Annotated in this window: 53 protein-coding genes and 1 pseudogene (1 of these 54 cut by a window edge); 26 read left to right on the forward strand and 28 right to left on the reverse strand. The window is 71.2% G+C overall.

The features are described from left to right. Positions 1-178: 178 nt before the first annotated feature. A complete protein-coding gene (locus tag ACZ5K7_RS30865; RefSeq protein ID WP_351695050.1) occupies positions 179-478 on the reverse strand; it encodes a DUF6343 family protein in 300 nt (99 codons plus the stop codon). Positions 479-544: 66 nt separating this feature from the next. On the opposite strand from ACZ5K7_RS30865, the gene ACZ5K7_RS30870 reads away from it, so the two are divergent. From ACZ5K7_RS30870 to ACZ5K7_RS30880, 3 genes are all read left to right on the forward strand, one after another. Next, positions 545-1,501, forward strand: a complete 957-nt coding sequence (locus ACZ5K7_RS30870; protein WP_468918292.1) for an acyltransferase domain-containing protein — start codon at positions 545-547, stop codon at positions 1,499-1,501. 57 nt (positions 1,502-1,558) lie between these two features. After that, positions 1,559-2,239 carry a class I SAM-dependent methyltransferase gene (locus tag ACZ5K7_RS30875; RefSeq protein ID WP_468918295.1) on the forward strand — a complete coding sequence of 227 codons (681 nt, stop codon included), beginning with the start codon at positions 1,559-1,561 and terminating at the stop codon, positions 2,237-2,239. A 110-nt stretch (positions 2,240-2,349) separates the two neighbouring features. Beyond that, positions 2,350-2,820, forward strand: a complete 471-nt coding sequence (locus tag ACZ5K7_RS30880; protein ID WP_468918298.1) for a DoxX family protein — start codon at positions 2,350-2,352, stop codon at positions 2,818-2,820. A gap of 185 nt (positions 2,821-3,005) precedes the next feature. On the opposite strand, the gene ACZ5K7_RS30885 is transcribed toward ACZ5K7_RS30880, so the two are convergent. After that, complete coding sequence (locus tag ACZ5K7_RS30885) at positions 3,006-3,644, reverse strand: RNA-binding S4 domain-containing protein (protein WP_468918300.1); 639 nt, start codon at positions 3,642-3,644, stop codon at positions 3,006-3,008. A 231-nt stretch (positions 3,645-3,875) separates the two neighbouring features. Between ACZ5K7_RS30885 and ACZ5K7_RS30890 the strand changes: the two genes are divergently transcribed. Continuing rightward, complete coding sequence (locus tag ACZ5K7_RS30890; protein ID WP_468918303.1) at positions 3,876-4,613, forward strand: uracil-DNA glycosylase; 738 nt, start codon at positions 3,876-3,878, stop codon at positions 4,611-4,613. A gap of 29 nt (positions 4,614-4,642) precedes the next feature. On the opposite strand, the gene ACZ5K7_RS30895 is transcribed toward ACZ5K7_RS30890, so the two are convergent. Beyond that, positions 4,643-6,121: a LamG domain-containing protein gene (locus tag ACZ5K7_RS30895; protein ID WP_468918305.1), complete on the reverse strand. Its 1,479-nt coding sequence runs from the start codon at positions 6,119-6,121 to the stop codon at positions 4,643-4,645. A gap of 172 nt (positions 6,122-6,293) precedes the next feature. Then, on the reverse strand, positions 6,294-6,968 hold the full coding sequence (locus ACZ5K7_RS30900) for a GntR family transcriptional regulator (protein WP_351695038.1): 675 nt from the start codon (positions 6,966-6,968) through the stop codon (positions 6,294-6,296). Positions 6,969-7,153: 185 nt separating this feature from the next. On the opposite strand from ACZ5K7_RS30900, the gene ACZ5K7_RS30905 reads away from it, so the two are divergent. Next, positions 7,154-8,611 (forward strand): NCS1 family nucleobase:cation symporter-1, encoded by a 1,458-nt coding sequence (locus tag ACZ5K7_RS30905; RefSeq protein ID WP_468918308.1) that lies wholly within the window; start codon positions 7,154-7,156, stop codon positions 8,609-8,611. Between the two features lie 5 nt (positions 8,612-8,616). Then, positions 8,617-9,339, forward strand: coding sequence for an aspartate/glutamate racemase family protein (locus ACZ5K7_RS30910; RefSeq protein WP_351695034.1), 723 nt, complete (start codon positions 8,617-8,619; stop codon positions 9,337-9,339). 105 nt (positions 9,340-9,444) lie between these two features. Here ACZ5K7_RS30910 and ACZ5K7_RS30915 read toward each other — a convergent pair whose 3' ends face one another. Together ACZ5K7_RS30915 and ACZ5K7_RS30920 are read right to left on the reverse strand one after the other, a co-directional pair. Then, positions 9,445-9,897 carry a GNAT family N-acetyltransferase gene (locus ACZ5K7_RS30915; RefSeq protein ID WP_468918310.1) on the reverse strand — a complete coding sequence of 151 codons (453 nt, stop codon included), beginning with the start codon at positions 9,895-9,897 and terminating at the stop codon, positions 9,445-9,447. Continuing rightward, complete coding sequence (locus ACZ5K7_RS30920) at positions 9,894-10,307, reverse strand: RidA family protein (RefSeq protein WP_468918313.1); 414 nt, start codon at positions 10,305-10,307, stop codon at positions 9,894-9,896. Before ACZ5K7_RS30920 ends, ACZ5K7_RS30915 begins: the two co-directional genes overlap by 4 nt. Positions 10,308-11,190: 883 nt before the next feature. Between ACZ5K7_RS30920 and ACZ5K7_RS30925 the strand changes: the two genes are divergently transcribed. Further along, the gene (locus ACZ5K7_RS30925; protein ID WP_468918315.1) at positions 11,191-11,922 is read left to right on the forward strand and encodes a DUF7873 family protein; all 732 of its coding nucleotides are present in this window, start codon (positions 11,191-11,193) and stop codon (positions 11,920-11,922) included. 553 nt (positions 11,923-12,475) lie between these two features. Further along, positions 12,476-14,332, forward strand: a complete 1,857-nt coding sequence (locus tag ACZ5K7_RS30930) for an FUSC family protein (protein WP_468918318.1) — start codon at positions 12,476-12,478, stop codon at positions 14,330-14,332. A 212-nt stretch (positions 14,333-14,544) separates the two neighbouring features. Here the strand turns inward: ACZ5K7_RS30930 and ACZ5K7_RS30935 are convergent, their stop codons facing one another. The 4 genes and pseudogenes from ACZ5K7_RS30935 to ACZ5K7_RS30950 form a co-directional block, all read right to left on the reverse strand. Further along, entirely contained in the window at positions 14,545-15,330 is a 786-nt protein-coding gene (locus ACZ5K7_RS30935; protein WP_468918321.1) for a DUF4253 domain-containing protein, read from the reverse strand. A 92-nt stretch (positions 15,331-15,422) separates the two neighbouring features. Continuing rightward, positions 15,423-15,509: pseudogene (locus ACZ5K7_RS30940) on the reverse strand (SMI1/KNR4 family protein); the annotation flags it as partial. 23 nt (positions 15,510-15,532) lie between these two features. Continuing rightward, positions 15,533-15,925, reverse strand: coding sequence for a hypothetical protein (locus ACZ5K7_RS30945; RefSeq protein WP_468918323.1), 393 nt, complete (start codon positions 15,923-15,925; stop codon positions 15,533-15,535). A gap of 93 nt (positions 15,926-16,018) precedes the next feature. Next, the gene (locus ACZ5K7_RS30950) at positions 16,019-16,975 is read right to left on the reverse strand and encodes an endonuclease/exonuclease/phosphatase family protein (protein WP_468918326.1); all 957 of its coding nucleotides are present in this window, start codon (positions 16,973-16,975) and stop codon (positions 16,019-16,021) included. A gap of 122 nt (positions 16,976-17,097) precedes the next feature. On the opposite strand from ACZ5K7_RS30950, the gene ACZ5K7_RS30955 reads away from it, so the two are divergent. The 3 genes from ACZ5K7_RS30955 (at position 17,098) to ACZ5K7_RS30965 (ending at position 19,575) form a co-directional block, all read left to right on the forward strand. After that, positions 17,098-18,504: an amidohydrolase gene (locus ACZ5K7_RS30955; RefSeq protein ID WP_468918328.1), complete on the forward strand. Its 1,407-nt coding sequence runs from the start codon at positions 17,098-17,100 to the stop codon at positions 18,502-18,504. 92 nt (positions 18,505-18,596) lie between these two features. Beyond that, positions 18,597-19,241: a DUF899 domain-containing protein gene (locus ACZ5K7_RS30960; RefSeq protein ID WP_468918331.1), complete on the forward strand. Its 645-nt coding sequence runs from the start codon at positions 18,597-18,599 to the stop codon at positions 19,239-19,241. A gap of 154 nt (positions 19,242-19,395) precedes the next feature. After that, positions 19,396-19,575: a hypothetical protein gene (locus ACZ5K7_RS30965; RefSeq protein WP_351694993.1), complete on the forward strand. Its 180-nt coding sequence runs from the start codon at positions 19,396-19,398 to the stop codon at positions 19,573-19,575. Here the strand turns inward: ACZ5K7_RS30965 and ACZ5K7_RS30970 are convergent. The 3 genes from ACZ5K7_RS30970 to ACZ5K7_RS30980 all read right to left on the reverse strand — a co-directional run bounded on the left by ACZ5K7_RS30970 (position 19,572) and on the right by ACZ5K7_RS30980 (position 22,988). After that, positions 19,572-21,434, reverse strand: coding sequence for an ABC transporter ATP-binding protein (locus ACZ5K7_RS30970; RefSeq protein ID WP_468918425.1), 1,863 nt, complete (start codon positions 21,432-21,434; stop codon positions 19,572-19,574). The genes ACZ5K7_RS30965 and ACZ5K7_RS30970 overlap by 4 nt on opposite strands. A 547-nt stretch (positions 21,435-21,981) precedes the next feature. After that, entirely contained in the window at positions 21,982-22,416 is a 435-nt protein-coding gene (locus ACZ5K7_RS30975; RefSeq protein ID WP_468918334.1) for a hypothetical protein, read from the reverse strand. After that, complete coding sequence (locus tag ACZ5K7_RS30980; protein WP_351694989.1) at positions 22,413-22,988, reverse strand: ATP-binding protein; 576 nt, start codon at positions 22,986-22,988, stop codon at positions 22,413-22,415. The genes ACZ5K7_RS30975 and ACZ5K7_RS30980 overlap by 4 nt, the downstream gene beginning before the upstream one ends. 500 nt (positions 22,989-23,488) lie before the next feature. On the opposite strand from ACZ5K7_RS30980, the gene ACZ5K7_RS30985 reads away from it, so the two are divergent. The 3 genes from ACZ5K7_RS30985 to ACZ5K7_RS30995 all read left to right on the forward strand — a co-directional run bounded on the left by ACZ5K7_RS30985 (position 23,489) and on the right by ACZ5K7_RS30995 (position 25,491). After that, positions 23,489-24,349, forward strand: a complete 861-nt coding sequence (locus ACZ5K7_RS30985; protein ID WP_351694987.1) for a helix-turn-helix domain-containing protein — start codon at positions 23,489-23,491, stop codon at positions 24,347-24,349. Next, positions 24,350-24,625 (forward strand): DUF397 domain-containing protein, encoded by a 276-nt coding sequence (locus ACZ5K7_RS30990; protein WP_089100964.1) that lies wholly within the window; start codon positions 24,350-24,352, stop codon positions 24,623-24,625. Positions 24,626-24,708: 83 nt separating this feature from the next. Next, positions 24,709-25,491, forward strand: coding sequence for an SAM-dependent methyltransferase (locus tag ACZ5K7_RS30995; RefSeq protein WP_468918338.1), 783 nt, complete (start codon positions 24,709-24,711; stop codon positions 25,489-25,491). 753 nt (positions 25,492-26,244) lie between these two features. Here the strand turns inward: ACZ5K7_RS30995 and ACZ5K7_RS31000 are convergent. The 3 genes from ACZ5K7_RS31000 to ACZ5K7_RS31010 all read right to left on the reverse strand — a co-directional run bounded on the left by ACZ5K7_RS31000 (position 26,245) and on the right by ACZ5K7_RS31010 (position 29,301). After that, a complete protein-coding gene (locus ACZ5K7_RS31000) occupies positions 26,245-27,732 on the reverse strand; it encodes a glutamate synthase subunit beta (RefSeq protein ID WP_468918341.1) in 1,488 nt (495 codons plus the stop codon). Positions 27,733-27,954: 222 nt separating this feature from the next. After that, positions 27,955-28,434, reverse strand: coding sequence for an anthrone oxygenase family protein (locus ACZ5K7_RS31005; RefSeq protein WP_351695444.1), 480 nt, complete (start codon positions 28,432-28,434; stop codon positions 27,955-27,957). Positions 28,435-28,599: 165 nt separating this feature from the next. Continuing rightward, on the reverse strand, positions 28,600-29,301 hold the full coding sequence (locus ACZ5K7_RS31010) for a DUF2293 domain-containing protein (protein WP_351694981.1): 702 nt from the start codon (positions 29,299-29,301) through the stop codon (positions 28,600-28,602). A 205-nt stretch (positions 29,302-29,506) separates the two neighbouring features. On the opposite strand from ACZ5K7_RS31010, the gene ACZ5K7_RS31015 reads away from it, so the two are divergent. After that, positions 29,507-30,139: a nucleoside/nucleotide kinase family protein gene (locus ACZ5K7_RS31015; protein ID WP_351694979.1), complete on the forward strand. Its 633-nt coding sequence runs from the start codon at positions 29,507-29,509 to the stop codon at positions 30,137-30,139. Positions 30,140-30,253: 114 nt separating this feature from the next. Here ACZ5K7_RS31015 and corA read toward each other — a convergent pair whose 3' ends face one another. Continuing rightward, positions 30,254-31,381, reverse strand: a complete 1,128-nt coding sequence (corA, locus tag ACZ5K7_RS31020; RefSeq protein WP_351694977.1) for a magnesium/cobalt transporter CorA — start codon at positions 31,379-31,381, stop codon at positions 30,254-30,256. Between the two features lie 278 nt (positions 31,382-31,659). On the opposite strand from corA, the gene ACZ5K7_RS31025 reads away from it, so the two are divergent. Continuing rightward, on the forward strand, positions 31,660-32,454 hold the full coding sequence (locus tag ACZ5K7_RS31025) for a methyltransferase domain-containing protein (protein WP_468918345.1): 795 nt from the start codon (positions 31,660-31,662) through the stop codon (positions 32,452-32,454). 58 nt (positions 32,455-32,512) lie between these two features. On the opposite strand, the gene ACZ5K7_RS31030 is transcribed toward ACZ5K7_RS31025, so the two are convergent. Both ACZ5K7_RS31030 and ACZ5K7_RS31035 read right to left on the reverse strand, forming a co-directional pair. Then, entirely contained in the window at positions 32,513-33,424 is a 912-nt protein-coding gene (locus tag ACZ5K7_RS31030) for a carbohydrate kinase family protein (protein ID WP_468918348.1), read from the reverse strand. After that, positions 33,424-34,332: a pseudouridine-5'-phosphate glycosidase gene (locus ACZ5K7_RS31035; RefSeq protein ID WP_468918350.1), complete on the reverse strand. Its 909-nt coding sequence runs from the start codon at positions 34,330-34,332 to the stop codon at positions 33,424-33,426. Before ACZ5K7_RS31035 ends, ACZ5K7_RS31030 begins: the two co-directional genes overlap by 1 nt. A gap of 99 nt (positions 34,333-34,431) precedes the next feature. Here ACZ5K7_RS31035 and ACZ5K7_RS31040 point away from each other — a divergent pair, with 99 nt between their 5' ends. Further along, complete coding sequence (locus tag ACZ5K7_RS31040; RefSeq protein ID WP_468918353.1) at positions 34,432-34,860, forward strand: VOC family protein; 429 nt, start codon at positions 34,432-34,434, stop codon at positions 34,858-34,860. A gap of 33 nt (positions 34,861-34,893) precedes the next feature. On the opposite strand, the gene ACZ5K7_RS31045 is transcribed toward ACZ5K7_RS31040, so the two are convergent. Both ACZ5K7_RS31045 and ACZ5K7_RS31050 read right to left on the reverse strand, forming a co-directional pair. Continuing rightward, on the reverse strand, positions 34,894-35,448 hold the full coding sequence (locus ACZ5K7_RS31045; RefSeq protein ID WP_468918356.1) for a methylated-DNA--[protein]-cysteine S-methyltransferase: 555 nt from the start codon (positions 35,446-35,448) through the stop codon (positions 34,894-34,896). Positions 35,449-35,498: 50 nt separating this feature from the next. After that, the gene (locus ACZ5K7_RS31050; RefSeq protein ID WP_468918358.1) at positions 35,499-36,368 is read right to left on the reverse strand and encodes a glycerophosphodiester phosphodiesterase; all 870 of its coding nucleotides are present in this window, start codon (positions 36,366-36,368) and stop codon (positions 35,499-35,501) included. 277 nt (positions 36,369-36,645) lie between these two features. On the opposite strand from ACZ5K7_RS31050, the gene ACZ5K7_RS31055 reads away from it, so the two are divergent. The 7 genes from ACZ5K7_RS31055 (at position 36,646) to ACZ5K7_RS31085 (ending at position 45,384) form a co-directional block, all read left to right on the forward strand. Further along, entirely contained in the window at positions 36,646-37,512 is an 867-nt protein-coding gene (locus ACZ5K7_RS31055; protein ID WP_468918361.1) for an MHYT domain-containing protein, read from the forward strand. 40 nt (positions 37,513-37,552) lie between these two features. Beyond that, entirely contained in the window at positions 37,553-39,700 is a 2,148-nt protein-coding gene (uvrB, locus tag ACZ5K7_RS31060; protein WP_351694962.1) for an excinuclease ABC subunit UvrB, read from the forward strand. 158 nt (positions 39,701-39,858) lie between these two features. Further along, the gene (locus ACZ5K7_RS31065; protein ID WP_351694960.1) at positions 39,859-40,437 is read left to right on the forward strand and encodes a TerD family protein; all 579 of its coding nucleotides are present in this window, start codon (positions 39,859-39,861) and stop codon (positions 40,435-40,437) included. A gap of 49 nt (positions 40,438-40,486) precedes the next feature. Then, positions 40,487-42,511 (forward strand): TerD family protein, encoded by a 2,025-nt coding sequence (locus tag ACZ5K7_RS31070; protein ID WP_468918364.1) that lies wholly within the window; start codon positions 40,487-40,489, stop codon positions 42,509-42,511. 222 nt (positions 42,512-42,733) lie between these two features. Beyond that, complete coding sequence (locus ACZ5K7_RS31075) at positions 42,734-43,735, forward strand: TerC/Alx family metal homeostasis membrane protein (protein ID WP_468918367.1); 1,002 nt, start codon at positions 42,734-42,736, stop codon at positions 43,733-43,735. Between the two features lie 130 nt (positions 43,736-43,865). Then, complete coding sequence (locus ACZ5K7_RS31080; protein WP_468918370.1) at positions 43,866-44,168, forward strand: hypothetical protein; 303 nt, start codon at positions 43,866-43,868, stop codon at positions 44,166-44,168. A gap of 115 nt (positions 44,169-44,283) precedes the next feature. After that, positions 44,284-45,384 (forward strand): calcium:cation antiporter, encoded by a 1,101-nt coding sequence (locus tag ACZ5K7_RS31085; RefSeq protein WP_351694952.1) that lies wholly within the window; start codon positions 44,284-44,286, stop codon positions 45,382-45,384. Positions 45,385-45,391: 7 nt separating this feature from the next. Here ACZ5K7_RS31085 and ACZ5K7_RS31090 read toward each other — a convergent pair whose 3' ends face one another. Then, positions 45,392-46,663, reverse strand: a complete 1,272-nt coding sequence (locus tag ACZ5K7_RS31090; protein WP_351694950.1) for an MFS transporter — start codon at positions 46,661-46,663, stop codon at positions 45,392-45,394. Between the two features lie 172 nt (positions 46,664-46,835). On the opposite strand from ACZ5K7_RS31090, the gene aroQ reads away from it, so the two are divergent. Continuing rightward, the gene (aroQ, locus tag ACZ5K7_RS31095; protein ID WP_351694948.1) at positions 46,836-47,309 is read left to right on the forward strand and encodes a type II 3-dehydroquinate dehydratase; all 474 of its coding nucleotides are present in this window, start codon (positions 46,836-46,838) and stop codon (positions 47,307-47,309) included. Between the two features lie 4 nt (positions 47,310-47,313). Here aroQ and ACZ5K7_RS31100 read toward each other — a convergent pair whose 3' ends face one another. From ACZ5K7_RS31100 to ACZ5K7_RS31120, 5 genes are all read right to left on the reverse strand, one after another. Continuing rightward, entirely contained in the window at positions 47,314-48,066 is a 753-nt protein-coding gene (locus tag ACZ5K7_RS31100; protein WP_351694946.1) for an amino acid ABC transporter ATP-binding protein, read from the reverse strand. After that, positions 48,063-48,983 (reverse strand): amino acid ABC transporter permease, encoded by a 921-nt coding sequence (locus ACZ5K7_RS31105; RefSeq protein ID WP_468918375.1) that lies wholly within the window; start codon positions 48,981-48,983, stop codon positions 48,063-48,065. Before ACZ5K7_RS31105 ends, ACZ5K7_RS31100 begins: the two co-directional genes overlap by 4 nt. Beyond that, positions 48,980-49,864 (reverse strand): ABC transporter substrate-binding protein, encoded by an 885-nt coding sequence (locus ACZ5K7_RS31110; protein WP_468918378.1) that lies wholly within the window; start codon positions 49,862-49,864, stop codon positions 48,980-48,982. Before ACZ5K7_RS31110 ends, ACZ5K7_RS31105 begins: the two co-directional genes overlap by 4 nt. A 506-nt stretch (positions 49,865-50,370) precedes the next feature. Then, positions 50,371-51,027 carry an MBL fold metallo-hydrolase gene (locus tag ACZ5K7_RS31115; protein WP_468918381.1) on the reverse strand — a complete coding sequence of 219 codons (657 nt, stop codon included), beginning with the start codon at positions 51,025-51,027 and terminating at the stop codon, positions 50,371-50,373. 44 nt (positions 51,028-51,071) lie between these two features. Then, positions 51,072-51,758, reverse strand: coding sequence for a maleylpyruvate isomerase family mycothiol-dependent enzyme (locus ACZ5K7_RS31120; RefSeq protein ID WP_468918383.1), 687 nt, complete (start codon positions 51,756-51,758; stop codon positions 51,072-51,074). Positions 51,759-51,983: 225 nt separating this feature from the next. Between ACZ5K7_RS31120 and uvrA the strand changes: the two genes are divergently transcribed. Further along, positions 51,984-55,013 carry an excinuclease ABC subunit UvrA gene (gene uvrA, locus ACZ5K7_RS31125; protein ID WP_468918386.1) on the forward strand — a complete coding sequence of 1,010 codons (3,030 nt, stop codon included), beginning with the start codon at positions 51,984-51,986 and terminating at the stop codon, positions 55,011-55,013. Positions 55,014-55,201: 188 nt separating this feature from the next. On the opposite strand, the gene ACZ5K7_RS31130 is transcribed toward uvrA, so the two are convergent. Beyond that, positions 55,202-55,846, reverse strand: partial view of a carbohydrate kinase family protein gene (locus tag ACZ5K7_RS31130; RefSeq protein WP_468918388.1) — the 3' portion only. 267 nt of this gene lie beyond the right edge of the window; the window shows 645 of its 912 coding nt (coding positions 268-912); the start codon falls outside the window, past its right edge — the gene reads right to left on this strand; it ends in the stop codon at positions 55,202-55,204.

Raw genomic sequence — 55,846 nt, forward strand, 5'->3', positions numbered from 1 at the left:
GCGGACGTTCGGCGGGGTCGCTCGGTCGGTCGGATGGCGCGGTCAGCGGGGCGGGACGGCGCGGTCAGTGGGGCGCCTGATGCGACGGGGTGTGAGCGGACGTTCGGCGGGGCCGCCCGGTTCGGACGGCGCGTTCAGCGGGGTCGCTCGGTTCGCCGGGGTGTGAGTGGAAGGCTGCTCATGGGTGCCGGTGCTGCGGCGGGTGCCGCAGCCGCCGTGGGTCGCCGTCCGCCGGCCGGTACGGTGGCACATCGCGGCCCGGCTGATAGTGCGGGCCCTGCCTGATGTGCCTGAGGATCATGGTCATGTCGGCGGTGGCCACCAGCCACAGCACCCCGCAGGCGGCCGCCCAGCCGGGACGGCCGACGAGCACGAACACCACCGTGCCGAAGATCGCCCAGGCCACGCCCCACACACTCAGCCACAGCCGCGCCCGCAGCGCACTGCGCGCGGTCGCCGGTTCACTGCCCGTACGCATCACGGATCACCACTCCTCCTTGCAACGTACTCTTCGACCAGGACGTTCACCAAGGGGGACCCCGCCGTGCTGCCGGACGCCGACGACCTGCCCGACCTGCTCCTCGACCTCGCCGTGCCGCACGAGGACATCAACGCGGTGGTGGCCCTGCACCGGACGGTGACCGCCGATCCCGGGATCCGGCGGCTGCTCGCCGAATGCGCCGACGAGGTCACCGGCGCCACGCCGGCTCCGGCCCCCGCCGCGGCCGGAGCCGGAGGCCCCTCCGGACTGGGTGAGAGGGCCGCCGCCGCTCCGGCCGCACTGGACGGCTACTTCCTGGTCTACGTCTTCCTCGCCGCCCTGCCCCACGCCCGCGCGTACCACCATGCGCGGGGCGTCCCCGCCGACGTGTCCCGGCACACGCTCGCCGACCTGGGACGCGGCATGACGCTGCACCGCAGGCGCTACGGCAGCGGAGGACTGTCGGCCCTCCAGGCGTCCTGGCTCGTCCGCCACTTCCGCGGCGAGCTGTACCAGCTGGGCCGGCTGCAGTACGAACGGGCCCGGCTCGGCGAGCGCACGGCTCGGGCGGTCACGGAGTGGGCGGCCACGGCGACAGGGACGGGCCAGGCCGTGGCTCCCGGGCAGCCCTGCCTGAACCTGCACATACCCGACTACCGAGGGCCGCTGACCCCCACCGCCTGCGACCGCTCGCTGGCCCTGGCACGGGAGTTCTTCCCCCGGCACTTTCCCGAGGAGGACCACGCGGTCGCGACCTGCCACTCCTGGCTGCTCGACCCGCAGCTGAGGCGGTACCTGCGGGGGGACTCGAACATCGTCCGCTTCCAGGACCGGTTCCGGCTCGGGCACCAGGACACGGAACCGGCCGACACGACCGCGGTCCAGTTCGTCTTCGGCGCCCCGGACCTGCCGGTACGGGACCTGCCCCGGCGTACCTCGGTGGAGCGGGCGGTCGGCGACCATCTGCGGGCGGGCGGCCACTGGTATCTCGGACACGGGTGGTTCCCCTGGGGAGGGTGACGTCACCGCGGGAACTGTCGTGCGGGGGTGGGTCGTTGTCCGGGCATGACGGTTGAAATGCGTGAGGGGCACAAGGGGACAGGACCCGGTTCCATGACCCCGGACGGCTGCGCGGTGGAGCTCTACTCGCGGCTGGCGGTGGGGGACGAGCCGGACATCATCGAGGCGGCGGTCCCGGCCGGCGCCCACATCCTGGAGCTGGGCAGTGGCGTGGGGCGGATGACCCACCCGCTCCTGGAGCGCGGGTTCACGGTCACGGCGGTGGACGAGTCGGGGGAGATGCTGGAGCGCGTCCGCGGGGCACGCACGATACGCGGCTCCATCGAAGGGCTGGACCTGGGCGAGAAGTTCGACGTGGTGATGCTCGCGTCTTTCCTGGTGAACACCGGGGACGTGGAGGTACGCCAGGGCATGCTGCGCACCTGCGCGGCGCATGTGGCGGACGGCGGCTGCGTGCTCATCCAGCGGGAGGGCGCCGACTACCACTCGAACGTGCCGAGGGAGCGGGTCCACCCCAGCGGATACACGGTACGGATCGTGTCCGTGGAGCCGGTCGCGGACGGGGTGAACTCGGTGCGCGCGGAGTACGAGTTCCCGGACGCGGCCTGGACACAGACGTTCCTGGCCCGGCCGCTCACCGAGGAGCAGTTCGAGGCGGCCCTCGCGGAGGCGGGACTGCAGGTGACCGAGTATCTGACCGAGGACAGGGTGTGGGTGAGGGCGGTACCGGCGGCATAGCGAGAAGCGGCGGGCAGCCCGGAAATCCCGGCGGCAGTCGATGAGTTTCCCCACGGCGGCGGGTCTACCTCGGTGACAGCAACCGGGACCGCTTCCCCCAGGAGAACCCCATGCCCAAGCCGACCGCTTCCGTCGCGCTCGCCACCTCCACCACTGCCACCACCGCCCCCGTCGTCGCCGAGTCGGCGACGGCCCGTGGCCGCCGTGCCCGCCTGGCCCTGCGCACGGTGCAGGTGCTGCTCGCCCTCTTCTACGCCATCGCGAGCGCGCTGCCCAAGCTGATCGCGCATCCGTCGGCCGTCGAGTCCTTCGACAGCATCGGCTGGGGCAGCGCGGGCATGTACACCATCGGCGCGCTCGAACTGGCCGGCGCCATCGCCCTGTTGATACCGGTACTGCAGTCGGTGGCGGCGATGGCGCTGAGTGCGCTCATGCTGGGCGCGTTCATCGTCCAGCTCACCGTCTTCGACGGCCAGTACGCGGCGACCCCACTGATCCTGATCGTGCCGCTGGCCCTGATCGCCTGGGCCCGGCGCGGACAGAACGCGCGGCTGTGGGGACTGGTACGGCCACGTGCGTGACGCGCCGCCCCCGCCGAGCGAGGGGAACCGGCCCCGCGCCGGCGGTGCGCCCCGCCGGCCGGCTCAGCTGAGCCCCGCCAGCCAGCCGGTCCTGGCCCGCGAGCCCTGGCCGCCGGCCCCGCACCGGCGTAGCCCCGTCGTCCGGCCCCGGCCCGGCCGAGCCCCGTGGAGCCGGCCCCGGTGGATCACCGTCCGCCGGGGCGCCCACCGCTCGGCCGACCCATGCCGCCGGTTCCGCCCATGCCGCCGGTCCCGCCGGCTCCGCCCGTTCCTCCCATTCCGCCGAGGCCGCGCAGCCGCTCCAGCTCGCGGCGGTCGCGCTTGGTGGGGCGGCCGGTGCCGCGGTCGCGCAGGCCGATGGGGACGAAGGCCTCGCGGGGCGGCGGCGGGGGCGAGTTGTCGACATAGCACTGGGCGGCCACCGGGGCGCCGACCCGCTTGCGGATCAGACGCTTCACGATGACGACCCGCTCCCGCCCCTCGTGGCGCAGTCGCACCTCGTCGCCGACGCGCACGGAGTGGGCGGGCTTGACCCGCTCGCCGTTCACCTGGACGTGCCCGCCCCGGCAGGCGGTGGCTCCCATCGAGCGGGTCTTGATCAGGCGCACGGCCCAGATCCAGCTGTCGATCCGCACGTTCTCGCCGGGAGCGGGTGCCGCGGCCTCGGCGGCGGCGACGGCCGCGGCGACGGCCGCGGGGTCGGAGTCGGGGGCCTGGCCGGCCGGCGCCTCGGTGCCTTCGGCAGGCTCGGCCGAGGCGGGGGCGGGGGTTCCCGTCCCGCTGCTCTCCCGTTCCCTGCCCACGCCCGCGTCCTCAGAAGCCATGCCCCGACCCTAGCCCCCCGAGCCGGGAGAAACGGAGCCGATTTCCCGGAACGCCCACGCGCGCCCCATGCCCACGCGCGCCCCATGCCCACGCGCACCTCATGTCTACGTGCGCCATGCCCACGCGCCCGACGCCCACGCGCCCCATGCCCACGCACGCCCGCGCACTCCACGCACACCGACCGCATCGATCTCGCACGGCCAGGTCCGCCGGGCTCTACCGTGGACCTTGTGCCCCACCCGCCTCCACCCCCTCCCCCCTCTCCCACCCCTCCGGCCTCCCTCGACCCCCTCGGCCGCCTCGACCAGCGCGTCAGCGCATGCCGGGCCTGCCCTCGTCTGGTCGCCTGGCGGGAGGAGGTGGCGCGCACCAAGCGCGCCGCCTTCGCCGACTGGACGTACTGGGGCAGGCCCGTCCCCGGCTTCGGGCCGCCCGACGCCCCGCTGCTGATCATCGGCCTCGCCCCGGCCGCGCACGGTGGCAACCGCACGGGCCGGATGTTCACCGGGGACCGCTCCGGTGATGTGCTGTACCAGGCGCTGTACGACGTCGGGCTCGCCTCGCAGCCGACATCGGAGCGCATCGACGACGGCCTGGAACTGTACGGCGTGCGCATCACCGCGCCCGTGCACTGCGCCCCACCTGACAACAAACCGACCCCCGAGGAGCGCGACACCTGCCGGTCCTGGCTGGTCGAGGAGCTGACGCTGCTGCGGCCGACGGCGCGCGCCGCCGTGGTGCTCGGTGCCTTCGGCTGGCAGGCCGCGCTGCCCGCCCTGGCCGAGGCGGGCTGGAGTGTGCCCCGGCCCCGTCCGGCCTTCGCCCACGGCACCCGCGTCGACCTCGACGGGCTGGACCTCTTCGGCTGCTTCCATGTCAGCCAGCGCAACACCTTCACCGGCCGCCTCACCCCCGAGATGCTCCGCGACGTGCTGCGGACGGCGGCCGAGGCGGCCGGGTTGCAGTGACGGCGTTGAAGGCGTTGACGGCGGTGGGCTCAGACGATGCGGGCTGCCGCCACCGGGCGGTCGGTGACCGGATGGGTGCCGGTGGACGCGGAGGAGTTGACGCTCCAGCGGTAGCGGGAGAACGCGCCGGTGGCGTCGGAGGCGTAGAACATCATGTGGCCGATGCCGACGCCCTGGAAGTTCTCGCCCTCCACGGTGCCGACCATGCGGGTGTCGGGGTACCGCGGGTAGTTGCTCAGGCCGTACACCCCGTGCGTGTCGGAGGTGCAGTCGATGATCTCCACGGCGTACTGGGTCTCGTTCGGGAAGTCCGCGACCCCGCTGAAGACCCCCTTGACCTCGCGGACCACCACGATGTGCCCGGTGTTCTCGGCGTCCTGCCCGTTGTAGTCGACCGCGATCAGGTCGCCCGGCTGTAGGTCGGCGACCTTGCGGACGGGACGGAAGCGCGGGCCGCCGGTGTCCTTCAGGAAGGCCGAGCAGTAGTCGGCGGCCTCCGGGCCCTTCTCCTGGAAGTACTGGAGGAAGTAGGCGTCGGTCGCCCAGCCGTAGGTGTGTCTGAGCAGTGCCGTGACAAAGGAGGCGCAGCGGGCCCGGGCCACCCAGCTCGCGAGGTCGTCGGGGCGGCCCCAGGTGACGGTCGCCGTCGCGTTCATCAGATAGACGTTGTTGGCGCGTGCCGTAGCGCCGCTGATCAGGGCGATCTCGGCGGCGCTCAGGGCGCGGCCGTAGGCACGGACGTCGTCGACCGCGCCCTTGAAACGGTTGACGTAGCCGCCGTCCCAGCGGGCCCGGCCGATGCCGAAGCCCTGGGTGGCGGCCCAGGACAGGGTCGTTTCGGCGCTGCCTTCCAGCCCGCCGTTCACGTACAGCTGGACGCGTGTGCCGTCCCATACGCCTGCGAGATGGGTCCAGACGCCGGTCCTGGTGACGGGCGTGGAGCCGAGCGCGGAGACCTTGGCGCTCTGGTCCTCGCTGCGAACCTTGAAGGCCCAGGTTCCGGGGCTGCCGTCGTACTGGAGCAGGAAGCGGCTGGCGCTGCCGCCGTCCTGGCTCACGGCCGTGTACATGTCCGTCAGCACGGCGTCGTCGGCCAGCCGGACCCAGGCCGCGACCGTGAACGGGGCCGTGGTGTCCAGGACGGAGTCGGTGGCCGCGTAGGCACCCGAGGTCCCGTCGAGGCTCAGCTCACCGCTCGCCCGCAGACTGGTCCAGCTCGCCCCGGAGCCCAGCGTGACGGGATACTCCAGGCCGGAGCGGTCGGTGCCGGAGCCGTCCAGCGGCCAGTGTCCGGCCAGTCCCGTCGGCAGGTAACCGGCCGCCAGCATGCGTTGGTACTGCACCACCTGTTCGGCCTCGGCCAGATGCGGTGCGGCGACCGGGGTGAACGGTGTGTCCAGCGGCGGGTCGACCGCGGCGGCCCCCATGCCCGCCGCCATGCCGGCCGCCGCGCCCAACCCCATGCGCGCGGCTTCGCTCAGCAGCCCCCGCCTGCTCACCATGGTCATGCCCTCCCCGTGTGGTCCGACCTGTGTGGTCCGACCTGTGTGGTCCGACCTGTGTGGTCCGGCCCGTGTGGTCCGATCGGATCCGTTGCGATCTTCGCTGATGAGGAGAACTCTAGGAGATCTCTGTGCGAACTGGTGTTCCTGTGGACAACCCGGACAACCCGGTGCGAGGTCAGAGCCGCTGCTCGGGCTCCTCGCCGAAGAGGTGCCGTACCGTCGACCGGTAGTTGGCCTGGACGTGGCCGAGGGCGCGGGCGCGGGCGCGGTCCGGGTCGCCGGAGGCGATCGCGTCGTAGAGCTCCCGGTGTTCGGTGAGCAACTGCGGCCACTCCTCGTTCCGTCGGGTGAGCCAGCGCAGCCGGCCGTCGACCGGTTCCATCACCGAGATGAGCAGGCTGTTGCCGGCCAGGGCCAGGATCCGGTCGTGGAAGCGGGTGTTGATGTCGGTGATCGTCTCGGCGTCCCCGGCCCGCGTCGCCGCGGCGGCCCGGTCGAGCAGGTCCCGCAGCTCGGCCAGCGCCTGCGGGGTCGCCCGTGCCGCCGCCAGCCCGGCCGCGTACACCTCCAGTGCCTCGCGCAGCTCGAAGAGTTCCTTGACGTCGGTCGGGGTCAGCCGGCGCACGACGGTCCGGCGGGCCGACTCGAAGTGGACGAATCCCTCGGCGACCAGGGCCCGGATCGCCTCCCGGACCGGCACCCGGGACACCCCGAACCGCTCGGCCAGCTCGCGCTCGACCAGTCGGTCGCCAGGGCCCAGACGTCCCGCGATGATGTCCTGCCGCAGGGTGGCGAGGACGCGCTCGCGCACCGCGCCCAGGGGTTCGATCTTCGTGGTGGGGGATCCCATGGGGCCATCTTCGCCGACCTGAGGGGGCTTTTACGGAGCCGTAACGGGACGGACATCGGTCGGAACGCTTGACGGGAGGACCATGACGGCAGTTTGGTATACCAAACGCGCGCAGTACTCGGCATTCGCCCTCCGCCCTCCCCGTCCCCACAGGTCCCGCAGTCCCTGGAGTCCCTGGAGGCCCCGTGTCCCTGGCCGACCGCGCCGAAGCCACCGGCGCACCCGCGTTCGTCCCCGACCCCCGGCTCACCAACGAAGACCTCGCCCCCGCCGAGCAGCGGAACTGGAAGGTCTTCGACCTCTTCGCCATGTGGATGTCCGACGTCCACAACCTCGGCAACTACACCTTCGCCGCCGGACTGCTGGTCCTCGGCATGAACGTCTGGCAGGTCTTCACCTCCCTCCTCGCCGGCTTCGTGCTCATCTACATCGGCATGAACTGGATGGGGCGGATCGGCCAGCGCCACGGAGTGCCCTTCCCGGTGGTCAGCCGGATCAGCTTCGGCGTCTGGGGCGCCAACATCCCGGCGCTCATCCGGGCCGTGATCGCCATCATGTGGTACGGCATCCAGACCTATCTGGCGTCCGTCGCCGTCAACGTGATGCTGCTGGCGGCCTGGCCGGGCCTGGAGTCCTGGACGCACCACTCCTTCCTGGGTCTGGACGCGCTCGGCTGGACCTCCTTCGTCTCCCTCTGGCTGATCCAGGCTGCGATCATCAGCCGGGGCATGGAGACGATCCGCAAGTTCCAGGACTTCTGCGGACCCGCGATCTGGCTGGTCATGATCGCGCTCGCCGTCTGGATCCTGGCCAAGGCCCACTGGACGATCTCGCTCACCTCCACCCCGCACCCGGTCTCCATCGGCGAGCAGTGGCGGCAGTGGTTCGGCGCGATCGGCCTGATCCTGGCCACCTACGGCACGCTGATGCTCAACTTCTGCGACTTCTCGCGCTTCGCGCCGGACTACCGCACCGTCCGCCGCGGCAACTTCTGGGGCCTGCCCGTCAACTCCACGGCCTTCGTGGTCGTCTCGGTGATCGTCACGTCGGGTTCGCTGGAGGTCTTCGGCGAGGCCATCACCGACCCGGCCGAACTGGTCGCCAAGGTCGGCAACACCTGGGTCCTGGTCGTGGCGGCCCTGACCTTCGCGGTCGCCACCATGGGCGTCAACATCGTCGCCAACTTCGTCTCACCGGCGTACGACCTGGCCAACGTCTGGCCGCAGAAGATCAGCTTCCGGGTCGGCGGCATGATCAGCACGGTCGCCGCGCTGGTCGTCACCCCCTGGAACCTCTTCTCCAACCCCACCGTCGTCAACTACTTCCTCGGCGGCCTCGGTGCCTTCCTGGGACCGCTGTTCGGCGTGATCATGGTCGACTACTACGTGATCAAGCGCGGCAAGGTGGACGTCCAGCAGCTCTTCGACGCGGCCCCCGGCTCCCCGTACCACTACCGCAAGGGCGTCAACCCCAAGGCTCTGTGGGCGTTCCTGCCCTCGGCGGCGGTCGCGGCGGTGCTCGCGCTGGTGAAGACGTTCAGCCAGGTGGCGCCGTACTCCTGGTTCATCGGCACGGCGCTGGCCGCCGGGCTGTACGCGGCGCTCTGCCGCACCGACCGAGCCGTCGCACCCCGGGAGGTCTGACGACCGTGCGGATCGTCGTCACCAACTGCAACACCACGCAGGAGATGACCGAGGAGATCGTACGAGGTGCCCGGGCCGCCGCAGGCCCGGGCACCACCGTGACGGGCCTGACCCCGAGTTGGGGCCCGGAGTCGGTGGAGGGCTGGCTCGACAGCCACCTCTCGGCCGCGGCCGTCATCGACGCACTGCGGACCTACCACGGCCCGCCGTACGACGCGGTGGTCATGGCCGGTTTCGGTGAGCACGGGCGAGAGGGCGTACGGGAGTTGGTGGACGTACCGGTCGTGGACATCACTGAGGCCGCCGCCCATCTGGCCTGCCTGCTGGGACGCCGGTACGGCGTCGTCACGACCCTGGAGCGGTCGCGCGGGCAGATCGAGGACAGCCTGGAGACGGCCGGGGTGGCCCGCAACTGCGCGGCCGTGACGGGCACCGGACTGGGCGTCCTCGACCTCGCCGGCGACCCCGGGCGCACGGAGGCCGCGTTCCTCGCGGCGGCCGAACGGGTCCGGGACGCCGGCGCCGAGGTCCTGGTCCTCGGCTGCGCCGGGATGACGGGACTGCAGCGCGCGGTGGGGGAGAAGCTCGGGCTTCCGGTGGTCGACGGGGTCGGCGCGGCGGTGAAGCTGGCGGAGTCACTGGTGGCGCTGGGGCTCACGACCAGCCGGGCGGGGAGCTATGCGAAGCCGTTGCCGAAGAGGCGGGTGTGGGGGACCGGGTCGCCATAGCGGCGGTCGCGCCGGGAACCCGGGTCCCGTGAGAGTCCTCGGCGCCGACCTGATCGCCGGGGCGCACGCTCGGCCGGCACCGGCGGCGGGTCCCAACGCGTGGCTTCAGGGCCGCCAGACGTACCGCACGTCCGGCTCCCGCTCCTCGTTCCCGCTGCCGTCCGTGCGCTCGACGGCGAGGAAACCGTGCCGCTCGTAGAAGCGGTGGGCAGGCTTGTTGACCTGGAACGTCCAGAGCGTGAGCCCCCGCGGGGAGCGCTCCTTGGCCAGCGAGACGAACCGGTCACCGAGGCCCCGCCCCCGCCACTCGGGGGCCAGATACAACTGGGACAGCGAATCCTCCCCGAGCACCATCACGCCCACGACGCGACCGCCCACCTCCGCGAGCCAGGTCTCCCGCTCCGGCACCACGACATCCCGGAAGTACGCGCGCACCTCGTCGTCGGAGTGCGCCCGGACGACGGTGGGCAGGGCGGCGGAGTACGACCGCAGCCAGACGTCGGCGACGGCGCCGGCGTCCGGTCCGACCGCCCGGCGCAGCACGGCCTCGGCATTCACCCCTGAGCTCTCTCGGGCACGACGGCCGTGGCCGTGATCTCCACCAGCTGCCCGGTGTACCCCAGGCAGGCCACGCCGATCAGCGTCGACGAATGCGGCCCGGCGCTGAGCCCGGAGGCCTCGACGACCTCCCAGACGCTGGACAGCACCGCGGGCTCACTGCTCACGACGTACACATCGGTCGTCAGCACATGGTCCAAGTCGCTGCCGACGGAGTGGAGTTGCTCCCGCAGATTGGCGATCACCCGCTCGGCCTGCCGCGGTGGATCCCCCTCCCCGACGAGCCTCCCCTCGTCGTCCAGCGGAACGGAACCGGCGAGGAACGCGAGCTTCGTACCGGCCTCGACAACGGAGACGTGCGAGTAGCCGGGCGGCGGGAAGAGAGCGGGGGTGGTGACGCGCTGGATCACTGGGGCTCCTGAAGTGAACGGCGGACAACCCGCCGATCATCCGCGCCCCGACCGCGCGCCCGCACCTGAATTTCCGGACGCGGGCGGCACCGGGAGGGAAGGCCGCCGTACGGCACCCGCGACCAGCAGTCCTGCGACATCGCGGATGGCATCGTCTCGGGCGGCATGGGAGGCGGCGGAGTCGCCGGAGCCGCGGAAGGCGGTCCGGAGGGCGACGCAGCGGGCGCACTCGAAGGCACCGGCGTGCGAGCCGCCGAGGGCGACGCGGCGGACCTCGTGGCGGTGAAGCGGGCGAGCGCACGGGCGCGGGCCGAGGAGGCCGAGTCGGTGGCGGCCCAGCCCAGCAAGCCGACGGCCGGGACATCAGGCACTGCGCAAGGGGCATCGCGCGAGGCGCCGCAACAGGAATCGCCGTTCTTTGCGCCGGGAGACAAGCTGAACAACCTGGTTCCCAAGTCGAAGAAGCTACCGGGATACACGATGTGTGGATCCGCGGCTCACCCAATGGGGCGTCCCCCCAGCGTGGAGGATGCGGAGCCGGGCGGTGCGCGCGTGGTGAATCACCGGGTCTTCGCTCAGATGCTGAAGAACGATCCGAACCACAAGGGCGGCCCCATCCGGCTCTGCTCGTGTCAGACAGGCGCTCCCACGGGCAGCTTTGCGCAGGACCTCGCCAGGGCGTCGCGGTTCGACGGCCTCGTCTCCGCGTTCGGGTCCTGCGCCGCCGACCTTGTCCGGATCACGATGGCACTGTTGCCCTCGGAGCAGAGAACCCGGGTTCACCAACTTGTCGGCCAGAGCGTCCTTTCGGTGCCGCGTGACGCGTTTCCCCCACTCGAAAATACGTGGGAATCGGCCAGTTGCCGCTGCTACCGTCCTTCACGTGGCGAAACTCAATCAGATCATCGCGGTCGAGAAGGGCATCAAGTCCAAGGCTCATCAGGACCTGACGGCGGCTCATCACGGATTGCAGAAACCCGCTTTGCTGGCCGGAATCTCGCGGACGTATCAGCCGAAGGACGAGGAGGGCGAGCAACTGCCGCCCGAATCCACGCGGGTTCAGGTGCAGGCCGAGGACGTGTTGCGGCAGACCTCGGCCACGCTGACGCGGCTCTTCGACGTGACCGCCACCAAGGACTGGGCCAACTGCGAGGCCAGGGCCGATGTGAAGGTGGACGGGCGGGTGCTCGTCGCCGCCGTGCCCGTGGCCTATCTGCTGTTCCTGGAGAAGCAGCTCGTCGATCTCAATACCTTTGTGCGGAAGCTGCCCGTGCTCGACGCCTCCGAGTCGTGGGTGCAGGATCCCTCCACCGACGCCTGGAAGACCGAGCCGGTGCGGACCCTGCGTACCAAGAAGGTGCCTCGTAACCATGTGAAGGCCGAGGCGACCGAGAAACACCCGGCACAGGTCGAGGTGTACTACGAGGACATTCCGGTGGGGTACTGGACCACCGTGAAGTTCTCGGGCGCCCTGCCCGCCCGGCGTATCAACGAACTCCTCGACCGGGTCGAGAAGTTGCAGCAGGCCGTCAAATTCGCCCGCGAAGAGGCGAACGGCGCCGACGTCGTCGACCAGCGGGTCGGGGACGCCGTGTTCGGATACCTCTTCGGGTGATCGAGGACGACTGACACAGAAGACTCCCCGGTCCTTCGCGGCCGGGGTGCGCGAGGAGCGCAAAGCTGAAGCTGAGCCTTGTCGTGACGAGCGGTCGTACCCCACAGAACACGGGGCGGACCGCGTTGAATCTCAGACTCTCGCTCCAGACTCAGCATTCGCCGCCGATCGCCGGATCGAACGGGCCTGGGCCCCAGTACGTCGAAATGCAGGTTCAAGTCCTGCCCGCGCAGCTCGATGCGTGGTGGTCCAAAGGAAGGACGCGGCGACCTCACGACTGACCCGGGTTCTCAAGTGTGCCGGCGTGTGATGATGGGCGGCACTCCAGGGCCCGGGGGCAGGCTACGCCCCCGGGCCCGTTCCCGTTCGTCGTGGAGTCGTGAAATTGCGTTCATAAAGAACACGGCCCTTCGCCCCACTTGTCACACCTCGGAAATGCAAACGCACCGTTCCGTACGGGAACACGATCTACGGTGGACAGACCCAGACCGGAAGCCACGGCCGCCGTCGCCCGAAGGCATACCCCCGCCCTCGTCCGCCGTACAGGAGCCCCGTGTCCCGTCGTGTCGCCCCGCCGCCCTGGATCGCCCACGCCCTGCGCGCCCAGCGCGGGCCCGTGCCCTGGAGCGCCGTGACGAGAGGGGCGCTGGCCGCCGGGCCGCTGCTGCTCACCGCGGTCCTGCTCCACCACACCTCTCTCGGTGTGGTCGCCGCCATCGCCGCGATGCTCGCCGGGATCAACGACCGGCCGGGCAGCCGCCGGGCCGCCGTGCGACGACTCGGGGCGCCCGCGGCGGCCGGAGCCGTGGGCCTGCTCGTCGGGACCTACGGCGGTGAGCACCTCACCGCCGTACCCCTGACCCTGCTGCTCACCGGGCTCGGACTGGTCGCCGGCGGCATGAGTGCCGTCGGCCCCGTCGCCTCCGGGGCGGGGACGCAGTTACTGGTCGCCGCCGCCATCGGCGCCGGGATGCCGGTCGCCGAGGAGGGCTGGCAGCGGGCCCTCGCCTTCCTCGCCGGAGCCGGCTGGCTGCTGGTGCTGCGGCTCGCCCTGCCCACCCCCGGCGCCCTCACCGGCGACTACCGCTTCGACGGGGAACGGGACGCCGTCGCCGCCGTGTACGACGCCGTCGCCGACCTGCTCGACGCCGTCGGCGGCGAGGCCGCCCTCGCCCGGCGCAAGGCGCTGAGCACCGCCCTCGACCATGCCCAGGACGCGCTCACCGGGCCCCGGTTGCGGCGGCACGCCAGTTCCGCCGCCGAACGCCGGCTGCACGCGCAGTACGCCGCCGCACTGCCCCTCGCCGAGGCCGCCACCGCCCTCGCCTGGGCGGAGGAGCCGATATCCGCGCGGGCCGCCGAAGGGCCCCGGCGGCTCGCCATCGCGGTCCGGGAGAACGACGGCACCGGGCCGCTGCCCGCGCCGTCCCGGTCGGCGCCCGCCCTGCGTGCCCTGGACGCCGCCCTGCTGCGCGCCGCCGAGGCCTTCGACCGGGCCGAGGGCGCGCGGCACCGGCCGCCCGCCCGGCGCCGCAGCCCGAAGGAGGTGCTGCGGGCCGCGCTCGGCAGCGGCGGCCGGGAGTACGGGCTGCGGGTCGCCCTCGGCTTCGGGGCCAGCGCCGGCATCGCCCAGGCCCTGCACCAGGCCCGCTGGTACGGCGAGCACCAGCACTGGTACTGGCTGCCCGCCACCGCCGTCTTCCTCGTCAAGCCCGACCTCGGACCGCTCGCCTCCCGGGTGCTGTGCCGGGCCGCCGGGACCGTGCTCGGCGCCCTGCTCTTCGCGGGCCTCGCCGCGGTACTGCCCCGGCCCGAAGGGCTCATCGCGCTGGTCGCCGTCTGCGGAGCGGTCATCCCGGTGTCCACCCGGCACTTCGCCGCCCAGACCGCCGCCGTCACCGTCCTCGTGCTCGCCCTGGTCATGGTCGGCGGCGAACCACAGGCCTCCGCCGGCCGCATCGGCGAGACCCTGCTGGCGTGCGCGATCGTGCTGATCGTGGGGCATCTGCCGATGGCGGGGAAGCGGGGCGGCGGGGTACGGGCCCGGCTCGCGGCGGCCGGGCGGGCCGCGCACGCCTACCTCGACCACGTCCTGAGCGAGTCCGACGACCGCGGCGAACGCTGGGCCCTGCGCCGCGAGGCCTACCGCACCCTCGCCGAGGCCCGCACCACGATCGCCCTCGCCGCCGCCGAACTCCCCGCCCTCGCCCGGCGCACCGAGGGCACGGACGCGGTGGCCGCCGTACTCGAACGGCTCGTGGACACGACCACCGCGTGTGCCGTGCACCTCGACGAGACAGGCCGGCTCACCCCCCGGCACACCCGGCAACTCCAGGACCTGGCAGCCGAGTTGGAGCACGGCGGGCAGCGGCTCGGACTCACGGTGCCCCGGATGCCGGTCTCCGCGTAGGGCATTTTGTTCGGATCACCCCGAGCGGCCGCCGCGACGAAGCCGGTGGCCGCGTCGCTCGGCCGGAACGGGATCACCGCGCGGATCCCGCGCCTGCGCGGGTGCTCGCGATGCGTGCGTGAAGAATCCGCCTCGTCGGCCAGGACCTCGCCCGGCTCGGTGCGCGGCCGTACCCGCCGTCGTGGAGTCCACCGAGACGACCCCCGTCCTGCCTAGTCCCACCAGAACGACCAGGACGTCCGTCCCACGAGGTCCGTCGCGTACTCGGGGAACGGTGTGGGCGGGTCATCGACGATGTTGTCGGCGGTCGACAGCACGTGCTCCAGAGCGAGCAGGTTCGCGTGGCCCGCTTCAACGGGAGGTCTCGCGACCGATACGTACAGCTCGCTGCCGAACACCGCCACCACCCGGGCACCGAAGCGGTCCTCCCAGCTCCGCAGGAGTGCGCACAGCAGAGGCAGCGGTGCCTCCGAGGACCAGCCGGTCAACGCCAGAGCATCGCTGCCGCGACGGGCCGGGACGAGAACGAGGCGGCAATCGGCCAGCCCGTAATCGCCCCTCCTGATCAGCTGCCTCAGCAGACCGGACGCGGCCTCCTCGGGCGTCGGGGCCGCGGACGTTACCGGCATCTCCGGTGCCAGGCCCGGCCACTGCTCGAAAGGCGGTCCGGGGTCGTGCGGCCACGGCTCGATTCCTTCGGGTGCCGGGACCGGCGTCGGGTCCGTCCAGAAGGGCAGCCTCCTGCGGCGGTACTCGGCGAAGTCCGCCGCCAGCACCTCCTCCAGGCGGACGGCGTCGACATGACTCAGGCTGAGCGGACTGCCCAGGCCGCTGGGCCAGCACAGGAACGGAATCAGGCCGTGTGCTCCATGCTCGCTCAGCAGACGAGGCCACAGCCGTTCGACGTCGTCAGGGAACTCGTCGGAGATCCACACGTGTGCGGGACCGCAGGGCAGGAACCGGCCAGGAGGTAGATCGTCGGGCAGGGCAAATGACATGGTGGCACCGTAGACGGGGGGACTGACAGCGCGGCCGCCCGGAGAACCGAAGGGCGCCTTCGCCGTCCGTTGTCCCCACGAAGCCACCCAGGTCAGTGCCCCAGGTCGCCCTCCAGCACCGTGACAGGGACGAGCGGGCGGTCCCAGAGCGCGAGGATCTCGTTGGCCAGGGCCACGATCGGCAGCGGCCGCCGGCCGCCGTTCACCGTGCACCTCGACGGCAGCGGCCGCCGTTCGCCGAGCACCTCGACGGCAGCGGCCGCCTTTCGCTGTGCACCTCGACGGCAGCGGCCGAGAGGCCGCGCGGCACCGCCGAGGCGTCCAGCAGGACACGCGCGACGAAGGCCATGTCGTCGGCACCGGCCGCGGTCAGCGCCTCCTGCACCCCTCGCACCGCGTCGAACCTCTCCTGTACGTCCTCCACCTGAGCCACCCGGCCGGGCGGCGGAGCGGGACGGTCCAGCGGAAGACTCCAGCCGAACAGGCCGACAAGTCCGGCCACTTGACCGCCCGGCGCGGCGAGCCGTTCCGCGTGGGCGGTCCGCAGCAGCCGCAGCACCGGTGCCCAGACGGCGAAGTCGTGCAGTGCGGACACGGGGAGACTCCAGTCGTTCCGGGAGGGCGGCGATGCGACTGTCGCGGAGACCACCGCCGTCCCGGACGCTCCCGCCCGTCACCAGCCGGGGCCTCAGTCCTCGAACCGCGCCCACACCGGTGCGTGGTCCGACCCCGGCGCCCCGCGGCGCTCCGCCGGGTCCTCGCCCACCGACGGGAGGGACGGTGGCGCGGTGGTGCCAGGGAGGCCCGTGCCGGCCTCCGTCAGGCGGTGGACCAGGTGGTGGCTGAGGAGGATGTGGTCGATGAGTTCGCGGCGGCCGGAGTCGACGCGGGAGTAGCGCTGCTCGGCCGGAATCCGCGGGGCTGTGTCCCACAGCCGTACGGCGTCGCCCTTGTCGGCGTGGTCGTAGCCGGTGGTGCCGAGCTCGGAGCCGGGCGGGCCGAGGAGGATCTGGGTGGTGGCCGCCTGCACCTCGTCGTTGAGGTCGCCGAGCACCGCCACGTCCCTGGACTTGCCCTGCCCGGCCAGGAGTTCGTCCGCCAGCGCCCGCAGGGCCGTCGCCTCGGCGGCGCGCCGGAAGAGGGCGTACGCCCCGTAGCGCGCCCGTTCGCCCTCGTCGTGCGGGTAGAAGCGGTCGCCGGGGTAGGTGAGCAGCTTGGACTTGAGGTGGGCCACCGCCGCCGTCAGCGGGCCGGCCGGGGTCTGGACCGTCACGGCCAGGAAGCCGCGCCCGGCTTCGGTGACGGTTCCGCCCGAGTCGTCGGTCTGCACCGGGGCCAGCCGCGCCGGGAGGGCCGCCGTGTCGGACACCACCGTCAGCTCGGTGCGGGCCAGGAAGCCGACCCGGATACCCCGGCCGTCGGGGTGCGTGCAGAGGGCGACGCGCCAGTTCACGCCCAGCAGTCCGGCCAGATCCTCCAGGGCGCCGGGGTCTCCGACCTCCTGGACACCGAGCAGGGTCGGGTCGAGTGCGCCGATCACGGAGGCGAGGGCGGCGAGCTTCGTCTCGTACGCGGACTTGTCCTTGGGGCCGTAGGGGCTGCCGGGTCGGTAGAGGTTCTCGAGGTTCCAGGTGCCGAGGAGCATGCCCGGCTCCTTCCAGGAGGTGGTGCGGCCAGCGTGCTCGTCCGGGCCGGTACGCGACAGAGGCAGGACAGGATGAGCGGTTCGGCTCACGCGGGCCGACGACCCTGCCCTACGTTGGGGCGATGAGCTCCGCTCCCGCCGATCGAGGCTTCACCCCCGCCGGACGTGGCTCCAGCCCCGCCGATCGTGCTTCCGCTCCCGCCGACCTCGTCATCACCGGCTGTACCGCGCTCACGCACGACGAGCAGGAACGGATCGTCTTCCTGGCGGACGCCTCGATCGTCGTACGGGACGGAGTCGTCGAATCCGTGGGGGCGGGCGCCGACACGGCCGCCGTGGAGCGGATCGACGCGCGCGGGCAAGTCGCCATGCCGGGGCTCGTCAACTGCCATACCCACGCCCCGATGGTCGCGCTGCGCGGGCTCGCCGAGGACCTGCCGACCGAGGCGTGGTTCAACGACGTCGTCTGGCCCGTCGAGTCCAACCTCACCAGGCGGGACGTGGAGTTGGGGGCGCGGCTCGCCTGCGCCGAGATGATCCGGGGCGGGGTCACCTGCTTCGCCGACCACTACTTCCACATGGACGCGGTCGCCGCGGTCGTCGCCGAGTGCGGGCTGCGGGCCCACCTGGGAGAGGCGTACTTCTCCTCGCAAGGGCCCGAAGGGCGGGAGCGGTCGGCGGAGTTCGCGCTACGGCACCGGGGCGGCGCGGACGGCCGCATCACCACCGCCCTCGCCCCGCACGCCCCCTACACCGTCACCGACGCGGACCTCGCCGCCACCGCCGAACTCGCCCGCGCCCACGGCCTGCCCGTGCACCTGCACGCCGCCGAGAACCGCGACCAGACCGACACCAGCCTCGCCCGGCACGGCGCCACCCCCATCGAGATCCTGGACCGCGCCGGGCTCCTCGACACCGAGCTGCTCATCGCCCACGGCACCGGCATCCTCGACCGCGACCTGCCCCTGCTGGAGCGCACCGGCGGCCGCACCGCGGTGGCGACCGCGCCCCGCGGCTACCTCAAGTTCGGCTGGCCCGCCACCACCCCGGTACGGGCCCTGCGCGCCGCCGGCGTCCCGGTCGGCCTCGCCACCGACGGCGCCGCCTCCAACAACTCCCTCGACGTATGGGAGTCGATGGCGCTCACCTCGCTGATCCAGAAGTCCAGCGAGGGCGATCCGCGCTGGCTGACCTCCCGGCAGGCCCTGCACCACGCCACGCTGCAGAGCGCGCGGGCCGTCGGGCTCGGCACCCGCATCGGCGGTCTCGCCCCCGGCCACCGCGCCGACATCGTCCTCGTCGACCTCACCGGGCCGCACACCCAGCCCGTCCACGACCTCGCCGCCACGCTCGTGCACAGCGCCCGCGCGGCCGACGTCCGCACGACCATCGTCGACGGCCGCCTCCTGATGCGCGACCGCGAGCTGCTCACCCTCGATGTGCCCGCGATCGTACGGGAGCTGGAGGAGCGACTCCCCGCCCTCGTCGACCGCCGTCAGGGCCGGCGCATCCAGGAGTACGACACCTGACGGTGACGGCGGAAAAAAACTTCGGCCGCACCGATGAGTTCGCTCTCCTCCCGCGGTCACCACCCGGAACCGACCGTCGTACAGGAGGGCCCATGTCGCTTCCGGAGATCGTCTCGCGTGAGCGGTGGCGGGCCGCGCGCGAGGAGTTACTGCTGAAGGAAGAGGCGCTCACGCGTGCGCGGGACGTGCTCAACGCCGAACGGCGCCGGCTCCCGATGGTCGAGGTGGACCCCGAGTACGTGTTCGAGGGCGGTGACGGCAAGGTCACCCTGCTCGACCTCTTCGAGGGGCTGGCCCAACTGATCGTCTACCACTTCATGTTCGCCCCGGAGTGGGAGGCCGGCTGTCCCAACTGCTCCGCGTTCCTGGACCAGATCGGCCACCTCGCCCATCTGCGGGCGCGCGGCACCTCGTTCGCGGTGGTGTCCCGGGCGCCGTTCACCAGGATCCTGCCCTTCAAGGCGCGGATGGGCTGGACCCTGCCCTGGTACTCCTCCCACCACAGCGACTTCAACCGCGACTTCGGGGCGACCCTCGTGGTCGACGACGAAGCGGTCGAACGGCCCGGGATCAGCTGCTTCCTGCGGGAACACGACCGGGTCTTCCACACCTACTCTGCCCGCGACCGCGGCCTCGACGGCCTCGGCTCGACCAGTTCCCTGCTCGACCTGACGGCACTCGGCCGGGTGCCCGCGGGCAGCGACCGGGTGCGCTATCACGACGAGTACGAGGACTGACACAAGCAGTCACGAAAGTGGCCGAAAGTCAACGGACTCTCACCCTCCGCGCCGGTGACGTGTCGGCTATGTCTCAGTACCGTCACCAGGCGAGCCATTCGTGTTCTCCAGAGCGTTAACTCCTACACGTACGACGCACTTCTGGAGGTGCAGGATGGTGAACGGGCGAACCGTGCTCGAACGCTTTCCCGCAGGCGGACCGCGAGGATCATGGCCGGCGGAGGAGTTCGCGCACGCGCGGCGGCTCGAAGGCATGCCCGCGGAGGTCGTGATGGACCTGGCGACGGACACGTTCCTGGTCATCGTGCGCGGCGGCGACGGAGCCCGGGCCTAACCCGCCTTGCGGGCGGGCACCTTGGCCGTGAACTGGTCCGCCTGGAGCGCGTACAGCTCCGCGTAGACCCCGCCGCTCGCCAGGAGTTCGTCGGGGGTCCCGGACTCCACGACGCGGCCCTGGTCGAGGACGTGCACCAGATCGGCGTGGCGGACCGACGCCAGCCGGTGCGTGATCAGTACGACGGTCTGCCCGCTGCCCGCCAGCGCGCGGATCTTCTCGAAGACCTCCAGCTCGGCCCGGGCGTCCAGGGCGGCCGTCGGCTCGTCCACGATCAGGATGCGCCCGCGCCGGTAGGCGGCCCGCGCGATGCCCAGCCGCTGCCACTGACCGCCGGACAGTTCGTGTCCGCCGCTGAAGTTGCGGGCCAGCAGGGTGTCCAGGCCGCGCGGCAGGTCCTCGACCACCTCCTCCGCACCCGCCTCCGAGACCGACCTGGCGAGCCGCTCCTCGGTGAGCGGCGCCGACGAGCGGCCGACGGCCACGTTGACCTTGGCGGTGAAGGGCCAGCGCTTGAAGTCCTGGGCCACCATCGCGATGCGCTCGGCGAGCCGGTGCCGGTCGGCGCGCGCCGCGTCGACGCCGTCCCACAGGATGCGGCCCCGGTCCGGCTGGTAGAGCCCGGCCAGCAGCTTGACCAGGGTGGTCTTGCCGGAGCCGTTCTCGCCGACCAGGGCGACGATCCGGCCGAGCGGGAGGGCGAGGGTGACGTCGTCCAGGGCGGGCCGGGTGGCATCACCCGGATAGGTGAACGTGACGTTCTCGAAGCGGATCTCCCGCGGATCCTCCGGGAGCGGGTCCCCGCCGATCGGGATCGCCCGCTCGGCCGCCTCGACGTACAGCCGCTCCAGATCGCCCACGAACAGCGCCTCCTCGTGCAGCGTGTTGACCTCCAGCACCAGCGTGTTGAGGCTCGCCGAGCCGGTGCGGATCGCGATCACCGCCGTACCGGCCACCGACAGGGCCATCGCCCCGCTGAGCAGCAGCGCGCCCAGCGTCGCGTACGTCGCGACGGTCGCCAGGCCGGTCCAGGCCGCCGCGATCAGGCCGGTACGGGCGGCGAGCCGGGCCAGCCGGGCCTGCTCCGCCTCCGCCGTCTCCGACATCGCGCGGAAGTGCCGCAGCAGGAAGGGGCCGACCCCGTGCACCCGGATCTCCGGCGCCGCCTCCGGCTCGGTGAGCAGGGCGCTGATCAGATGGCCGGCGCGGGCGTGCTGGACCCAGGTGTGGAACGACTCGTAGCGGCGCCGGGCGTTGGTCAGGGCGCCCCAGGCGCTCGGGATCGTCATGGTGATCAGCAGCGGCAGCAGGGCCGGGTGCAGCACGGTCAGCACACCGGCCGCCGCGATCAGCGAGATCATCGCGTTCACCACGCGGGTGCCGTACATGATCATGCGGCGGGCGGAGGAGGCGCCGTACTGCGCGGTGTCCAGCAGCTTGTGGAAGGTGTGGTCCTCGATCGCGGCCAGCTCGACGGCCGCCGCGCGCTCCAGGTACATCTCGGTCGCCACCCGCTCGACCTTGGGTTCCAGGCGGCCCGTCGCGTAGGTGGACGCGGCTCGCAGCAGGGCCGCCAGGAACAGCACGGCGGCCATGATCACCAGGGCGGGGGCGGCGCCGCGCAGCCGTTCCTCGATGGTCCCGGTGCCGATCAGCCGGCCCAGCACGCTGTTCACGGCCAGCAGGCTCACGGCCTGGGTCACGCCGACGGCCACCTGCGCGGCCAGCACCACGCGCGCGGCGCCGGCGTCCGCCTGGCGGGCCAGCCGCAGGCTGGACATGAGCATGCCGGGCAGACGGGTGAGCATCGCGCGGAGGTCCAGCTCCAGGAAGGCGTCCCCGTGCTGGTTCCATCCCATGTCGTAGCGGAGCGGCCCTCCGAACAGCAGCCGCTCAGAGTCCGACACCTCGGACGCCGCCGTGTCCTGCCTCTTCGTCACCGAGTTCCTCCCCAGGGCCGTCGATGAACGGCCACTATCGCTGCCACGGCGCCCGCTGAGCAGGGCGTGCGACGGGGCTCGCGGGGCGCGGGGGAGCGCGCCAGGGGTGCGGGCGAGGCCGGAGCGGACCGGAGACGCACCGAACAGCCGAGCCGGCCCTTGCCCTGAACGGCCGAGCGGGTCCTCGGGCCGAGTGGCTGAGCGGGTCTTTGCCGCGGAGGGCTGAGTCGGTCTTCGTGCCGGACGGCTGAGCTGGTCCTCGGTTCGGGCGGCCGAGTGGTTCCTTGCGCCGGAGGGGTGAGTCGGTCTTCGTGCCGGACGGCTGAGCTGGTCCTCGGTTCGAGCGGTCGATTGGTTCCTCGCTCCGGACGGCCGAGCCGGTCCTCGCGTCGGACGGCCGAGCCGGTCTTCCGTCGGTCGGTGTCACGCCCCTGTCGACCGAAGCCGCGCAGCGGTCACGCAGCGGTCACGCGCTGAGTGGGCGGGACCACTCCGGTGTCGTCCCCGTCACCCGGCACAGGGCGAGGTAGAGCGGTATCGGCGGGGTGTACGGCACCGTGCCCGCGGGGCGGTGGATCAGCCGGGCGGCGCCGGGCAGCGGGGCCCCCGGGCTGTAGTGGGCCGGGGCAGGCCAGCCGAGGGCGTAGTCGGAGTCCGACGGGACGATCCACCACCAGTGCGTGCCGTCGGCGTACACACAGCCCACCCGCGGCAGCCGGGGTACCACCAGCGGCCCGAGACGCGCCGGTACGGCCACGGCGTCGCAGCCCAGCGGCGTCGTCATGCCCTCGGGCACCGGGAGCCGGTGGGCACCGTCCTCGACCGTCGGCCGCCGACCACGCTGCAGCCGGACCAGGGTGTCGAGGCCCAGCGACCGGCCGGAACCGGGGACGCCGTTCACGCCTGCCTCCGCCCGGGCACCGGGCGCAGCGCCGCCTCCGACTGCCCCTCTTCCCCGGAACCGGGCGAGGGACGGTGGACCGGGCTGTGCGCGGGCCCGTGCGACGGGTCGCGCGAGGGCCCGCGGGACGAGCCACGCGACGGGCCCGGGTCGGGGCGGGCGCCCCACCCCAGGTCGTTGCGGGGTTCGGCGGTGTCCTGGACGGCATCGGTCTGGCGCGGCAGCTCCGCCCAGACCAGCAGCCCGGGACCATGCTCCTGAGCCCCCCACGCCTGACACAGAGCCTCGACGAGGAGCAACCCCCTCCCGTGCTCCTCGTCCGGACGCTGCGGGGACGGGTGGGGCTCGTCGGGTGCACAGCCCTCGTCATGCACGGCTATCCGCACCGTGTCGTCGTGGTCGTGCAACTCGCACACCACGCGACTGCTCGCGGTGTGCACGATCGCGTTGGTGACCAACTCGGATATGACGAGTACGGCGGTGTCACAGGTGTCCGCGCAGACCGACCAGCCGGTCAGCCGGGCACGCACCAGGCGTCTCGCCTGGGCGGGGGAACCCGGATGAGCGGCCAACTCGAACCGGAACCGGCGCTCGGCAGCGCCCCTACCAGGGGCGACAACCGCGGCGGCGCCGAGACCGAGACGGTCGCCGACGGCGTCTGTTCCTAAGGGCGCGGACGGAATCACGCTTGCCACTATCGCCCCGCCGTGAACACTTGGCAAGAGTCACTCTGAAAAATGCAGAGTGCTGTGTGACGCGGTGAAGGGCCGTGGCACACTGCTCGCAACAGCATGTCGAGCGGCGCCAGTTGGGATCAGTGAGGATCCGGCGGACCGATCCGGCCAATGCGATCGATGCGAATCAACCGGGAGTTTCCGGTTGTTTTGGTCAATTCGGTCACTCTGTCGGCCTGGTCGTTCCGCCGGAGCCTCGAATGAGTCTTCGAATGGCGCCGCTGGGCTGTCAGCATGCCGCTGACACCTGTAGCCGGGTGACACCTGTATGTGGCGGCGGCTGTGCCGCCGACGCGCACAAGTGGCCGTCCGGTCAGGGAACTTCGTGGAGGTGGAGCGTGAGCGAGCCGCGGTCCGCGCCGACCGTGGGCCAGGTGGTCCTCGGCAGGCGCCTCCTTGACCTGCGCGAACGTGCCGGGCTCAAGCGCGAGGAGGCCGCCCGTGTGCTCCGCGTGGCGCCCGCCACCGTCCGCCGTATGGAGATGGCCGAGGTCGCCCTCAAGATCCCGTACCTCCAACTGCTCCTGAAGGCCTACGGGGTGACCGACGACGAGGCCGACGTCTTCGTCCGGCTCGCCGAGGAGGCCAACCAGCCCGGCTGGTGGCAGCGGTTCCACGACATCCTGCCGGGCTGGTTCTCCATGTACGTCAGCCTGGAGGGCGCGGCGAGCCTGATCCGTTCCTACGAGCCGCACTTCGTGCCCGGGCTGCTGCAGACCGAGGACTACGCGCGCGGGGTGCTGAAGTCGGGAGCCGTCGGCCAGACCCAGCCGGAGGAGATCGAGCGCCATGTCGCGCTGCGCAGGCAACGCCAGGATCTGCTCACCCGCGCTGACGCCCCCCGCTTCTGGGCCGTGATGGACGAGACCGCCCTGCGCCGCCCGGTCGGGGGCCCGGAGGTGATGCGCGCGCAGATCGACCGGCTGCTAGAGGTCACGAAGCTGCCCAATGTGACGCTCCAGGTCGCCCCGTTCGAGAGCGGGCCGCACCCGGGGACCTACGGGCCCTTCGTGCTGTTCCGATTCGCCATGCCCGAACTGCCGGACATGGTCTACAGCGAGTACCTGACCGGCGCCGTCTACCTGGACGCGCGTACCGAGGTGGCGACCCACCTCGAGGTCATGGACCGCATGGCGGCGCAGGCCGCTACGGCACAACGCACGAAGGAGATCCTCCGGGATCTCCGCAAGGAGCTGTGAATGGATCGCATCAAACCCCAGTCCGGACCACGGAACCGCACCGAACGGATCTACAACGGCATGCCCGCCCGGGAACTGGGCAGCGAGGGCTGGCACAAGCCGTGGAGCGGCGGCAACGGCGGCAACTGCCTGGAGGCGATGAAGCTGGCCGACGGCCGGATAGCCGTCCGCCAGTCGACCGACCCCGACGGACCGGCGCTGATCTACACCACGGACGAGATGACGGCCTTCATCGAGGGCGCCAAAGCGGGGGAGGCCGACTTCCTGCTCTCCTGAAGCTGCTCCTGTTTTCTTGTTCAACTTCTTTGTAATGGTGCTGAATTGATCATCGACCGTGTCAGACGCTTACGGAGAGCCTCGTGATCGACACCAGCAAGGCGCATCCCGCGCGGATGTACGACTGGTATCTCGGCGGAAAGGACAACTACCCGGTCGACGAGGAGATGGGCAGGCAGATGCTGGCCCTCGACCCGCGGGTGCCGGTGATGGCCAGGGTCAACCGCGCCTTCATGCACCGCTCCACCCGATGGCTGGCCGAGCAGGGCGTACGGCAGTTCCTGGACATCGGCACGGGCATCCCGACCGAGCCCAACCTGCATCAGATCGCCCAGGGCGTCGCGCCCGAGTCCCGGGTCGTCTACTGCGACAACGACCCGCTCGTGCTGGCCCACGCGGCTGCCCTGCTGCGCGGCACGCCCGAGGGCGCGACGGAGTACCTCCAGGCCGACGTGCGCGACCCGGCGGCGATCGTCGCCGGCGCGCGCGAGATCCTGGACCTTGACCGCCCGGTCGCGCTGTCGCTCGTCGCCCTGCTCCACTTCGTCCCCGACGAGGACGGGGCGCACGAACTGGTCGGCCGGCTGCTCGCCGAGCTGCCGTCCGGCAGCTACCTGACGATGACCCATGCCACCGCCGACTTCACCCCGGAGGAGTCGGCGGCGGCCACCGCGAAACTCAAAGCCGCGGGAGTCACCCTGGCGCTGCGCTCCCGGGAGGAGTTCGGCCACTTCTTCGACGGACTGGACCTGGTCGACCCCGGCGTCTCGGTGGTCCATCACTGGCATCCGGAACTGGGTGAGCCGGTACCGGGACAGGACGACGGGGTGATTCCGGGGTACGGGGCGGTGGGGCGCAAGCCGTAACGGCGTCTTCGGCCCGGGGCAGAGCCACGACCACAGGCGCCGGGGCGCGTCCACCGGCCGGCTGACGGCCACCACCGGGAACGGCGGCTGCCGCATCCGGCCGGGGCCGAGGCTCAGCCGGTAATGGATCTGTTCGATCGACGGCGGTCCGACCGCGAGATCGCGCCGGACCGCTGCCCCGGGCGACTGCTGCCCGGTCCCCACGAGATACGTGGCCGCCGTCGTCCCGGTCCCTCCGACCCCGGCGCCGCAGCGCACGAACACCCGCCCCGGCGCGTCCGCGACGACGCCCAGGAGCCGCTGGGCCCGGGAGGCACCGGGAGCCCGGCGCCGGCGGCCCGGGCGAGGTTGGCGGCCTTGGAACCGGCACGCGGGGGAAGCGCGGCGAGTGGCCGGTCCAGCGGTACGGCGACGGACTCCTGCGCCTCGACCAGCCCATGACGTTCGTCGAGCGTCGTCATCAACACCCTCCTGGACCGACCGCCAACAGGAGGGGACGCGCGGGGGTGGCCCTGCGCCTGACGGCGGAACGACGGAGGGGGCGCTCCACGACGACCCACTCCCGGCCGGTCGCGGCATGCCTGTGAAAGCCGTCATCCCACCGGCATCGAACCCCAAGCCGCTCGCAGTCCGCTTTCCGGCCCACCGGGAAGGGATTTCGTGCGCCGGGCGGAGAGCACGCCCCAGCGCTCCTCCTCCGGCAGTACTCCCGCCTCCTCCAGGGGACCTAGAACCCCGCATCCCGCCCCTCGTCTACACGGACATCGGCCGGTCGTACGGCGATATCGGCGCCGGCAGCTGCGAACTCCCCGTCAGGTAGCGGTCGACGGCCGCCGCCACCGCACGCCCCTCCGCGATCGCCCAGACGATCAGCGACTGCCCGCGCGCCGCGTCCCCGGCGGCGAACACACCGGGCACGTTCGTGGTGAACTCCGTATCCCGGGCGATCGTCCCGCGCGGCTCCATGTCCACCCCCAGCTGGTCGATGAGCCCGTCCTCCCGGTCGGGACCCGAGAAACCGAGCGCGAGCAGCACCATGTCGGCGGGCAGCGTGCGACCGGTCCCGTGCACCGGCTGCCGCGCCGCGTCCACCTCCGTCAGGTGCAGCGACCGCACATGCCCGCTCGCGTCGCCGGTGAAGCGGAGCGTCGACGCCGCGAACAACCGCGCGTCCGCGTGCGCGTCCGGCGCCGTCTCCAGGTCCCGCGCCTCCTCGTGCGCCGCCGACAGCCGGTAGATCTTCGGATACGTCGGCCAGGGCTCGACGTCCTCGTCCCGCTCCGCTCCCGGCTGCGCGTAGATGTCCAGCTGGGTCACCGACGCGGCCCGCTCCCGCACCGCCGTCCCCAGACAGTCCGCCCCCGTGTCACCCCCGCCCACGATCACCACATGCCTGCCGGCCGCCGACATCGGCGACCGGGCCAGATCCCCCTCGCCCACCCGGTTGGACAGCGGCAGATATTCCATCGCCTGGTGTATCCCGTCCAACTCCCGGCCCGGCACCGGAAGTTCCCGCCACGCCGTCGCCCCGGTCGCGATCACCACCGCGTCGTACCGCGCCCGCAGCTCCGCCGCCCCGATGTCCCGCCCCACCGCCACCGACGTACGGAACTTCGTCCCTTCGGCCCGCATCTGCCCCAGCCGCCGCTCCAGATGGTGCTTCTCCATCTTGAAACTGGGGATGCCATAGCGCATCAGCCCGCCCAGCCGGTCGTCCTTCTCGTACACGGCGACGGTGTGACCGGCCCGGGTCAGCTGCTGCGCCGCCGCGAGCCCGGTCGGACCGGACCCGATCACCGCCACGGTCCGACCGGACAGCCGTTCCGGGGGCCGCGGCGAGGCGAACCCCTCCGCCCAGGCCCGGTCGGCGATGGCGCACTCGACGTTCTTGATCGTGACCGCCGGCTGGTTGATCGCGAGCACGCACCCCGCCTCGCACGGCGCCGGACACAACCTCCCCGTGAACTCGGGGAAGTTGTTCGTCGCGTGCAGCCGGTCGCCCGCCGCCCGCCAGTCCTCGCGCGACACCAGGTCGTTCCATTCGGGGATCAGGTTGCCCAGCGGACACGCGTCGTGGCAGAACGGCACCCCGCAGTCCATGCAGCGGTCCGCCTGCTTGCTGATGATGGGCAGCAGCGCGCCGGGGACGTACACCTCGTCCCAGTCCCGGACCCGCTCCTCGACCAGCCGCCGCGGCCACTCCTCCCGTGGCGTGGTCATGAAACCCTTGGGATCGGCCATGGTCGACTTCCTCGTGTGCGATTGCCCCAGGCCGTGCGTCATCGGGCGGTGCTCTTTCGGCCACGATACGTCCGCTCGGATGCGCCCGCAGAGTGGCTGGCAGCGCCTTCTGCCGGGGCTTCCTCAGGCGATCGCCAGCCGGGAGCCAGCCGGGAGCCAGCCAGGGGTCAGCCAGGGGCCAGACGGAGGTCAGCCGGGCGTCAGTTTTCTCCCATGCCTCCCTCAGGACAGGGCCAGTACATAGACGACCGCCGCCGCGGCCGACGCGAGGGTGCGCACATGGTTCCACCGCGTCCACTCACGCACATACGCCGGCCAGTAGGAGGCGGCCTCCGGGGTGCCCGGATCCAGCCCGGCCAGCGCCTCGTTCCGGGGCACGTTCGCCACCAGGGTCAGCCCGAACGAACCGAACAGATACAGCGCGCTGCCCAGCAGCAGCTCCGTCTTCCCGTCGTCCGGCCACACCACGAACGTCACCACCGCGATCATCGCGCACAGCACCGCCGACCCGGCGAACACCAGCATGAACGCGGTGGTCACCGCGGCCCGGTTGATCGCCTTCATCGCGGCGACCCCCTGCGCCGGCGGCAACGCGGCCAGCCCACGCATCACAAACGTCGAGAATCCGCAGAACACCCCCGCCACCAGCCCGGTCCCCAGTACCCCCAGCAGGACCAGTACGTAATTCGGCCCGTCGATCACGATCACCACACTCACTCTCGCCCCTCGCCTCGGACACCGCCGCCACTCAAGTCCATGCCCACGCCCGCCCTGCCTCCTACCCGCGCTGCCCTGCCCTGCCCGGTCTCCGTAGGTCAGCTGCCCGCCCGGCCTCCACCGGTCAGCTCGTTCTGCCTCTGCCCGGTGTCAGCCGGTCAGGCGGATCTCCACCCCGGCCTCCCACTCCCGCAACACCGCCTCCACCGTCCTCGCGATCCGCCGCCGCGCCTCGTACCGTGGCACCCCGCTCATCAGCAGCTGGTCGTACGGCGTGTCCACATGCCGTACCCCCGCCACCACCGCCGAGACCACCGCCCCCTCCGTCAGCGCCCGCCCGGCCGCGGTCCGCCCCACCCGCCCGCTGCCCCGCAGCGAGGCGTGCGTCGCGATCGCCCGGGCCCGCTCCACCGGGCAGCCCGGGAACAGGCGCAGGATCTCCGCCGCGAAGGCCGCCGTGAACCGGACATCCTCCGCCGCCCGCCGCTTCGCTTCCCGCGCCCGGCGCCGCCGCCGCGCCTCGGCATCGGCCAGACACCGCGTCTCGGCCCGGGCCAGCGCGGCCTCCTCGACGAGGACGCCCTGCCGCTCGTACCGGCTCCTGCGCCGGTTGAACCGCACCACCACCGCCGAGAGCGTGCTCTCCTCCCGCGACCGCCGGGTCAGCGCGGTGTCCCCGCGCGGCAGGAACACCAGATGCCCGAGATCGGCACACTCCAGACACCGCGGCGCCCCATCCTCCAGCACCAGCAACGACAACGGCCCTTGCCGACAGGCCGCACACCGTTTGTGCCGAAGGGGCTGCACCACCAGAAGTCCACCGAGGTGAGGGGGAGTTGCGAGGCGCGTCATATGCGGTTCTTTCCCCTTTCGGACGAGGTATCCCACGTGCGTACGGCGGCGGCCGCACGACCGGCGGTTCGGCCGGGAGCGGGGGCACGACCCGGTCGCCGTGGGCCGTACCCGCGACTCAGGGCATCGGGCATCTTGACGCACCTCGCTGGGGTGCCCCGGCCCCGGCACGTCCGCAGCCCCGCCCACGCGGCATCATGACCCCGTGCGACTCGAAGCGATCACCTGGGACCGGCTCGCCGAGCGCCTTGCCGAGCGACTGGCCGAGCTCAAGCCCGCCGACGGGGGCGCCTGGCCGCGTGTCGCCCTCGACGGTGCCCCGGCCGCCCGGCCCGGGGACCTCGCGGAACGCGTCGCGGAGGCGTTGCGCCTGCGGGGCCGGCCTTCGGTCGTCGTGGGCGCCGAGGGCTTTCTGCGCCCCGCCTCGCTGCGTCTGGAACACGGTCGCCGCGACGCGGAGTCGTACTACGGCGGCTGGTTCGACACCAACGCCCTGTGGCGGGAGGTCTTCGGTCCCCTCGACCCCGGCGGGACCGGACGTGTCCTGCCCGACCTGTGGGACCCGGCCACCGACCGAGCCACCCGCAGCCCCTACGTCCACCTCCCGCCCGGTGGCCTCCTGTTGCTGCACGGACCGCTTCTGCTGCGGCACTGGTTCCCGTTCGACCTGACCGTCCACCTCCTGCTGTCCCCCGGCGCCCTGCGCCGCCGTACCCCCGAGTCCGAGCACTGGACCCTCCCCGCCTTCGAGCGCTACGAAGCCGAGAGCGACCCCGCCGGCACGGCCGACGTCCTGGTCCGTGCCGACGACCCGCGGCATCCGGCATGGAGCGGCTGAGCCACCCGCGACGGGCCCGGCGATCCGCCCGCGGCGGCCGGTCCGGCGAACCGCCTTCGTGGGGACCCGTGGCGGCCGCGGGGTCGTGGGGGTCGGTGCTGCCGGTCGTGGGGCTCAGAGCCAGCCGTTGCGCCGGAAGCCCCGGTACAGCACCAGACAGGCCAGGGATATGACGCCGATGACGAGCGGGTAGCCGAACCGCCAGTGCAGCTCCGGCATGTGATCGAAGTTCATGCCGTACACCCCGCACACCATCGTCGGCACGGCGATCACCGCGGCCCAGGCCGTGATCTTCCGCATGTCCTCGTTCTGAGCGACCGTCACCTGCGCAAGATGCGCCTGGAGAATGGAGTTGAGCAGTTCGTCGAAGGACGCGATCTGCTCCTTGGCCCGCATCAGATGGTCGAGCACGTCCCGGAAGTAGGCCTGTATCTCCGGGGCGATCACCCGTATCGGCCGGGTGGTCAGCTCCTCCATGGGCCTGCCCAGCGGCACCACCGCCCGCTTCAGCTCCAGAAGTTCACGCTTCATCTGGTAGATCCGCCCCGGATCGGCCCGCGCCCCGTTCTCCGCGAACACGTCCGCCTCGACCTGGTCGATGTCGGCCTGCACCGCGTCCGTGACGTTCAGATAGTCGTCGACCACATGGTCCGCGATCGCGTGCAGCACCGCAGCCGGTCCCTTGGCGAGCTGGCTCGGCGTAGCCTCCAGCTCCTCGCGCAGCGGCCCCAGCGAGCCGTGCCGGCCGTGCCGTACCGTGATCACGAACTCCTCGCCGACGAACACCATGATCTCGCCGGTGTTCACCACCTCGCTGGTCGCCGTCAGCTTCTCGTGCTCGACGTAACACACGGTCTTGAACACCGCGAACAGCGTCTCGCCGTACCGCTCCACCTTGGGGCGCTGATGGGCCTCGACCGCGTCCTCCACGGCCAGCGGGTGCAGGTCGAACAACTCGGCGATGCCCGCGAACTCGCTGTCCGTCGGCTCGTGCAGCCCCAGCCAGACGAACCCCTCGCCCTTCTTGCGCACCCGCTCCACGGCGGAGTACAGATCGCTGCACTCCGGGACCCGCACACCCTCCTCGTACGTCACGCAGTTGACCACCGAGGAGCCCAGCGGCGACCGCGCGTGATGGTTCAGGTCGACGCGGGGCCGCCGTCGGGCCAGCCGCGCCACCTTGCGCAGGCCGCCGGCCCTGCCCAGCTCTGTGACCTTCCGCAGATTCCCCGCCATCGTCATCCGGATCTCCTTGCATGGATCCCTTCGCGCAACGCTTTCGCGCCCTGCCGGGCAAGTCTGCCAGCCCGGCGTGAGACACGGGTAAGCCTGTGGGAGCAGCCGGTTCCGGTTGGTTCCCGCCTGTGGACAACCCGGTCTCGCGAGGCCTGTTCGCCTCCGCGCACCGGCCGGCCACGAGTTGCCCGTGCGCGGCGGACGCACTCCCGCCGTCCCTGAGTCTCGACCGGACCGGAGGCCTGACCGTCCCGGACAACCCGGGCAACTGGGATGATCGCTTCATGACACAAGCCGACGGATATCTCCTGGACAACCGCCAGAGCGAGGCCGGACAGCGCTTCGACGCCTTCGCCGCCCTCTTCGACCCCACCACCTTCCGGCACCTCGAGGCGTTCGGTCTCGGACCGGGCCGGCGCTGCTGGGAGGTCGGGGCCGGCGGTACCTCGGTGGTGTCCTGGCTGGCCGGGAAGGTCGGACCGACCGGCCAGGTCGTCGCCACCGACATCGACACCTCGCTGCTCGCCACGGCCGCCCACGCACCGGTCGAGGTCCGCACCCACGACGTCGGCGCCGAGGAGCCTCCGGGTGAGGGCTTCGATGTGGTGCATGCCCGGCTCGTCCTGGTCCACGTCCCAGACCGGGAACGGGCGTTGCGCTCCATGATCAAGGCCCTGCGCCCCGGCGGGCGGCTGCTGATCGAGGACGCCGACCCCGCCCTCCAGCCTCTGACCTGCCCCTACGAGTACGGTCCCGAGCAGCGGCTCGCCAACCGCCTGCGCCAGGGTTTCCGCAAGCTCCTCGCCGAACGCGGCGCCGATCTGTCCTACGGCCGCAAACTCCCGCGGCTGCTGCGCGAGGCCGGGCTGCACCACGTGGAGGCCGACGCCTACTTCCCCGTCGCCTCGCCCGCCTGCACCGCCCTGGAGTCGGCCACGGTCCGGCAGATCCGCGGTCGGCTCGTCACCGCGGGGCTGGCCACCGACGAGGAGATCGACCAGCACCTCGCCAACGTGGCGGCAGGCACCATGGACCTCGCCACGGCCCCGATGATCTCTGCATGGGGCCGCAAGGAGTAGACCCCGGGCAAAGGGCCGGGCAAAGGCGCCTGCCCGCCGATTCCGTCGCGGTGCCGTGTCAGCCGTGGACGGGCGGTCTGGCCCCCACACGTTCCACCGCCCTCGCGCCCGCCCGGCAGCCCCGCGCCGCCGCTTCCCCGGGAGCCGCGCCGGCCACCAACGCGGCGAGGAACGCCCCGGTGAAGGCGTCACCGGCGCCCGTGGTGTCCCGGGGCGTCGCCGGTTCGGCCGGAACCCGCGCGAGGACGCCGCCCCCCTCGGCGACCAGCGCACCGTCCGCCCCCGCCTTGGCCACCACCAGCGGCACACGGCGGCTCAACTCGGCCGCCGCGTCCGCCGGATCGTGCAGTCCCGTCAGCAGGCAGGCCTCGTCCCGGCTCGGCAGCAGGACGTCCACGCCCTCGACGAGCGTCAGGAAGCGGTCCACGCCCAGCGTCACGAGGAACCCGGCCGACGCCGGATCCAGGCTCACCGGCACGCCACGCGCGCGTGCCGACGCCAGGGCCACCGCCACCAGCGCCCGGCTCGGCTCGGAGAACAGCAGATAACCCGACAGATGCAGCCGGGCGACCCCGTCGAGCAGCGCGTCCGACCAGTCGGCGGGCTCCAGCCGCAGCGACGCCCCGCTGTCCGTGAGAAAGGTGCGCTCGGCCGAGTCGCCGTTGTCGACCAGGCAGATGACCGTCCCCGTCGCGGCCTCGGGGTCCACCACGAGCCGTGGCCGCACCCCGGCCGCGAGCAGCTCCCGCTCGTGCCACTCGGCCGCGTCCGCACCGACCCGGCCCAGCAGCCGGACGTCCGCACAGCCCGTACGGGCGGCCCAGCAGGCCACGTTCGCGCCCGCCCCGCCGGGCACGGTCCGGATCACGGCGGCCGTGTCCGTGCCGGTCGCGAGCGGACCCCGGTGGCGCGCGACGACATCGGTGACGACGTCCCCGACGACCAGCAGCGCGCCCTCTCGGGCCGCCATCACCCCCTGGCCCACGCCGACGCGATCCGCGCCGCCAGCCGTACGTTGCCGCGCACGGCCGCCAGGTTGGCCTCCAGCGAGGCGCCGTCCGTGTGCCGGACCAGATAGCCGAGCAGGAACGGCGTGACCGCCTGACCGGTGATCCCCTCCGCGTCGCACGCGTGCAGCGCGTCCGCGAGCACACGCGCGTGCAGCACGGGATCGAGCTGCTCCGCCTCCGGGACCGGGTTCGCGACGATCAGCGATGTGTCCACCGCGTCGAGCGCATCCTGTGCCCGCATGACCTCCGCGACCTGCGCCGGGGTCTCCAGCGTCCAGTCGACCGGATACCCGGAGTCGGACAGATAGAAGCCGGGAAAGCGGTCCGTGCCGTAACCGGCCACCGCCACGCCCAGGGTCTCCAGACGCTGCAGGGTCGCCGGCACGTCCAGGATCGACTTCACGCCGGCACACACCACGGTGATCCGGGTGCGCGCCAGCAGACCCAGATCGGCGGACTCGTCCTGGGTCACCGTCCACTCCCGGTGCACCCCGCCGAGACCGCCCGTCGCGAACACCCGGATGCCGGCCAGCGCCGCCAGCTGTGCCGTCGCGGACACGGTGGTCGCCCCGCTGGCCCCCGCCGCCACGGCGAGCGGGAGGTCGCGGTGGCCCAGCTTGCGGATCCCGTCCTCGTTGGCGACCCGCTCCAACTGGTCCTTGGCCAGGCCGACATGGGGCCGCCCGTCCAGCACGGCGATGGTCGCGGGCACGGCACCCTCGTGCCGTACCGCCTCTTCCAGCTCCAGCGCCACCTGGAGGTTGCGCGGGCGCGGCAGCCCGTGCGCGATGATCGTGGACTCCAGGGCCACCACTGCCCGGCCCGCGCCGAGCGCCTCACGGACCTCTTCCGACATCACCAGCACCACGCGCCTGCCTCCTGTCCGTCGGTCTTCCCTCATCTCTGGCGGGCGGCACACCCGGCTAAACGCTTGCGGCCTGTGCCGGACGCCACCAGCCTGGGCCGCATGACGCATCACATGGCACGTCTGGACCATGTCGTCCTCTGGGTCGCGGATCCGGTCGCCGCGGCCGGCTTCTACGAGCGCATGCTCGGCCTGGAGCCGATGCGGGTCGTCGAGTTCACCGCGGGAGAGGTGTCCTTCCCCTCCGTACGCGTCAACGAGGAGACGATTCTCGACCTGGCGCCGCACACCCTCGCCGCACACATGCCCGCGCTCCCCGGTACCGCCGACAGCACGGGCCACCCGGTGAACCACGTCTGCCTGTGCCTGGCGTCCGACGCGTTCGACGCCCTGCGCACCCGCCTCGCCGAGCATGCCGTCCCCATGACCGACATCGGCCATGACTCCTTCGGTGCCCGCGGGAAGGCCCCGCGCAACTTCTACTTCCGCGACCCGGACGGCAATGTCGTCGAGGCCCGGCACTACGACTGACCGCGGACTGACCGCCGCTCCCGCCGAGGCGCCTCAGAACAGCGGCTCCGGCAGGACGCCCTCCAGGGCGAGCAGCTTCCGCTTGGTCTCCAGACCGCCGCCGAACCCGCCGATGCCGCCGTCGCTCTCCACCACCCGGTGACACGGCACGACGACCGGCAGCGGATTGGCTCCCATCGCCGCGCCCACCGCCTGCGCCCCGCCGGGCTGCCCGACCCGCCCGGCCAGATCGCCGTATCCGACCACGCTGCCGTAAGGGACGCCGACGGCCAGTTCGCGCAGCACCTGCCGGTTGAAGCCGGAGATCAGCGACCAGTCCAGCGGCAGGTCGAAATCCTGCCGCTCGCCCGCGAAGTAAGCCCGCAGCTGGCGTATCGCCTCGGCCAGCACCGGCGCCGCGGCATCCTCGACGGGCTCGGCACCCAGCCGGGCCGCCAGCCGCTCCAGACTCCGCTCCCGCACCGCGTCCGTGGCGTGGAAGACCACGGTGACCAGGCCCTCGCGGGTCGCAGCCAGCAGCAGCGGACCGATGTCGGTGCTCACGACGGCCCACACCACCCGCTGCTCGTACTGCCCTTCGCTGTCCATGCGACCCACCGTACGACCCGCCACTGACAACGCCGCCCGCCCGCCCCCGCTCAGCTCGCACGCAGCGCGGCCCGGACCACGTCCGGCTTGTTGGTGATGATCCCGTCGACGCCGTAGCCGACGGCCTTCCAGGTGGTGGCCGCGTCGTTCACCGTCCAGGTGAAGACACGCAGCGGCCTGCCGTGCGGGCCGTCGAACGAGTGCACGGAGGCCACGTAACCGGCGGAGATCGACCCCACCGACGGGTTGATCAGATCCGTGAAGCGCGCGTACCCGTCCAGGGATGTCACGGGCGGTGTGCCGAGGTAGCCGGTCGTCACGGCGGGCCTGAGAGCATGCACGACGCGCAGGCTGTCCGCACTGAAGCTCTGCACGACGATCCGGCCGAGGTGCGGTCGGTCCAGCCAGCCCTCGTTTCCCAGCAGCTTGACGATCTGCTGTTCGATGCCCGGGTACAGCTCCGGGTTCTTGATCTCCAGGAGCAGTTTCTCGTGATTGTGCTCGATCCTGCGCATGTACTGCGCCAGCGTGGGCACGCGCGTGCCTGTGTACGAGGGGGAGAACCAGCTGCCCGCGTCCAGCCGGGCGATCTCCGCGGCGGTGAAGTCCTTCACCTTCCAGGGCGCCCGGCCGGGGAAGACCTGTTCGGCGTTCGTGGTGCGCGCGAGGCGGTCGTCGTGGAGGACGACCAGTCGGCCGTCCTTGGTGCGCTGGACGTCGTTCTCGACCCAGCTGAAGCCGAGCGCGGCCGCCTTGTCGACGGCGGCCAGCGTGTTCTCGGGCGCGTAGGCGGAGGCGCCCCGGTGGGCGAGCACCGTGGGCTCGCGTGCGTCGCCGGCCCGGGCGGCGGGCACAGGGCTGAGCAGGGCGGCCGTGCCCAGCAGCGCGGTGGTCGTGGCGGCGACGGCACGCGCGTGCATGCGTACTCCTCACGTCGGGCGAATACGGACAGCACAAGAGTGACAGCAGGGAGTCAACGGCGGCCGGGTACCGGATGGCCACAGATTGAATGGAGTTGCCCAAGGCCGCTCACCGGTGCCGCACAACTGCGGGAAGGCCGTGTTTCTTTGCCGGAAAATCGTTCGACCATTCCGGTGCGGGTCATACTCTCTGCGTCAACCTTGACCGCTCGGGCGGTCCTGGGACGGGGGCGCATATCAAATATTCCGGGACGCAAAGGGTGAAGGGCAGCCACGTATGCAGGGCACGGTCGACGGATTCAGCTACGGGGTCGTCACCCCGCTGGTGGCCTATGTGATGGCCTGCCTCGGCGGTGCTCTGGGGCTGCGCTGCACGACCCGGGCGATGCTGGTGGCCCAGTCCTGGCGGCCCGCCTGGCTTGCCCTGGGATCGGCCGCGATCGGCTCCGGCATATGGACCATGCACTTCATCGCCATGATGGGGTTCAGCGTCAAGGAGACGCCGGTCCACTACGACAAGACGATCACCTTTGCGAGCCTCGGCCTCGCCATCGTCATGGTGGGTGTCGGGATCTTCATAGTCGGCTACCGGGGCGCCACCGGAACCGCGCTCTTCACGGGCGGCACGATCACCGGCCTGGGCATCGCCTCGATGCACTACCTAGGCATGGCCGGTCTGCGCCTCAACGGGACCCTGGAGTACAACACGCTCACCGTGGGCGCGTCGGTCGTGATAGGGGTCGTGGCCGCCACCTCGGCCCTGTGGGCTGCCGGACAGATCCGCGGCTTCCTGTGGAGCGTCGGTGCGAGCCTCGTCATGGGACTCGCCGTCAGCGGCATGCATTACACCGGCATGGCCGCCATGAGCGTCCACCTCCACAACACCGGTGGCACGCCCCCCGGCGACTCGCCCGCCTCCCTGCTCGCTCCCATGCTGATCGGCCCGCTGGCCTTCCTCTGCCTCGCCGCCGCCGTCGTGGTGTTCGACCCCATGATGATCATCGGAAGGCCCGACCGGCTGCGCGTGGAGCACAAGCCGGGTGTCCCGGCCGACGAGGTCACCCCCCACCCGAGCCGCCGCCCGCAGCTGCGCATCGGCCCCCAGCAGAGCCACCACAGCTCGCGCACTCCGCAGAATCGCTGATCAGAGCCGGTTGTCAGTGCGGGGTCGTACGGTGGAACCCATGCGGCCCGTTTCCCACATCGAACGCACGGTGGCGCCCTTCGAGGTCGTCAGCCCGTACCAGCCCAGCGGCGACCAGCCGGCGGCCATCGCCGAGCTGGCCAAACGCGTCGAGGCCGGTGAGAAGGACGTCGTCCTCCTCGGCGCGACCGGCACCGGCAAGTCCGCCACCACCGCGTGGATGATCGAGAAGCTCCAGCGTCCCACCCTGGTGATGGCGCCGAACAAGACGCTGGCCGCCCAGCTGGCCAACGAGTTCCGCGAGCTCCTCCCGAACAACGCGGTCGAGTACTTCGTCTCGTACTACGACTACTACCAGCCCGAGGCGTACGTCCCGCAGTCGGACACCTACATCGAGAAGGACTCCTCGATCAACGAGGAGGTCGAGCGACTGCGCCACTCCGCCACCAACTCGCTCCTCACCCGGCGCGACGTCATCGTGGTCGCCTCCGTGTCCTGCATCTACGGCCTCGGTACACCGCAGGAGTACGTCGACCGGATGGTCCCGCTGCGCGTCGGTGACGAGATCGACCGCGACCTCCTGCTGCGCCGTTTCGTCGACATCCAGTACACGCGCAACGACGTGGCGTTCGCACGCGGCACCTTCCGCGTCCGCGGCGACACCATCGAGATCTTCCCGGTCTACGAGGAGCTCGCCGTCCGCATCGAGATGTTCGGCGACGAGATCGAGGCGCTGTCCACGCTGCACCCGCTCACCGGCGAGATCATCAGCGACGACCAGCAGCTGTACGTCTTCCCGGCCTCCCACTACATCGCGGGTCCCGAGCGCCTGGAGCGGGCCGTCAACGACATCGAGAAGGAGCTGGCGGAGCGCCTCGCGGAGCTGGAGAAGCAGGGCAAGCTCCTGGAGGCCCAGCGGCTGCGCATGCGCACCACGTACGACATCGAGATGCTCCGCCAGATCGGCACCTGCTCCGGCGTGGAGAACTACTCGATGCACTTCGACGGCCGCTCGCCCGGCTCTCCGCCCAACACCCTGCTCGACTACTTCCCGGACGACTTCCTCCTCGTCATCGACGAGTCGCATGTCACCGTGCCGCAGATCGGCGCCATGTACGAGGGCGACGCCTCCCGCAAGCGCACCCTGGTGGACCACGGCTTCCGGTTGCCCTCCGCCCTGGACAACCGCCCCCTGAAGTGGGAGGAGTTCCAGGAGCGGATCGGGCAGGCCGTGTACCTGTCGGCGACCCCCGGCACCTACGAGCTGTCCCGCGGGGACGGCGTCGTCGAGCAGATCATCCGCCCCACCGGCCTCATCGACCCAGAGGTCGTCGTCAAGCCCACCGAGGGCCAGATCGACGACCTGGTGCACGAGATCCGCAAGCGCACCGAGAAGGACGAACGTGTCCTGGTCACCACCCTCACCAAGAAGATGGCCGAGGACCTCACCGACTACTTCCTGGAACTCGGCATCCAGGTGCGCTATCTGCACAGCGACGTCGACACCCTGCGCCGCGTCGAGCTGCTGCGCGAGCTGCGCTCCGGCGAGTACGACGTCCTGGTCGGCATCAACCTGCTGCGTGAGGGCCTCGACCTGCCCGAGGTGTCCCTGGTGGCGATCCTCGACGCCGACAAGGAGGGCTTCCTGCGCTCCGGCACCTCGCTGATCCAGACCATCGGCCGCGCGGCGCGCAATGTCTCCGGCCAGGTCCACATGTACGCCGACAAGATCACCCCGGCGATGGAGCGGGCCATCGACGAGACCAACCGCCGCCGGGAGAAGCAGGTCGCCTACAACACGGCCAACGGCATCGACCCGCAGCCGCTGCGCAAGAAGATCAACGACATCGTCGCGCAGATCGCCCGGGAAGAGGTGGACACCGAACAGCTGCTCGGCTCGGGCTACCGCAAGCAGAAGGACGGCAAGGCGGCCAAGGCGCCCGTACCGTCGCTTGGCGAGAAGGCGGCCAAGGGCGCGAAGGCCGGCAAGGCGGCCAAGGGCAAGGCGAAGGAAACGGTGCCGACCGACCGTCCGGCGGCCGAACTCGCCGAGCAGATCGAGGAGATGACGGAGCGAATGCGTGCCGCCGCCGCGGATCTGCAGTTCGAGATCGCGGCCAGGCTGCGCGACGAGGTCTCCGAGATGAAGAAGGAACTGCGCCAGATGAAGGAGGCGGGCCTGGCCTGACCCCCGAGCCGCCACCGGACCCCGGCAAGGGTGCGAAGTGTTGCAACACCGACACAAACCGCGGGCCGGGGTTCGGCACTGTCCGTGGCGCTGCATAGGGTTTTGGACAACCGCGCACTTCGCGGCAACCGGGGACATCCGACGAGGGGACAGCAGTCGTGACCGTCAACATGACCAAGGGTCAGGCCATCAGCCTGGAGAAGAAGGATGGCGGCTCCCTGAGCGCGGTCCGCATGGGTCTTGGTTGGAAGGCGGCGCCCCGGCGCGGGCTGTTCGGCTCGCGCACCCGTGAGATCGACCTGGACGCCTCGGCGGTGCTGTTCGCCGACAAGGAGCCCGTCGACGTCGTGTTCTTCCGCCACCTGGTGAGCGACGACGGCTCCGTCCGGCACACGGGCGACAACCTAGTCGGCGGTGCGGGGCAGGGCGGCGACGACGAGGCCATCCTCGTCGACCTCGCGCGCGTACCGGTCCACATCGACCAGATCGTCTTCACCGTCAACTCCTTCACCGGCCAGACCTTCCAGGAAGTGCAGAACGCCTTCTGCCGGCTGGTCGACGAGACCAACGGCCAGGAACTCGCCCGCTACACGCTCGACGGCGGCGGCGAGTACACCGCCCAGATCATGGCGAAGGTGCACCGGACCGGCTCGGGCTGGACGCTGACGGCCCTGGGCGTGCCGGCCAAGGGCCGCACCTTCCAGGACCTGGTGCCCACGATCCGGCAGGTCCTCTAGGACAAGCCCCGCGGCGCACGACGACACGACACACAGGGGGACATGGGCGATGGCGGCCGAGCTGACGCGCGGGCAGAACCACCCACTCTCGCGGAACCGGATCGAGATCCGGATCTCGGCCGATGTGCCGGTCGTGGCCGGGGCCACCCTCGCCGACGACGGCGGCCGGGTGCGGGACGCCGACCGGGTGGCCCATCCGGGCGCACCCACCCTGCCCGGGATCGAGGTCTCCCGGCAGGCGGCCGCCGAACACCGGCTCGCCGTCGACCTCGACGCCCTGCCCGGGGCCGTGCACCGGGTCAGCGTCCTGATCGCCCTGCCCGCAGCCCCCGGCGGCCCGCTCCGCTTCGGCGCGGTCGCCCCGCCGCGCGCCGCCGTCACCGGCCTCGACGGCACCGAGATCGCCGGATACACCCTCGCCGGCCTGGACGCCGAGTCGGCCGTCGTGGCCCTGGAGCTCTACCGTCGCCAAGGCGCCTGGAAGATCCGCGCGGTGGGCCAGGGCTACGCGGAGGGCCTCACCGCGCTCCTCGCCGACCAAGGCCTGCCCCAGGCCGCCGAACTCGCCTGCGGGATCGAGGAGGCGGTGGCGCGCGGTGCGGCCCAGGCCGTCCCGGTGCGCACGGACACCGGCCGCTCCCGCCGTACGGTCGGCACCGTCGCCGGCCCCGATCCGTCCGGCGCCGCCCCCGCGTCCCCGTACGACGTTCAGGCGCCCGGCGACGGCGGCGATCAGCCGATCCTTTCCGGCGGACCTGGCGGACCTGGCGGACCTGGCGCATCGGAGCCGGTGCCTGGTGACGGCTGCTCCCCGGTCCCTGAGAGATCCGCTGCCGCCGACGCGGCCACGTCCGTCGGCGGTCCCATCGACTACACGCATCCGAAGCGCCGCCAGGCCTCGCCGTCCACGGCCCCGGCAGCCCCCGCCCCGGTCGACGGTCCCGTGCCGCCCGTCGCGGGCGACGCGGTCGGCTGGTCCATGGACGAGCGGCTGTACAACCAGGTCTGGGGCATGTTCGAGGACCTGGCCCGTTCCACCGCCGCATACCGCAGTGCCGTCGACTTCGCCGCGTCACGCATGGAGAAGGAGCTCGACCAGGTCCTCGCCGATCCACGCAGCCGCCTGGGCTCGACGGGAGACGCCGCACGCGAGACGGCCCGCGCCCGGCAGGCCCAGCTGGTCGACCAGGCCCAGGGGGTCCTCGACCGCGACCTCGCCCAGCTCACCGCCGAGTCCGAGGTCGTCGAGCCCGCCCTGCCACCGGCGTACGCACGCTGGGACAACCCCGTCTGGCACGCCTACCGGGTACCGACGGAGCCGCCGATGGCGGTGCGACTGGGCGACCTGCACCTCGCGGAGAGCGACCCGCTGCGTATCCCGCTGCTGGTCCGGCTGCCGCTGGAGCGGGGCCTGTGGATCGACAGCGGCCTCACCGCGACTCCCGACGATGCCTTTCCCGACGCCGGTGAGCTGCGGCACCTCGCTCTGCAGACGGCGGTGGCGCTCGCGGCCCGGCTGCTCGCCGTGCATCCGGCCGGGGAGTTCGGCGTACAGGTCATCGATCCGGCCGGTTCCGGTGCTTCCGCACTCGCTCCGCTGACGGGAGCCGGCGTGCTGGCCCGGCCGCCCGCGACAGGTGCGGCCGGTGTGGCGGACGTGCTGGGGCGGCTGACCGAGCGTGTCGACCTGGTACAGATGGCCGTGCGCGGCGGCGCGGCCGACGCCTTGCCGCCCGGTCTGGACACCTCGCGGCTGCTGCTTGTCGTCAACGAGTTCCCGCACGGTTTCGACGAGCGGGCCGTCACTCAGCTGCGCTATCTCGCGGACGAGGGTCCGGACGTCGGTGTCCATCTCCTGCTGGTCGCCGACCGCGAGGACGCCGCCGCCTACGGACCGTTGCTCGATCCGCTGTGGCGTTCACTGATGCGACTCACACCGGTACCGGACGACCACCTGGCCGACCCGTGGGTGGGGCATGCCTGGACGTACGAGCCCTGCCTCGCGCCGGCCGGCAGCCAGGTGCTCCAGCAGGTGCTCAACCAGGTCGCGATCGCTTACACCAAGCGTATGTAAAGTCCTCTGACCAGGTGATTTGGTCTTTCTTTTGCCAATCGCTTTACCTTTCCTTGGTGATTGGGGTACTGTTTTCCTCACGGAGGGGAGTACTCCCTGTCTGCTGCGGCGTACCCGTCAATACGGATCCGACCGGATCCCGGGGCGTCGGCCCGTCTCGGGTGGAAGAGACCTCCGGCAGCGATGACGCTGACCCTTTGCCATTCACGAACCGGAGGCACAGTGGATGTATCCGTGACCCTTTGGGTCCTCACCATCCTGGGTCTGGCCGCCCTGATCGCGGTCGACTTCTTCATCGGCCGCAAGCCGCATGACGTATCCGTCAAGGAAGCCGGAATCTGGACCGTCGTCTGGATCGCCCTGGCCGGGCTCTTCGGACTTGGCCTGCTCGTCTTCGGCGGCGGCCAGGCCGGCGGCGAGTTCTTCGCGGGCTTCATCACCGAGAAGTCGCTGAGCGTCGACAACCTCTTCGTCTTCGTCCTGATCATGGCGAAGTTCGCCGTGCCCTCGCAGTACCAGCAGCGGGTGCTGCTCGTCGGCGTCCTCATAGCCCTGGTCCTGCGGGCCATCTTCATCGCCGCGGGCGCCGCGATCCTCGCCAGCTTCTCGTGGGTGTTCTTCCTCTTCGGCGCCTTCCTGATCTGGACCGCCTGGAAGCTGATTCAGGAGGCCCGGGCCGACGAGGAGGAAGAGGAGTTCGAGGAGAACAAGCTGCTCAAGGCCGCGGAGCGCAGGTTCGGCGTGGCCGACCGCTACCACGGCACCAAGCTGTGGATCCAGCAGAACGGCAAGCGGGTCATGACCCCGATGCTGGTCGTGATGCTTGCGATCGGTACGACCGACGTCCTGTTCGCGCTGGACTCCATCCCCGCGATCTTCGGCCTGACGCAGGACCCGTACATCGTCTTCACGGCCAACGCCTTCGCGCTGATGGGTCTGCGGCAGCTGTACTTCCTCATCGGCGGACTGCTGAAGAAGCTGGTCCACCTCTCCTACGGCCTGTCGATCATCCTCGGCTTCATCGGCGTCAAACTCGTGCTGCACGCCCTGCACGAGTCCGGCGTCCACGTCCCGGAGATCAGCATCCCGGTCTCGCTCGGCGTCATCTGCGCGGTCCTGATCGTCACCACGATCACCAGCCTGCGGGCCTCCAGGAAGCAGGCGGCGGCCGAGGCGGCGCAGACCCGGAGCGAAGGCGCTCCGAAGGACAGCATCGACGTCTGACCACGTCGGACGTAGGAACAACCACCCCGTGGAGCGGTGCGAAGCGCATTGCCGACCCGCCGCTCCCGGTGCTTCGGTAGGTGGCGGAGCGTCCCCGGTCGGGGTGCTCCGCCACCCGGTGGAGGCAACCGTGACATTCGTCCAGATCATCGACTTCGAGACCGACCGAATCGACGAGATGAGGGCCCTCGCGGACGAGATGGGCAACCAACTCGCCGGCGGTGAGAACAGCCCGACGCGCCGGCTGATCCTCAGGGACCGGAGCCGGCCAGGCCACTACCTGGGCGTGATCGAGTTCAACTCCTACGAGGAGGCCATGCGCAACAGCGACGACCCCGAGACGACCAAGTTCGCCGAGCAGATGGCCGCCCTGTGCACCCGCCCGCCGTCCTTCACCGACTGCGACGTCGTCGACTCGACCGACTTCACGTAACCGTTCGACCGACCGCACCCGTACGACCCGGGGGCTGTGCCGCCCCGGCGGCACAGCCCCCGGGGCCCGAAAGGACTGGAATGCGAACCCCGGACGCCTCTGCCACCATCGCTGCATGATCACTCGGCTCAGGTCGCTCACCACTCAGTGGACGTTCCTCGTGCCGGTGCTCGCGGTCGTCCTGCTCCTGTTCATCTGGGGCCGTGATCTGCCCGGTGCGGTCGTCGCGCTGGTGACCGTGGTTCTCGCCGGATCCGTCCTCGCCGCCGTCCACCACGCCGAGGTCGTCGCCCACCGGGTCGGGGAACCCTTCGGCTCCCTGGTCCTCGCCATCGCCGTCACGATCATCGAGGTCGCCCTGATCGTCACCCTCATGGTCGACGGTGGCGACAAGAGTTCCACCCTGGCCCGGGACACCGTCTTCGCCGCCGTGATGATCACCTGCAACGGCATCGTCGGCGTCTGTCTCCTCGTCGCCTCGCTGCGCCACGGCACCGCGGTCTTCAACCCCGAGGGCACCGGCGCCGCCCTCGCGACCGTGGCCACCCTGGCCACGCTCAGCCTGGTCCTGCCGACCTTCACCACCAGCAGACCGGGTCCGGAGTTCTCCGGCGTCCAGCTGACCTTCGCGGCCCTGTCCTCACTGATCCTGTACGGCCTGTTCGTGGCGACCCAGACCGTGCGGCACCGCGACTACTTCCTGCCGATCACCCGGCAGGGTGAGGTGATCGACGGCGACGACCACGCCGAGGCCCCCTCCAAGCGCACCGCCTGGATCAGCCTCGGCCTGCTGGGCCTCGCCCTCGTCGGCGTCGTCGGACTGGCCAAGGGCGTGTCACCGACGATCGAGTCCGGCGTGCAGGCGGCCGGACTGCACCAAGCCGTCGTCGGTGTGATCATCGCCCTGCTGGTGCTGCTCCCCGAGACCATCGCCGCCCTGCGCTCCGCCCGCCGCGACCGTGTGCAGACCAGCCTCAACCTCGCGCTCGGCTCGGCCATGGCCAGCATCGGCCTGACCATTCCCGCCGTCGCCCTCGCCTCCATCTGGCTCTCCGGCCCTCTGGTGCTCGGCCTCGGCGCCACCCACATGCTGCTGCTCGCGCTCACCGTGGTGGTCAGTTCCCTCACGGTCGTGCCGGGCCGGGCCACACCGCTCCAGGGCGGCGTCCACCTGGTGCTCTTCGCCGCCTATCTGGAGCTGGCGATCAACCCCTAGATCGCGGTCACCCCGTGACCGGCTCGGCCGCCGCCACCGGCACCGGGCGCGTCTCCGGCAGCAGCGCGAAGCAGCCGAGGCTCAGCAGCGCGATCGCCGTCAGGTACGCCCCCACGGCCCACGGCACGCGCCCGCTGTGCTCCGCCAGTGCCGTCGCCACGATCGGCGTGAGCGCGCCCCCGAGGACCCCGCCGAGGTTGTAGCCGACGGCGGCGCCGGTGCAGCGCACCCGGGGCTCGTACAGCTCCGGCAGATAGGCGGCGATGACCGAGAACATGGTGATGAAGGAGATCAGCGCGCCCGTGAACCCGAGAAACATCAGCAGAGGCTCCCCGGTCGCCAGCAGCGCGACCATCGGGAACATCCACAGCGCCGAGGCCGTGCACCCCACCAGGCACAGCGGCCGCCGCCCGTAGCGGTCGCCGAGCAGGGCCATGACCGGAGTGAGCGAGCCCTTCACCACCACGGCGGCCATGATGCAGACGAGCATGACGGTACGGCTCACCCCGAGCCGGTCCGTCCCGTACGCCAGCGACCAGGTGGTCACGGCGTAGAACACCGCGTACCCGACCGCGAGCGCCCCCGCCGTCAGCAGCACCAGCCGCCAGTGATGCCGTACGACCTCGGCGATCGGCACGCGCGCGAGGTCGTCGAGCTCCAGGAACCGGGGGCTCTCGGCGAGCGACGAACGCAGCCACAGCCCGCTCAGCGCCAGCGCTCCGGCCGCCCAGAACGGCACCCGCCAGCCCCACTGCGCGAACTCCGCTTCGGACAGCGACGCGGACAGGGCCAGCATCACGCCGTTGGCGAGCAGAAAGCCGATGGCCGGGCCGATCTGCGGAAAGCTCGACCACAGGGCGCGCCGTCCGGGGGGTGCGTGCTCCGCGGTCAGCAGTACTGCCCCGCCCCACTCCCCGCCGAGCCCCAGCCCCTGCAGAAAGCGCAGCAGGAGAAGCAGCAGGGGGGCGGCGACACCGATCCTGTCGTACGACGGCACGAACCCGACCGCGACCGTCGAGGCGCCGGTCAGCAGCAGGGACGCGACCAGGACCGGACGCCGGCCACGCCGGTCCCCGATGTGCCCGAACAGCACCGAGCCCAGCGGCCGGGCCACGAACCCCACGCCGAACGTCCCGAACGCCGCCAGCGTCCCCGCGAGCGGCGAGAACGTCGGGAAGAACAGCGGCCCCAGGACGAGCGCCGCGGCCGTGCCGTAGACGAAGAAGTCGTAGAACTCGATGGCGGTCCCGGCGAGCGAGGCGGCCGCCAGCCGCAGCATCGAGGGAACCTTTACGGTGCGTACATCGCGCATGTCGCGTCAACTACCCACGGTGACCGTCGGTTACGGGGGCGCGCGGCGCCCTTCGCGGGCGCCTCGGCGCACCGTGATAAACCGGTCTGAGTCGCGGTCCGCCCAGGGCCGCTCATCGTCCGAATGGACCGGAGGAAGCGTGCCCCGCACCCTGGCCAACGCCCCGATCATGATCCTCAACGGGCCCAACCTGAATCTGCTGGGCCAGCGTCAGCCCGAGATCTACGGCTCCGACACGCTCGCCGACGTCGAGGCCCTCTGCGTCAAGGCGGCGGCCGCGCACGGCGGCACCGTGGACTTCCGCCAGTCCAACCACGAGGGCGAACTGGTCGACTGGATCCACGAGGCGCGCCTTGGCCACTGCGGGATCGTCATCAACCCGGGTGCCTACTCGCACACCTCGGTCGCCATCCTGGATGCCCTCAACACCTGTGACGGGATGCCTGTGCTGGAGGTCCACATCTCCAACATCCACCAGCGCGAGTCGTTCCGGCACCACTCCTATGTCTCCCTGCGTGCCGACGGCGTGATCGCCGGATGCGGTGTGCAGGGCTATGTGTTCGGCGTGGAGCGGGTGGCGGCGCTGGTCGGCGCCGCCACCGCCGAGGCGTGACCCCTCAGAGCCGTCCGGCCTCCACGATCCGCCGCAGGAAGCGCCGGGTGCGGTCCTGCTGAGGGTCGCCGAACACCTGCTCGGCGGTGCCGTGTTCGAGTACGACGCCGCCGTCGAGGAAGCAGATCTGGTCGGCGACATCCCGGGCGAAGCCCATCTCGTGCGTCGCCAGCACCATGGTCATGCCCTCGTCCTTCAGACCACGGACCACGGTGAGCACCTCGCCGACCAGCTCGGGGTCGAGGGCAGCGGTGATCTCGTCGAGCAGCAGCAGCCGGGGCCGTACCGCAAGGGCGCGCACGATCGCCACCCGCTGCTGCTGACCGCCGCTCAGCCGGTCGGGGTAGGCGCCCGCCTTCTCACCCAGGCCGAGGCGCTCAAGCAGCTCCCTGGCCCGCTCCTCGGCTTCCGCGCGGGAGACGCCGTGCACCCGGCGCGGTGCCAGGGTGATGTTCTCCAGCACGGTCATGTGCGGGAAGAGGTTGTACGCCTGGAAGACCACGCCGATACGGCGGCGCACCGCGTCCTGGTCCGCGCGCGGGTCGGTGATCTCCTCGCCGTCCAGCCAGATCGCGCCGTCGTCGATCTCCTCGAGGAGGTTGGCGCAGCGCAGCAGCGTCGACTTGCCGGATCCGGACGCGCCGATCAGCGCGGTCACCGTGTGCGGGGCGACCGCCAGGTCCACGTCCCGCAGGACCACCGAGCCGCCGAAGGTCTTGCGGACGGACTCCATGCGCAGGACAGGTGCGTCGCTCATATGGATCCTCCCTGGGCCCGCTGCCGGTCCATCCTGGCTGTCACCCAGTCCGTGAACCGGGTCATCGGGATGGTCAGCGCCACGAAGACCAGCCCGGCGACGATGTACGGCGTGTAGTTGAGGCTGCGGCCCACGATGATGTCCGCCGCGCGAACGGCGTCGATGGCACCGCCGATCGACACCAGACCGGTGTCCTTCTGGAGCGACACCAGGTCGTTCAGCAGCGGTGGCACCTGACGCCGTACCGCCTGCGGAAGCACGACATGGCGCAGGGCCTGCCGGTTGGTCAGGCCGAGCGAGCGGGCCGCAGCGCGCTGCGAGGGGTGGACCGACTCGATGCCGGCGCGGAACACCTCGGCGACATACGCCGAGTACGTCAGCGTCAGCGCCGTACCGCCCAGCAGCACCGGATCGACCGTCACACCCTGGAGTCGCAGCGCCGGGACGCCCAGGACCACGATCATCAGGTTGATGATCAGTGGCAGCCCGCGGAAGAAGTCGGTGTACGCCGCCGCGAGCGCTCGCAGCGGGAAGAACACCGGCCCGCGCAGCGTGCGCGCGATGGCGATCAGCATGCCGAGGACCAGTACGGCGGCACCGCATACGACCAGCAGCCGGACGTTCAGCCACAGCCCTTCGAGGACCTTCGGAAACGCTTCGCGCGCGTACTGCCCGTTGAAGAACGTCTCCTTGGTACGCGGCCAGCCGGGCGCGCTCACGACGACCAGATAGAGCACGGCCGCCGTGACCAGCGTGGAGAGCGCGGCGATCGCGGTGGCACGGCGGGCCCGGGCACGCCGGTAGCGCTCCCGTTCCAGCCGTCGTCCGGACGGGGTGTAGCCGTCGTCCCCGCGCTCGGACATGCCACTCGCGTCGTTCGCGCCCTCCCGCTCTGCCCCGTCCTTCGTGACGGTCACTTGAGCACCGGGGCGTCGACGGCGTCGGAGAGCCACTGCTGCTCGATCTTCGCCAGGGTGCCGTCCTTGCGCAGCGCGTCGACGGCGTTCGTGACGCACGAGGTGAGCGCGCTGCCCTTGTCGAGGACAAGGCCGAACTGCTCGGGCGTACCGCCCTGGTTCTCGAACTGGCCCACGATCTTCGCGTCGGTCACCTCGGCCGAGGTGATGTAGAACGCGGTCGGCAGGTCGACCACGATCGCGTCCACCTGGCCGTTCTTCAGCGCCGACTTGGCCTGGTCGTTCTTGGCGTACACGGCGGGCTGCTGCGACGGCTTCACCACGTCGGTGATGTAGTCGAGGCTGGTGGTACCGACCTGGGCGCCCAGCTTCAGCCCCTTCAGATCCGCGATGGTGGTCGCCTTCGCGGCCTTGCCGCCCTTCAGCGCGATGACCGCCTGGCGCACGTCGTAGTAACCCGACGAGAAGTCCACGGCCTTCTTGCGCTCGGCGCTGATGGACACCTGGTTGATGTCGAAGTCGAAGGTCTTCACACCGGGCGCGAACGCCTTGTTGAACGGCACGCTCTGCCAGACGACCGCACTCTTGTCGTACCCCAGCTGCTTCGCCACGGCGTACGCGACCGCCGACTCGAAGCCCTCGCCGTTGGCCGGCTTGTCGTCCTTGAACCAGGGCTCGTACGCCGGTTCGTCCGTCGCGATCGTCAGCTTGCCGGACGTCTGGGTGGCCAACTTGCCCTTGGCACAGGTGGTTCCGGCCGACGAGGAGGAACCGCCGGAGGCCTTGTCGTCCGGCTGCGGAGCACAGCCGACAGCGGTGGCGAGCAGGGCTATGGTCGCGGCGGTGACAGCGCGGCGCAGTGCGCTCGGGGCAGGGTGCATGGCGGGAGAGTGACAGCGAAGGCCGCGTTTGTCCAGGTCAAGAGGGTATTTGTCCGCATACTGGGAACCGGTGTTGCGGTCTTGTGAACGTTGCCTGCTGCGGGTTGCGAGGTGGTCACGCCGGGGCCGCCGGTCGAGGGCGGGGAATGGTGACCGGCGGCCCGTACCGCGCAGGAGCCGTCATCCTGTGCGGGGCTGTCACCAGTTGACCGCGCAACGACGCGCGCGGGGAGCGTGCGCCGGGCTCCGGCGCGTGCGAACTGTTCACACGGGGCGCGCGAAAAGTCCGCGCGGGGCGTGTGACGTCGTGCGCGCGGGGCGCTGGTGAAGGAGTGTGCGCCGGGCGCGAGTTGGGAACCGCGCGCCGGGCGAACTGAGCCTCGTGCGCCGGGCCGCGCGCTGGCGCGCACGGCTCAACCGGACGGCTCGCGGCCATGGCGCGCGTGCGCCTGGCGTTCACCACGCGCGCGTGCGCCCGTGCTCACCACCCGCACGTGCCTCCGCACTCACCACCCGCGCGCGTGCCACTCCGGCAGGTGCGGGCGCTCGGTGCCCAGCGTGGTGTCGTTGCCGTGCCCCGGGTACACCCAGGTCTCGTCCGGCAGTACATCGAAGATCTTGGTCTCGACGTCGTGGATCAGGCTGGCGAAGGCCTTCGGGTTCTTGCGCGTGTTGCCGACCCCGCCGGGGAAGAGGCAGTCCCCGGTGAAGACGTGCGGATGGCCGTGCGGGTCGTCGTAGACCAGGGCGATGGAGCCGGGGGTGTGGCCGACCAGGTGCCGGGCGGTCAGTTCGACCTGGCCGACCCGGATGACGTCACCGTCGTCGACGGCGACATCGGTGGTGACCGGGATGCCGGAGGCGTCCTCGCGGCCCGCGTACGTCCGTGCGCCGGTGGTGGCGACGACCTCGGCCAGTGCCTGCCAGTGGTCGCCGTGCTGGTGCGTGGTGACGACGGACGCGATGCCGTCGTCACCGATCATGCCCAGGAGTGTCTCCGCGTCGTTGGCCGCGTCGATCAGCAGTTGCTCGTCCGTGGCGCGGCAGCGCAGCAGATAGGCGTTGTTGTCCATGGGCCCGACCGCGATCTTGGTGATCATCAGGTCCTTGAGCTCGTGCACGTCCGCCGGTCCGCCGACCGTCACCTCTCCGCTGTACGTCATGGCGGTCAGCCTATAGCGGGGAGTGGCCGACGAGGTGCCGTGCGCTACAGCGGAGGAAGTGCGGGCAGCGTCCCGCCGGACACCTCCAGGGCGGCTTCCGCGCGGCGCCCGGCGAGCCAGCCCAGCAGGTCCGCCGGCCGGCCGGTGACGGTGACCTCGGGCCGGGAGGCCTGCCGTCCCGTACGCCACGCGCGCGTGCCGTCCGTGATCCTTGTCGCCGGGACGTCGGGGTGCGCGAGGAAGCGGTCCGCGAGGAAGTCGATCTCCCGCTCCGTGAACTCCTCCGGGAGGTCCTCCAGCTCGTACCCGATCCCGAGGTCGACATGGTGCAGCTCGACCTCGGCCCAGCGCCGGAACGGCACCCGTGCCGCCGCGTCGGTGACCCCGTTGCGCAGCTCCACCGTGCGTGTCCAGTCCGCGGGCTCGGCCCCTCTGGCCCGGAACCGGGCGTCGCTCTCGCGCAGGTCGGTGAGCTGGGCGTCGAGCGGGCGCGGGGCGTCTCGCTCGATGTCGGCGTCCCGGGCCTCGCCGGAGACGTACATGGGATGTCCGTCGAGGACGTTGGCGAGCGCGTCCGCGTTGCGGGCGAGGTGGGCCAGGACGTGGCCGACCGTCCAGTCGGGCAGCCGTGACGGTCGCGCTACGGACGCGTTGTCCAGTTTGGCGACTGCGGTGAGGAGCCGGTCCGTCGCTTCCTGTACAGACGCCAGGTCATGAGCGTGATCAACCATGGGGCTGACAGTAGTCCCGCCACACCTTCGGGTGAAGGTTTCGCACGTGGTCCGTAAATCGAATGCGCGTGCTATATCGTCGATGGTGGCGTCGGGCATGCTGGATGGTCCGGGATTGTTTACGCATCCAGGAATCCGAACCGGCGTTGTCAGTGGCTCCCCCTAGTCTGAAGAAGCACGGGGCTCTGCCCCTGTCACTTCTCTCAAGAAAGGTGCGGACCGGCTGTGGCCGACCGTCTCATCGTCCGTGGCGCGCGCGAGCACAATCTGAAGAATGTCTCGCTCGACCTGCCTCGTGACTCGCTCATCGTCTTCACGGGGCTCTCCGGGTCGGGCAAGTCCTCCCTGGCCTTCGACACGATCTTCGCCGAGGGCCAGCGGCGCTACGTGGAGTCGCTCTCCTCGTACGCCCGCCAGTTCCTCGGGCAGATGGACAAGCCGGACGTGGACTTCATCGAGGGTCTGTCCCCGGCGGTGTCCATCGACCAGAAGTCGACCTCGCGCAACCCGCGCTCGACGGTCGGCACCATCACCGAGGTGTACGACTACCTGCGTCTGCTCTTCGCGCGCATCGGCAAGCCGCACTGCCCCGAGTGCGGCCGACCGATCTCCCGCCAGTCGCCGCAGGCCATCGTGGACAAGGTCCTGGAGCTGCCGGAGGGGAGCCGCTTCCAGGTGCTCTCGCCGCTGGTGCGCGAGCGCAAGGGCGAGTTCGTCGACCTCTTCGCCGACCTCCAGACCAAGGGTTACTCCCGCGCGCGCGTGGACGGCGAGACCGTGCAGCTCTCCGAGCCGCCGACGCTGAAGAAGCAGGAGAAGCACACCATCGAGGTGGTCGTCGACCGTCTCACGGTGAAGGACACCGCCAAGCGACGCCTCACCGACTCAGTGGAGACCGCGCTCGGTCTGTCCGGCGGCATGGTCGTGCTCGACTTCGTCGACCTCCCCGAGGGCGACCCCGAGCGCGAGCGCATGTACTCGGAGCACCTGTACTGCCCGTACGACGACCTGTCCTTCGAGGAGCTGGAGCCCCGCTCCTTCTCCTTCAACTCGCCCTTCGGCGCCTGCCCCGAGTGCACGGGCATCGGCACGCGCATGGAGGTCGACCCGGAGCTGATCGTCCCGGACGAGGACAAGTCCCTCGACGAGGGCGCCATCCACCCCTGGTCGCACGGGCACACCAAGGACTATTTCGGCCGTCTGATCGGCGCCCTCGCGGACGCGCTGGGCTTCCGTACCGACATCCCCTTCGCCGGCCTGCCGCAGCGCGCCAAGAAGGCCCTGCTCTACGGCCACAAGACACAGATCGAGGTCCGGTACCGCAACCGGTACGGCCGCGAGCGCGTGTACACCACGCCCTTCGAGGGCGCGGTGCCCTTCGTCAAGCGCCGGCACAGCGAGGCCGAGAGCGACGCCAGCCGTGAGCGCTTCGAGGGCTACATGCGCGAGGTGCCGTGCCCGACCTGTCAGGGCACGCGCCTGAAGCCGATCGTCCTCGCGGTCACGATCATGGACAAGTCGATCGCCGAGGTCTCGGCGATGTCCATCAGCGACTGCGCGGAGTTCCTGGGCGAGCTCAAGCTCAACGCCCGCGACAAGAAGATCGCCGAGCGCGTGCTGAAGGAGGTCAACGAGCGGCTGCGGTTCCTGGTCGACGTCGGCCTGGACTACCTCTCGCTGAACCGTGCGGCAGGCACCCTCTCCGGTGGCGAGGCCCAGCGCATCCGCCTGGCCACCCAGATCGGCTCCGGACTCGTCGGCGTCCTGTACGTCCTGGACGAGCCGTCGATCGGTCTGCACCAGCGTGACAACCACCGGCTGATCGAGACCCTGGTCCGGCTCCGCGACATGGGTAACACCCTCATCGTCGTCGAGCATGACGAGGACACCATCAAGGTCGCCGACTGGGTCGTCGACATCGGTCCCGGCGCCGGCGAGCACGGCGGCAAGGTCGTGCACAGCGGCTCCCTCAAGGAACTGCTCGCCAACGAGGAGTCGCAGACCGGCCAGTACCTGTCCGGCAAGAAGGCGATCCCGCTGCCCGACATCCGTCGGCCGCAGGACCCCACCCGACGGCTCACGGTGCACGGCGCCCGCGAGAACAACCTCCAGGACATCGACGTGTCCTTCCCGCTGGGCGTGTTCACGGCCGTCACGGGCGTGTCCGGCTCCGGCAAGTCGACGCTGGTCAACGACATCCTGTACACGCACCTGGCCCGTGAGCTGAACGGTGCGCGGAACGTCCCCGGCAGGCACACGCGCGTGGACGGCGACGACCTCGTCGACAAGGTCGTGCACGTCGACCAGTCGCCCATCGGCCGCACCCCGCGATCGAACCCGGCGACGTACACCGGCGTCTTCGACCACGTCCGCAAGCTGTTCGCCGAGACCACCGAGGCGAAGGTGCGCGGTTACCTGCCGGGCCGTTTCTCCTTCAACGTCAAGGGCGGCCGCTGCGAGAACTGCGCGGGCGACGGCACCATCAAGATCGAGATGAACTTCCTCCCGGACGTCTACGTCCCGTGCGAGGTCTGTCACGGAGCCCGGTACAACCGGGAGACGCTGGAGGTCCACTACAAGGGCAAGTCCATCTCCGAGGTCCTGAACATGCCCATCGAAGAAGCCATGCACTTCTTCGAGGCCGTCCCGGCGATCAACCGCCACCTCACGACGCTGAACGACGTCGGTCTCGGCTACGTCCGCCTCGGCCAGTCCGCGACCACGCTGTCCGGCGGTGAGGCGCAGCGCGTGAAGCTCGCCAGCGAGCTGCAGAAGCGCTCCACCGGGCGTACGGTCTACGTCCTGGACGAGCCGACCACCGGTCTGCACTTCGAGGACATCAGCAAGCTGCTGAAGGTCCTCGCCGGCCTCGTGGACAAGGGCAACACGGTCATCGTCATCGAGCACAACCTCGATGTGATCAAGACCGCGGACTGGGTCGTCGACATGGGTCCGGAAGGCGGTGCCGGCGGCGGACTCGTCGTCGCGGAGGGCACGCCCGAGGAGGTCGCCGCCGTCCCGGCCAGCCACACCGGCAAGTTCCTGCGCGAGGTCCTCGGCGCCGACCGCATCAGCGATGCCAGCTCGGTGAAGGCCCCGCGCAAGACGGCGGCGAAGAAGACGGTCGCGGCCAAGTCGGCGGCGAAGAAGACGGCGACCGCCACGACCGTCAACAGCACGGCCACGAAGAAGGCGGCCGGGGCCACCAGGAAGACGACGCCCGCGAAGAAGACGACGCGGGCCGGCAAGGCCTGAGGACCCCGGGCAACCGGAGCGGACAAATCCAGAAAAGTGCGGCGCCCCGTGGGAACTTCCCGCGGGGCGCCGCTCGTTCCATCATCAGCCGCCCGATCCTCGCGGCGATGACGAACCTTGACTCATCAACAGCGGAATCAGCGGTACGAGCACAACCGGTGAATCGGTGACGAAGGGCCGAACGTCCCCTACAGTTCCCCGAGTTCGGAGGCGTACGGCGGCTCCGCACCCGCCCGGGAGCAGGTGATCGCGGCTGCCCGCGCCGCGAATCGCAGCAGCTTCGTCCAGCCGTCGGTGCCCAGTCCCGCGAGCGCCTCGGCGGACAGGGCGTCCTGGGCGGCAAGTCCATGCAGCAGCGCCGCGTTCACGGTGTCGCCGGCGCCGATCGTGTCCACGACGTCGACCTCCTCACCGGGGGCGGCGTACACGGTGCCGTCGGGGATGAAGGCGCTGAGACCGTCACCGCCATGGGTGATCACCACTGCGGAGGGGCCCGACGCCAGCCATTCGCGCGGGGTGCCCCCCAGCCACAGCGCGTCCTCCTCCGAGAGCTTGAGGAGGGTCACCGAGGGCAGCCAGCTCTTGAAGCGTGCCCGGTAGGCGTCCGGGTCCGTGATCAGACCTGCCCGGATGTTCGGGTCGAGGGCGGTGAACAGACCCTGCCCGGCCGCGCCGCGCATCAGCTCCTCGTAGGCGCTCGCCCCCGGTTCCAGGGCGAGCGAGAGCGTGCCGAAGGAGACGGCACGGGCCGTGGCGGGAAGGCGGGCGGGGGCGGTGAACAGACGGTCGGCGGTGCCCTCGACATAGAAGGAGTAGGAGGCCGAGCCCTGCGC

The sequence above is a fragment of the Streptomyces sp. NPDC031497 genome (genome assembly GCF_055580905.1).

What these genes read in the sequence shown, in the direction of transcription:
- ACZ5K7_RS30865 (WP_351695050.1), bottom strand. Translation starts at nt 478, where the DNA reads ATGCGTACGGGCAGTGAACCGGCGACCGCGCGCAGTGCGCTGCGGGCG.
- ACZ5K7_RS30875 (WP_468918295.1), top strand. Translation starts at nt 1,559, where the DNA reads ATGCGTGAGGGGCACAAGGGGACAGGACCCGGTTCCATGACCCCGGAC.
- ACZ5K7_RS30880 (WP_468918298.1), top strand. Translation starts at nt 2,350, where the DNA reads ATGCCCAAGCCGACCGCTTCCGTCGCGCTCGCCACCTCCACCACTGCC.
- ACZ5K7_RS30885 (WP_468918300.1), bottom strand. Translation starts at nt 3,644, where the DNA reads ATGGCTTCTGAGGACGCGGGCGTGGGCAGGGAACGGGAGAGCAGCGGG.
- ACZ5K7_RS30895 (WP_468918305.1), bottom strand. Translation starts at nt 6,121, where the DNA reads ATGACCATGGTGAGCAGGCGGGGGCTGCTGAGCGAAGCCGCGCGCATG.
- ACZ5K7_RS30900 (WP_351695038.1), bottom strand. Translation starts at nt 6,968, where the DNA reads ATGGGATCCCCCACCACGAAGATCGAACCCCTGGGCGCGGTGCGCGAG.
- ACZ5K7_RS30935 (WP_468918321.1), bottom strand. Translation starts at nt 15,330, where the DNA reads ATGTCATTTGCCCTGCCCGACGATCTACCTCCTGGCCGGTTCCTGCCC.
- ACZ5K7_RS30950 (WP_468918326.1), bottom strand. Translation starts at nt 16,975, where the DNA reads ATGCTCCTCGGCACCTGGAACCTCGAGAACCTCTACCGACCCGGCAGC.
- ACZ5K7_RS30955 (WP_468918328.1), top strand. Translation starts at nt 17,098, where the DNA reads ATGAGCTCCGCTCCCGCCGATCGAGGCTTCACCCCCGCCGGACGTGGC.
- ACZ5K7_RS30960 (WP_468918331.1), top strand. Translation starts at nt 18,597, where the DNA reads ATGTCGCTTCCGGAGATCGTCTCGCGTGAGCGGTGGCGGGCCGCGCGC.
- ACZ5K7_RS30965 (WP_351694993.1), top strand. Translation starts at nt 19,396, where the DNA reads ATGGTGAACGGGCGAACCGTGCTCGAACGCTTTCCCGCAGGCGGACCG.
- ACZ5K7_RS30970 (WP_468918425.1), bottom strand. Translation starts at nt 21,434, where the DNA reads ATGGGATGGAACCAGCACGGGGACGCCTTCCTGGAGCTGGACCTCCGC.
- ACZ5K7_RS30990 (WP_089100964.1), top strand. Translation starts at nt 24,350, where the DNA reads ATGGATCGCATCAAACCCCAGTCCGGACCACGGAACCGCACCGAACGG.
- ACZ5K7_RS31000 (WP_468918341.1), bottom strand. Translation starts at nt 27,732, where the DNA reads ATGGCCGATCCCAAGGGTTTCATGACCACGCCACGGGAGGAGTGGCCG.
- ACZ5K7_RS31010 (WP_351694981.1), bottom strand. Translation starts at nt 29,301, where the DNA reads ATGACGCGCCTCGCAACTCCCCCTCACCTCGGTGGACTTCTGGTGGTG.
- corA (WP_351694977.1), bottom strand. Translation starts at nt 31,381, where the DNA reads ATGACGATGGCGGGGAATCTGCGGAAGGTCACAGAGCTGGGCAGGGCC.
- ACZ5K7_RS31025 (WP_468918345.1), top strand. Translation starts at nt 31,660, where the DNA reads ATGACACAAGCCGACGGATATCTCCTGGACAACCGCCAGAGCGAGGCC.
- ACZ5K7_RS31030 (WP_468918348.1), bottom strand. Translation starts at nt 33,424, where the DNA reads ATGGCGGCCCGAGAGGGCGCGCTGCTGGTCGTCGGGGACGTCGTCACC.
- ACZ5K7_RS31040 (WP_468918353.1), top strand. Translation starts at nt 34,432, where the DNA reads ATGACGCATCACATGGCACGTCTGGACCATGTCGTCCTCTGGGTCGCG.
- ACZ5K7_RS31045 (WP_468918356.1), bottom strand. Translation starts at nt 35,448, where the DNA reads ATGGACAGCGAAGGGCAGTACGAGCAGCGGGTGGTGTGGGCCGTCGTG.
- ACZ5K7_RS31050 (WP_468918358.1), bottom strand. Translation starts at nt 36,368, where the DNA reads ATGCACGCGCGTGCCGTCGCCGCCACGACCACCGCGCTGCTGGGCACG.
- ACZ5K7_RS31055 (WP_468918361.1), top strand. Translation starts at nt 36,646, where the DNA reads ATGCAGGGCACGGTCGACGGATTCAGCTACGGGGTCGTCACCCCGCTG.
- uvrB (WP_351694962.1), top strand. Translation starts at nt 37,553, where the DNA reads ATGCGGCCCGTTTCCCACATCGAACGCACGGTGGCGCCCTTCGAGGTC.
- ACZ5K7_RS31070 (WP_468918364.1), top strand. Translation starts at nt 40,487, where the DNA reads ATGGCGGCCGAGCTGACGCGCGGGCAGAACCACCCACTCTCGCGGAAC.
- ACZ5K7_RS31085 (WP_351694952.1), top strand. Translation starts at nt 44,284, where the DNA reads ATGATCACTCGGCTCAGGTCGCTCACCACTCAGTGGACGTTCCTCGTG.
- ACZ5K7_RS31090 (WP_351694950.1), bottom strand. Translation starts at nt 46,663, where the DNA reads ATGCTGCGGCTGGCGGCCGCCTCGCTCGCCGGGACCGCCATCGAGTTC.
- ACZ5K7_RS31100 (WP_351694946.1), bottom strand. Translation starts at nt 48,066, where the DNA reads ATGAGCGACGCACCTGTCCTGCGCATGGAGTCCGTCCGCAAGACCTTC.
- ACZ5K7_RS31110 (WP_468918378.1), bottom strand. Translation starts at nt 49,864, where the DNA reads ATGCACCCTGCCCCGAGCGCACTGCGCCGCGCTGTCACCGCCGCGACC.
- ACZ5K7_RS31115 (WP_468918381.1), bottom strand. Translation starts at nt 51,027, where the DNA reads ATGACGTACAGCGGAGAGGTGACGGTCGGCGGACCGGCGGACGTGCAC.
- ACZ5K7_RS31120 (WP_468918383.1), bottom strand. Translation starts at nt 51,758, where the DNA reads ATGGTTGATCACGCTCATGACCTGGCGTCTGTACAGGAAGCGACGGAC.